Below are 54,425 nucleotides of genomic sequence, written 5' to 3'. Positions count from 1 at the left end.
CGACAGCCCCCACGGCAAACAAATCTACAGCCACCGGATGTCCGTTGTCGAACCGGTCTTCGGCAACATCGGCACCAACAAAAAACTGAACCGCTTCAGCCTGAGAAGCAAAACCAAAGTACAGGGCCAATGGCAGCTTTATTGCCTGGTGCATAATGTAGAAAAACTGGCAAAATACGGGCATCTCAGCCAGTAAAACAGAGTGAATACAGCCTTAGAACAGGCACTGAAAGCAGCATGAATCGAGCTGACAGACGACCAAAGCCTAAAAAGGCCGGAAACACAGAATAAACAAACGATTGCCGATAAAAACTGGCAACCGGAAATAAACAACAGAGAGCGAGTTGTTGGTGGGAAAAACGGGTTAGAAACAGGTTTTTCTACAGGCTCGTTATGTGCTCTGCTGAACCGCATTGATAGCTGATATTGCGTAGTATTGTAGGCATATCATGATACGGGGTTATAAACTAACCTGAATTATCAGTAAATACCTTTCTTATTATCTGTATAGCGAGCTCCATCTCACGTTCTGTATAGGCTGCAAACCCAAGTAAAAACCCTGTCTGCGTCGGTGTGGTGATGTACAAGCTAGACAAGCCAGTTAGGGCAATGCCTTTTTCTTTAGCGTCTTCAATAATCACTTTCTCATTCAGTCCGCATATCAGCACGCAGGGCATTTGCATGCCACCTAGCGGCGGTAGTGGTTCTAAAAACTCTTTAAGGTGTGTCCTCACAAGTTTCTCAAGTGTTATTAAACGCTTGGCATACACTTGACGCATTTGCCGAATATAGGCGCCAAAATGACCATTTTCAATAAAACACGCCAGAGTAAGTTGTGAAATTGTTGCCGTATGTCCATCTTGTAATGTTCGTGCTGTGGTCATTGGCGCGACGAGTTGTGCGGGTAAAATCATATAGCCAATACGCACACTCGGAAATAAAGACTTGGTGAAAGTGCCAATGTAAATAGTGCGCTGGTAAGGGTCTAAACCTTGCACGCAGGCGGTTGGTTTTCCGACGTAGTGAAACTCACTGTCGTAATCATCTTCAATAATCCACGCTTGATTCTGCTCAGCCCATTCAATCAGTTCTAAACGTCGCTCAAGCGATAAAGTTGCGCCTGTTGGGTATTGATGTGAGGGCGTTAAAGACACTACTTTTACAGGTGTGGAATGTTGCTTTAATAGGTCAACTCGAATGCCGTGTTGATCGACTGGAATAGGCACTGGGATTAGCCCTGCTGTTTCAAAAGCTTTACGAGCACCTTGATACATGGGGTTTTCAGTAAAAATACGATCGCCAGCATCTAACAGATTGAGTGCACATAGTGCGATGGCTTGCTGCGAGCTGGTTAAAATTAATATGCGTTCTGGTGTTGCATGAGCCCCACGCTCTAAATTCACATAGTGGGCAATGGCGCTGCGTAGTTCTTTGGTGCCTTGCGGATCACTGTGTTGTAACGCTTTAAATTGATAATCTCGAATCACTTGTCGCTCTAAGCGAAGCCACAGCGGTAATGGAAATAGGCGTGTTTCAGGAATACCTGGCGCAAAAGGGTGCGGTGTTAATGCCTCTCTAACGCCTTCATTATTGAGCATACCTTGCCCACGTTTACTCAACTGAATAGTTGGCTGCTTAGTAGGTTGTGTGGCGATTATTCGCTTGGGTTTTTGGAGTTGCGGCACCTCTGCTACAAAACTACCACTGCCAACCTGCCGTTCAATATAGCCTTCCGCATGCAATAAACTGTACGCATTTTCAACCGTATCGCGTGAAACATTAAGTGACAGAGCTAATGCACGCGAAGCAGGCAGGGGATTGTTCGCTTGTAACACGCCATCCAGTATTAACTGACGTAATGCCCGCTGGATGCGCAAATACAGTGGGTACTTTGCATAATCGGGATGCATCAGTGCTGCTTTTACGGACTCCAGTTGTGAGTGTTTGAACAAATGGTCTGCCTGCTAGCTATTAAATGGATGGTTACATCATGCCAAATTCGGCATATAAAACAACTCTTCTTGAACAGTTAACGGGATGGGTTGTGAGTAGATCAATGGAACAAAAAAATACACTTTCAGATTTATGGAACCCTATTGTCGCAGGGCTGGTTTCAGTATTGGTGAACTATGGTGGAACCTTTATTTTGGTTTTTCAGGCGGCGAATGTTGCTGGCTTAAATTCAGAGCAAACAGCTTCTTGGGTTTGGTCGGTGTCAATTGGCGTTGGTATTACAGGAATTATATTAAGTTGGCGCTATCGCGAACCTATTATTACTGCATGGTCTACGCCAGCGGCAGCGTTCTTGGTTGTCGCTTTAGTTTCAACACCTTATGAGCAAGCTGTTGGTGCTTACCTTATTTCTGCTTTAGCTTTTCTTGTGCTTGGGGTTTCGGGTTATTTTGAAAAAGTGATTAAACTGATTCCATCCAGCATCGCCTCAGGTTTATTGGCAGGAATTCTATTGCAGTTTGGTATTAATGCCTTCTCAGGTATAACGCTTGAGCCTGTTTTAGCAGGCGTTTTAATAATTGCTTATCTATTATTTAAACGTATGACAGCTCGTTATGCAGTGGTAGGTATTTTAGTACTGGGGTTAATACTCTTAGTGAGCCAGGGGCGAGTTGACTTTTCGGGGGTTGAATTAGAGTTTGCAGTTCCTGTGTTCACTCAACCTGAATTTTCCTGGCATGCCTTATTGAGTGTGGCGTTACCATTATTTTTGATTACTTTAACGGGGCAATACATGCCGGGAATGTTAGTGCTGCGCAACGATGGTTTTAAAACCAGTGCTAATCCAATTGTGGCTTTAACGGGGCTTGGCTCATTGCTGATGGCACCTTTTGGTTCGCACGCTTTTAACATTGCCGCTATTACCGCTGCGATCTGCACGGGTAAAGAAGCACATGAAGAACCTTCCAAACGTTGGGTTGCGGGTATTGCTGCCGGTGTGTTCTATATTTTGGTGGGTTTATTTGGTGTCACTTTGGCAGCTGTGTTTATGGCATTACCCAGCACTTTTATTACCACACTTGCAGGGCTGGCATTGCTAGGAACTATTGGCAGTAGTCTTACCAATGCGCTGTCAAACAATACAACACGTGAAGCTGCGCTAATCACTTTCTTAGCTTCGGCTTCTAATATTCAATTGTTTGGTATTGGCAGTGCTTTTTGGGGATTATTAATTGGGCTGATCGCTTATGCTGTGTTGAATGGGCGAGTATTCGATCGTCTATATAAAACTTTTCAATCTTAAATCTAGGAATATATAAAATGAAAAAAATTCCCTTACTTGTCTCTGTTGAATCTATACAGATTAATGACTATCAACAATGGCTAGCATTTTGGTTGAAATACCAAGAGTTTTATAAGGTTTCTATATCAGAAGAAACAACACTAGCGACATGGAATCGTTTTTTTGATAACAACGAAAAGGTTTATTGTGCAATCGCAAAATCTTCTGACAAAGTTTTAGGTTTTGTGCATTACCTGTACCATTCTTCTACTTGGGCTATTAATAATTTTTGCTATTTGGAAGATCTTTATGTAGCGCCTAGTGCGAGAGGATTACACGTAGGAAAACAGTTGATTGAATTTGTACAAGAACAGGCAAGAAAGCAACAGTGTGCACGTTTATATTGGCATACACAGGAAACAAATTTACCAGGGCAAAAACTATACGATTGGGTAGCAGTAAAGCCAGGGGTTATTGAGTATAGAATGCCCTTGTAAAGATAGATAAGTATTTCAGAGTGGAATGCAGTACCTCGTGTAAGCAGCTAGAAATCGTAGGCTGTATTTCAGGTGTGCTAACGTAGGCGTGAACGAGTTAAGTCATATGATATTTTCTATCGTTAGACAGCACATAATAAGGCTAGGAACAGCGACTGCTTTTCCGTTGCAGTTTCGCCTTCACTACAAAGCCGCGCGTGCTAGCGGCGTTATAAAGTATGAGATCTCATCTATCAAGGGAGTGTCTTTATCCTTTGTCTTTCATAAAGTCCGATGGACTTTGCCCAAAAAATGCCTTAAAAGCTGCGCTGTATGCACTGTGGCTGCTGTAACCATAGCTTAGGGCAATTTCAGTTATGGGAAGCCCTTCGTTAAGCGCTTCCAGTGAATAGAGCAAGCGTGCTTGTTGCCGCCACTTGCCAAAGGAAATACCTGTTAATTGCACAAATTGACGTTCAAAGGTTTTGGCTGAAATATGCAGTTCGCTTGCCCACTCAGTGATTGGACGTGTATCGGTTAAATGTTGTGTGAAATATTCGCAGACATTGTGATAACGCGCTTCTTTAGGCCAAGGCAACAATAGGTTTATAGCGTGATGACGTTTTAATTCTTCCAATAATAAACTTACTAATAAATTTGCGCGCCTATCTGCTGCGTAGTCAATAGGCAGCAAAGTAGCTGCTTGGATTAGCTCTTTGAGTAATGGCGTGACGTTAATAACAAAGCTGCTGTTAGGTAGTGTTGAATTAGCTGCGTCTGCTTTTACTAATAGGCTACGCACTTGGGTATGACTGCGCATGATCACACAATGCTCTTCACCAGCGGCCAACCAAACCGCTCGGTTAGGAGGTACTAACCAGCGACCAGCATAGGTTTCAATCAGCAAAGTACCTGAAATAGCATACATTAGCTGCGCACTGGATCTGTGCTTATGGAAGGCGATAATATGCCTTTTTGGATAATCTACCGCTATACCGTGTAGCGGCAGTTCGGATTGTTCAAATTGGTTGAGCTTGCAAATATCTGCTTTGGATTTTTCCATAGATGTCTTTTTCTCGATATGATCCGCTCTATTATAGATATCAGTGCATGCAGTTAACACCTAACATTCTAATGAATTCTTGATTGTTAGGAGGCTCTTCCCATGTTGCTTGATCCAAGTCGTAAATATATTCCACACCCATCTGTTCAGTTAGTAGATCGTCAGTGGCCTGATCAGACGATTAGTAAAGCGCCGATCTGGTTATCTACCGATTTAAGAGATGGTAACCAAGCGTTATTTGAGCCAATGAATCTGAATAGAAAGCACCGATTATTTAAGACCTTGGTGCAGGTTGGATTTCAAGAAATAGAGGTAGGTTTTCCAGCCGGCTCGCAAATCGATTTTAAATTTTGTCGCCAGTTAATTGAGCAAGACCTCATTCCAGAAAATATCACCCCTATGGTGATGACGCAGTTACGGCATGACCTTATTGATCGTACTCTGGAAAGTATGAGTGGCGCACGACGTGTAATCGTGCATTTATATAATGCAGTAGCACCAGCTTGGCGTGAGATTGTTTTTGGGTTGACGGTAGAACAGGTTGAGCAGTTAGTTCGTGAGCATGTTCGCTATTTAAAAAGACGTGTTGCTGATTTTCCAGAAACCGAATGGGTGTTGCAGTATTCACCAGAAACATTTTGCATGGCTGAGTTAGAAGTGTCTTTACGGATGTGCCATGCGGCGATGGATGAGTGGCTAGAAGACGATACTCAAACCATGATTATTAACTTGCCTACCACCGTAGAGGTCAGCACACCAAATGTATTTGCGGATCAAATTGAGTGGATGCATCGTCATTTGCAGCGCCGCCAGCAAGTGATTTTATCTGTGCATCCGCATAACGATCGTGGCACAGGAGTCGCTTGTGCAGAGCAGGCTTTATTAGCAGGTACTGATCGAGTGGAGGGTTGTTTGTTTGGCAATGGTGAACGTAGCGGCAACTTGGATTTGGTTACTATTGCTTTGAATATGTACACCCAAGGTATTTCCCCTGGCTTGAACTTTTCAGATATTTTAGGTTTGGCATTAACGGTGGAAGAATGCACGGCAATTGCTTTGCACCCCCGTCACCCTTATGCAGGTGATTTGGTATTCACTGCGTTTTCTGGATCGCACCAAGATGCCATAGCTAAAGGCTTTAAGCGACAACAAGTCGGTGCGCCGTGGCGCACTCCTTACTTGCCGATTGACCCTAAAGACTTAGGGCGCACTTACGATGGAGTTGTACGTGTTAACAGTCAATCTGGCAAAGGCGGTATCGCTTTTTTGCTGGAGCAGGATTATGGCATACAGATGCCACGTCGCATGCAGGTAGAATTCAGCTCAATCGTCCAAAAGCAGGCGGATAGTGCCGAAACAGAACTATCGAGCCAACAACTTTGGGAGCTGTTTACCCGTACCTATTTACAGCCCGAGCAAGCTTCAGGAGTATATGGCTATCAGCGACACTCCTTATTTGAAACTTCATCAGGACAAGAAATTGTGTTGGATTTAAAGTCCACTCAAGGCAAACATCGGCAAGTAAAAGGGCGAGGTAATGGACCCATCGCAGCAACACTGGACGCATTAGCACAGCAAGCAACTGTATTGTCGTATGAAGAGCGAAACCTAGGGCAAGGTAATGATGCAGAAGCGATAGCGTTGATTGAATTATCTATTGATGGCTTATCCGGCTCGTATTTTGGTGTAGGCATTCATACCAATAGCACAACAGCTTCTATCTTTGCTGTGTTAAGTGCATTAGCAAGAATAAGTAGTTTTCAATGTAAATAAATTTGGTGCATATAAAATAAAACTGTTTGTGACTCGCCCCCTCAAGAGGGGGGGACTGTACATTTGTGCACTATGCTTTATAACAAATTGCTGCACTCGGAAAAATCACTTGCTACGCTCCTGATTTTCCGGTGAGCAAGGCGTTCAGGCTGTAGAAAAACCTCCCGAACTATGGTCTGATCGGGTTTTGAAACGCAGGAGGCGGTGATGGCTCGGTTCAAACACTATGACTACAATCAAACGTCGATGGTGGTGATCAATTACCTGGATCAGTTGCAACCCGGTACTTTTAGCATGCCCTGCATTACCTCGTTTCTGAAAAGCTGGATCTGTCCGCGTTTCATCAGCCTTATAAGCCGCCAAGTCAGCTTCCCGTTAAATGACAAACGGCTACCGAGCTATACCGACTGGATGAAACATCGCGTCGACAGCCCTCACGGTAAACAAATCGACAGCCACCGGATGTCCGTTGTCGAACCGGTCTTCGGCAACATCGGGACCAACAAAAGACTGAACCGCTTCAGCCTGAGAAGCAAAACCAAAGTACAGGGTCAATGGCAACTTTATTGTCTGGTACACAATGTAGAAAAACTGGCAAAATACGGGCATCTCAGCCAGTAAAACAGAGTGAATACAGCCTTAAAACAGGCACTGAAAGCAGCACGATACTTGGCTTACAGACAACCAAAGCTTGAAAAGGCCGGAAACACAGAATCAAGCAAGGGTTGCTGAAAAAAACCGGCAATCGAAAACAAACAATAGAGAGCGAGCTGCTGGCAAGAAAAGCCGGCTGAAAACAAGTTTTTCTACAGGCTCGTTAGGTTCCCAATCAAAATACCAATAAACATTAGAAATATGATATGAAATTGTACGTAGAAGAAAAAGTTGGAAGTAAGAAAACAGGGAAACTCTTATTCCTTGATAAAATAGCTCCTACAAAGGGGGAGCTGTTTCGTTTATTGGGTTCAAAAGAGTTTTTTGTTGATGGTGAGAAGTATTTTGTATCGCAAGTTCAGGCAAAAAAATCTTCTGACAATACAGCTCTAGGCATGGTTCTCGGGGGAATACTTGGTCTTGTCGGTGGAGCTGCTGGCGTTGCAGCTGGCGGAGCTATTGGTGGAGTGCTAGGAAAAGATAGCGATATAAAAGAACAGGAGAAAGTAGATAGATTCAACAGGAGTAAGCTGTGAGCAAGCTGAAGTCGTTGAATGTGAGAACTACTGGTGCTGTAGTATTTCTTATAGCTCTAATAGTTGGAGTACAAATTTTCGGTGATGAGATCAAAGAACCACTGAAAGCAATTCTTGAGTCTGGCTGGTTATCCATCGCTGCTTGGGGTTACATTTCAGGAACATTTATTATTCACCAGTACCTCTATTCATCAAGTGAACTAAAAAGAGATAGTTTTATATATAAGCATTTTGGTGTGTATGCTGACACGTTGTTTGGAGCGGCAACTTATGGGTTTGCAGGCACTACATCGCTAGCTTTGTTGAAAGGTTTATACTTACAAACCTTTTATCAGCAATCGTATTTTATCGGGTTTGCAACATTTGATCTTGTATCTATGTTCTTACTGACGTCATTTTTGCTTGTATATTGCTTGTTCAATATATCTGTAATGTTCAAAGATATAGTGTTCCACTCTGGAACTTCAGAGGTCACAGTAAAAGGTAACCTAATTAGGCGTTAAGCACAGGAATCGCTATGAGCCTGCTTGAAATACTAGCTCTTTTTGGAGCAATGGCAGTTTTAGCACTAGTTCCAAGCACTAGTGTCGCTTTAATCGTTGCTCGTTCCTCCTCGGCGGGGTTCTCAAACGGTTGTGCTGTTACGGCGGGTATTGTCGTCGGTGATCTTGCTTTTGTGTTTCTAGCTGTTTTAGGAATGGCTGCGCTGGCAGAAGTAGTGGGCAGTTTTTTCTTAATCCTGAGATATTTAGCAGGCGCGTATCTCATCTGGTTTGGTATAAGCCTCATTAGATCGAAAGCTTCATTGCAGTTAGAGGATTCTGGTCGGTCAGCATCGAAACTATCAGCGAGCTTTCTCTCTGGATTACTCCTCACCCTCGGTGATTTAAAGGCTATATTTTTCTATGCGAGTTTGTTTCCTGCTTTCGTTGATTTAGCCACTATCGGGACAATGGATATAGCAATAATTGCAGGGATAACCATTGTCGCAGTTGGTGGTGTCAAATTGGGCTACGCCTATTTTTCAGGGGTCGTTGCGTCATTCGTAATCAATCATCGAGCAGAACGAGCAGTTAAAGTTGCGGCTGGTGGTTTGATGGTTGGAGCAGGATCCTATCTTATAGCAAAGGCTTAACAATCGGCTGCACAGCGACCGATTTTCCGCCGCTTCGCGGCTCCAAACCGGCGCGTGAGCCGGGCGTTAAACGGCATACACGACCATTGGAAGGTGTCCTCTAGAATGTCTTCAGTCCGAATCCGAGAAGCTATCGAAGCCGACGTAGTAGATATCCAGCTATGCGCTAGGCAAGCGTACTTGAAATACGTGCAGCGCATGGATAGAGAGCCTGCGCCGATGCATGCTGATTTCTCGGACCAAATCGCTAGGGGTTGTGTATCAGTAGCTACAAGCTCGGCGGGCTTGGTGGGCTACGTGGTGGCCTATCCGGAAGGCACACAATTTATGCTTGAAAACGTTGCTGTGCTGCCTGGCTGCAGCGGTCAAGGTATCGGAAAACTACTCATCGAGCATGTCGAAAATACCGCGAAGCAAGCGGGATATAAGACGGTAGAGCTTTACACAAATGAAGCGATGACGGAAAACATCACAATGTACCCAAAACTGGGATACGTCGAAGTCGGCCGGAAGAGCGACAGTGGTTTCAATCGTGTGTTTTTCAGTAAGCAGTTATAGAAAAGCGAGGCAAAGAGCAAATGCCGCTTAATCGGGTAGCCGGAGGTATCTAGCCTCCAGCCCCCACAACACCCTGCATGCGGATCCGCACAGGGCGTTTCCTAAAGATGCTTAAAGCAAGCTGGCCGATTAGCTCCGACTTACTCCAATGCTGGCTTCTGCTTTTGCGCCAATGTTTCTTAGCCCGGTCGGGAATGAAACGTTGAGCTTCACAGGCTCCTCACTGACCTTCAGGTTCAGGCCTTCACCGTGTCCCATCCATTACGCTGGGCGTTTGGCTACTATGCCGTCTGCTGACTTCTGCTTAATCACTAATATAGTTACCCATATCAGCGCTATCGGTTCCATCAAATTTGCTCAAACAGCGTGATGAATTCTGTTTGCCAAGCCTGTTTAAATCAGTAGCTTAGAACTGTTTAGGTTTCCGATCGCCTGTTAAGCAGATCTCCCCAGATAAGGACATGAACTTTCCCTGCGCAACTGCATCATTTACGGTGGCCGTTAGATCACATGGCTTCGTCGTCTTGTGCCAACTCGCCTCCAGCCTACGCCTCATATGATATTCTTGTTCATCAGCTCGCAGTTTTGCTAGCGGCTTCCTTCAGACCAAACCTCGCGGTTAAGCCCTTGCCATTCGCTAGTAGTTAACATCTAATAACGACATAAATCGCTAAGGATGGTGACCTTCCTACAGAGGACTTTCACCTCATTAGTTCATGCCCATGCTGGGCGTACACAAGGCAATTAAGTCGGACTCGTAACAGCTTGCTCGGTTCCGCTTCGCTACACATTTTAGCAAGCTATTACAAGCCGCTTATTGCGGCGTTCAGGCTGTAGAAAAACCTCCCGAACTATGATCTGATCGGGTTTTGAAACGCAGGAGGCGGTGATGGCTCGATTTAAGCACTACGACTACAACCAAACGTCGATGGTGGTGATCAATTACCTGGATCAGTTACAGCCAGGGTCATTTGAGCATGCCCTGCACTACCTCGTTTCTGAAAAGCTGGAGCTGTCCGCGTTTCACCAGCCTTATAAGAATGATAGCGAAGGCCGCCCAGCCTACGATTCAGTCATTCTGCTAAAAATCATCCTGTTTGCTTACTCCAAAGGCATCACCTCCAGCCGTGAGATTCAGTGGTGCTGCGAAACCAACATTATCTTTAAAGCTCTCTCCTGCGATACTGTCCCGCACTTCACGACCCTTGCTCATTTTGTTAGCAGCCAGCCAAGCCATTGAAGACTTGTTTGAACAGGTACGTAGGGGCTTTTAGGCCATGAACTCTTTGCCATTGATGGCTGTAAGATGAAGCACCGCGTCGACAGCCCCCACGGCAAACAAATCTACAGCCACCGGATGTCCGTTGTCGAACCGGTCTTCGGCAACATCGGCACCAACAAAAGACTGAACCGCTTCAGCCTGAGAAGTAAAACCAAAGTACAGGGCCAATGGCAGCTTTATTGCCTAGTGCATAATGTAGAAAAACTGGCAAAATACGGACAGCTCGGCCAGTAAATCAGAGTGAATACAGCCTTAAACAGGCACTGAAAGCAGTATGGAATCGAGCTGACAGACGACCAAAGCCTGAAAAGGCCGGAAACACAGAATAAACAAACGATGGCCGATAAAACCAGTCATTGAAAATAAACAACAGAAAACGAGCTGTTGGTGGGAGAAGCGGGTTAGAAACAGGTTTTTCTACAGGTTCGTTACATGCTATCGGAATAGTTCGCTATGAGTTCCAATTCGAGCAAGTTTGAGACAACCACCTTCAACTTTGTATATTAGAACGAGATCTGGTTTTACGTGGCAATCTCGATAGTTGTTCCAATTACCGGAGAGTGCATGATCGACGTACTTTTCAGATAAAGGCTCTTCAAGTTGGAGCTGCTTGATTACGTGTCCGGCCTCAACAACATCAGGAATCGGCAATTTCGCTATCTTTTTGAAGTCTTTCTTAAACTGAGAGGAGTATTCAAGTTCAAGCATCGTCGAGCTTACCGATGTTCAAGTCATTGAATAGTTCGTCAACATTGGCCGCTGTATTGCCCTTTCCGGATTCGAGTTCAGCAATAGCCGTTGCTGTTAATGAGTTCGGTTGCTTGGCTTTTAACTCAAATGGGATGCCGCCATAATTAATGACTGCCTTTGCAAAGAGCTTAATAGCTTGTGAGGGGCTTAACCCTAAATCTTCACACACGTTAGTAAAAGCTAACTTTGTATCGTGGTCTATTCGGGTGCTGAGCATTTCAGTTTTCATAGTATCACCGCGCATATAATGTTTTACAATGTAATACAAAGTATAGCAAAATACATGTAACAAGGCCAAGCACAGGGACCTCCGCTTCGCTGCGGCCCGTGTTGGCAACGTTCAGGCTGTAAAAAACCTCCCGAACTATGGTCTGATCGGGTTTTGAAACGCAGGAGGCGGTGATGGCTCGATTCAAACACTATGACTACAACCAAACGTCGATGGTGGTCATTAAATATCAGGAACAGCTTCAGCCGGGTACTTTTGAGTATGCTCTGCATTACCCCTGTTTTTTATAAAGAGACTGAAAAGCTGGAGCTGTCCGCGTTTCACCAGCCTTATAAGAATGATAGCGAAGGCCGCCCAGCCTACGATCCGGCGATTTTGCTGAAAATCATACTGTTTGCTTATTCCAAAGGCATCACCTCCAGCCGTGAGATTCAGTGGTGCTGCGAAACCAACATTATCTTTAAAGCCCTGTCCTGCGATACCATTCCGCACTTTACCACCCTTGCTCATTTTGTTAGCAGCCAGCCCCAAGCCATTGAAGACTTGTTTGAACAGGTGCTGCTGATCTGTGATCAGCAGGGGCTTTTAGGCCATGAGCTCTTTGCTATTGATGGCTGTAAAATGCGCTCCAATGCCGCTAAGGAATGGTCTCTGCTTCAACTCTGAATCGTGAGCTTAAAGGGCAAAGCTCAATAACTCCCGAAATGGCATTGAGATTGTCTAAGGCTTTGGGCAGAAGTTCAGAAAGCTGGCTATCGATGCAAGGCAATTACAACCTTTGGCAAGCGAAGAAAAATGTTACTTTAGTCAAAGTACACCCTATCAATTTCGCTTTGGCGTAATGGGAATATAACAAGCGCCTAAACTTCGATAAGGTAAAGTTGTCATGGTTTTGGCAAACAACGCAAAAAACCACGCGAACACATAGAAGCAGCATTTTTAGTACAAAAAATGATCAATTTTGAGGTAGAGGTTTTTCTACAGCCTCGTTATGGGGCATTGCTATCAAAAGGAGTTTCGAATGAAATTTTTGGTTTTCTTGGGCACTGTACGCGATAGTACCCCTCCGAAACCGGCACGCTTGGGTGTTCGGGTTGCAGAAGCGGTCATCGAATGCCTGAATAGTCAATATGCCGAATATGAGGTGGAGTTGATTGATGCTTTGGATTATCCAACAGAACCCGTCTTCAAGCCGCACTTCGCTTACCCACGAAGCAAGGCGCCTTCGGAGCTCAATCAATTGGCAGAGAAGATAGAAAGTGCCGATGGATTTGTTATGGTCAGCCCCGAATATAATCATTCGATGAGTCCGGCGCTTGCGAACCTGTTGAACCACTTCGGTAGCTCTTTGTTCTCCTACAAGCCGAGTGCGATTGTTACCTATTCAGCAGGGCAATGGGGCGGGATGCGTGCAGCGGTTGCAATGCGTACGTTTCTCTCAGAGCTCGGCTGCCTGCCAGTTTCTGCAATGATACATGTACCCAAGGCGCAGGAAATCTTTACAGAGGATGGTTCGGTGCAGCCCCATGAGGATCAAGGCTCTTGGTTCGGATATTTTGGTCGAACATTTACCCAATTGACTTGGTGGGCTCAGGCTACGAAGGAATATCGAGCGCAGGTTGATCCGCATAACTTGGTAAGGGATTTTAAGACGGATCCATCCGAGCGTAACGCGCCTTAGACGGGTTTTCTTTGTATTAAGCGAGTGAAAAGAAAACCTCGGGTTCATCCTAGTTATCTGCGGAACGAGTGTCATATATAATTGCCAGCGGTTTACACGGAGCTGTATCCGCTGAGTATCAACAGGGAGAAGTTGTTATGTCGAAAGGCCATTTAATGTCTTTGTCTTGGTGACTTAAATCACCTTGGTTGGTGGCAAGCGTGGCTTTGGCCTATAGATTGGCTGTGGCGGCGGGCTGGTTATAGCTTTTTTAGTGATGAACTGAGATAAATTTTTGTTGATAGGTAAAAGTAGAAAGGAGATTGTTCAGGAAACGGGACAATCCACCCTAAATTGCTGTATAAATGAACAACACGCTTTCAATTGTCGCTCAAAGCGGCTAATTTATTGTTCATTCTGGTTTTTTTAAGGTAAGTCATTGAAATATGGCTGATTTTCAAGCTTCTCAGCTTTCGCTAAGCATCGGCCTGCGGGATGATGCGACATTTGCTAATTTTTTTCCGGGTGATAACGGCTATCTTCTGGAAGCCTTTAAGATATTGATAGCGGGTCAAGGCGAGCCGTTTCAATATGTCTATGGCCCTCAAGACTCTGGTAAAAGCCATCTGTTACAAGCTTTGTGCCATTTGGCCGATGCTCATGGGTTGCGCTCTGTTTATCTTCCCCTTGATGAGCTTGCGCTTTTGTCTCCTGATCTTTTAGAGGGATTGGAGGCGCTGGACCTTGTCTGTATTGACGATCTTAATCTTGTGGCGGGTCGTGCTAAGTGGGAAGCCGCTTTGTTTCACTGCTTTAATCGACTGAGAGATGCAGGTAAAATTCTTGTTATTTCTGCTGATGCGCCACCAGCAAAGTTAGGTGTCAAGCTGCCAGATTTATCTTCTCGGCTTGCTTGGGGGGTAACGACAGGATTACAAAAGTTAAACGATGAGCAAAAAATTAGCGCATTTAAGCTCAGAGCCCATGAGCGCGGGCTAGAAATAACAGAAGATGTTGCGCGGTATATTTTGCATAGAAGTCCGCGAACATTACGAGAGCTTTTTGATATGCTTTCTGTTTTAGATCATGCGTCTTTAATGGCGCAGAGAAAGTTAACGATACCTTTTGTAAGGGAAACGCTGCGCTGGTAGTAGAAGTATTCGTTTTGTACTCTGCTTCGACATATAAAGACAAAGCGTTACCTTTTGTTGCTTTTATTGAAGGCAGATACGGGGTATTTTCTTAGCGTATATAATATAAGAATTAAAGGCTTAAAGGAGAACGCAATGATGGCTGTGTCAGATCAACTCATTGGAGCCGCTATTGCTCAGTCAAGGGAATTGTTACTACTACTGGATCCTAAAGACCTTAGTTTTATCTACAGTAACTCGGCGGCAGAAACTGCTTTAGGCTACGCTGCCGGTGAAATTTGTAGTCTTTCCCCCCACGATCTTTTTCCAGAGTTCTCTGCCCCAGAGCTCGTTGCGATTATAGAAAGCCTTTCAGGGCTTCCTAATCAATATATGACGATGAACACAGTATTGGTATCAAAGCTTGCGGGCATGCGTGATTACTCTCTGCAGCTGCAGTCAATTAAAATTGATAATCAGAGCGTCTTGCTGATCTCAGGGCATGATGTCACTGAACGAATGGCAGAGGCGGATCAAATGCAGGAAATGCTTGCAGAGGCTCAAATGGGCTCCATGCTTGATCCTGCGACGGGTTTGATTCAGCGGATTTATTTCTTGCCTTATATGCATGCCGTTATGAGAAAGTCTCAAGAGATACAAAAGCCCTTTGGTTTGATGTTGCTTGATCTTGAGAACATGCCTGAGATTAACGGAGAATACGGACAGCCTGCCGGTGAGCGTGTGTTGTTGCATATTGGCCAGATTGTGAAGCGCGTGGTTGAAGCGCCTGAGTATGCATCAAGGTTCTCAGGTAAGAAAATATGCTTGCTACTACCTAATGCTTCAAAGGCTTCTGTTCAAGAGCTGGTTTCGCACTTGATGCGAGCTATTGCCCGACTATCTTATCCTGATTGGCCTAATTTGAAGATAAAAGCTCGAATGGGTATCTATTTTGGTAAGCCTGATGTTGATCCAGAGGTATTACTTGAACGTGTTGGTAGTGATTATCGTGACCGTCGATTGAACGATAACGAGATACTAACATTGTTAAATCCTTTGTTGGACGACTAACAATTAATAATAAATAGACCACGTAATGAATAAGTAATAGATAAGTTCTAGATAAGTAAGTTCTAGATAATATTGTAAAAGGCAGGTTTAAAAAAACGGATACAAGGCTTAAGCCTGTATCCGTTTTTTTTATTCTGTTTTATTGGCGACTGTTTGTTTATAACAGGTTGTAAATAAAGACAATAATGACGGCAACTGGAGTGATATACCGAACGGTATTCCAGAATAGATTAAAGCGTGTCGAGTCCATTGCTAGTTCTGCGGCAACATCCTCTTTCTTCATAATCCAGCCTACATAAAGGGCCGCCAGTAATCCCGCCAGAGGCAGCATGATATTAGCCGTTAGGTAGTCTAGAAGATCAAAAATAGTTTTACCTTCAAACGCTGCAAACATGCCTAGAGGGTGTACATCGCTCCACAGATTTAGGGATAGAATCGACAAAATACCTAGGGCCCAAACCGCAGCACCAGCGAATATTGTTGCTGTAATCCGAGTGAAACCTGAGCGCTCTTCAAGCCATTCAACCGAAGGTTCTAATAGGGAAATAGCAGAGGTTAGTGCGGCAAAAACCAGTAAAGTGAAGAACAGCGTACCAATTAATGAGCCTAAAGACATGCTGCCGAATGCTAAAGGCAGAGATACAAAGATCAATCCTGGGCCAGAGCTAGGCTCCATGCCGTTAGCAAACACGATAGGGAAGATCGCAAGACCCGCCACTAGAGCAACCACCGTATCCATTAAGCCAACGGTTATAGAGGTTTTGGCAATAGAGATATTATCATCAAGATAAGAGCCATAAGCCATCATGACGCCCATACCCAAGCTTAGGGTGAAAAAGGCATGACCCAAAGCTGTTAGCACGCCCTCTGTTGATAGCTTAGAAAAATCAGGCGTGAACAAAAAGCTTGCACCTTGGGCAAAGCCTGATGTAGTCATCGCATAAATCATCATTATGACCAAGAGTACAAACAGTGCTGGCATAAGATAGGTTACGGCTTTCTCAAGACCTGCTTTGACGCCGCGAGCGACAATAAAGATAACCGTTATCATAAAGACACTGTGCCAGAACAGCAGTGATGTCGGGTTGCCAAGCATTGCGCCAAATAAGCCGCCAATAGCATCGCTATCTTTACCGACAAATTCGCCGGAAATAGAGGAGCCAACATAGCTAATTGCCCAGCCGCCAATAACGCTGTAGAACGATAAGATCAAGAAGGCCGCGATAGTCCCGATGGCTCCAATAGAGATCCATCCTGAGCTGGCGTTATGCTGCTTAACCAGCTCCCGCATGCTCGCAATTGGGCTTCGGCCTCCTTTGCGACCAAGGAGCACTTCGGCCATCAAAATAGGAAGGCCAACCGCCGCAATACAAAGAAGGTACACTAAAACGAAGGCACCGCCGCCATTTTCACCCGTAATATAAGGGAATTTCCATATATTGCCTAAGCCAACGGCAGAACCTGTTGCCGCTAAAATAAATGCCCAACGCGACGACCAGTGCTGGTGCGCTCCGCGAGATGTTGTTGTATTTGTTGTAGACACGAGTCTCTCCTTGGTTTCTTTGTATGAGCATGGCACTGTCATTTTTCCAATAGTAAAAGCGACAGTGTCATGCCTGTTCTAATAATAACTGTTTAGGGAGTTCTACTAAAAAGCTATGGTAGCTGATGGTTTTTTTCTGGGTTGGTGAAGCGCTCTTTTGCGACTAAATCGGCAATAACGTGTGTTGATTGCTGCTCGCTGTCGGCTCGGGCGAAGATCTCCATTAGCGTGCTGTGAATCGATTCTATATGGACGTTAACGGCTTGAAGATCAAAATTACCCATGCGCTCATAGCAGACATCAATAATGCCGCCAGAGTTAATTGCGTAATCTGGGGCGTACAAAATACCGCGCTGGCGCAGAGCCTCACCATGAGACGGTTGATCTAACTGGTTGTTAGCCGCACCAGCAACAACGGTCGCTTTTAGCTGGCTGATCGTTTGATCATTTAAAATACCGCCCATTGCGCAAGGGGCAAAGACGTCGACATCAAGGCCGTATATTTCATCAGAGTGGACAGCGGTTGCCCCCAGTTCTTTTACGCAACGTTGAACCATATCATCGTAAATATCGGTGACCCACAATTCTGCCCCTGCGTCGCGTAGGTGGCGAGCAAGCCTGAACCCAACATTACCCACACCTTGGATCGCAACTTTCAGCCCGCTCAGGTCTGAGCGACCTAAACGAAACTCCACCGCAGACACCAAACCTCGATAAACGCCATAGGCTGTAGAAGGTGATGGATCGCCACTTCTTAACTGGCCGTCGGCACAGGGTTTTTCCATAATGCCAGCCACGTAAGAGGTTTCTTCCGCCATGACTTTAAGATCAGGAACACTGGTGCCAGAATCTTCTGCGGTGATGTATTGGCCATTAGCAGACTCAATAAAACGTCCCATCGCTTTTAAAAGCTCTGATGTTTTCTGTTGGCGAGGATCCCCAATAATCACCGCTTTACCACCACCCAATGGGAGGTTGGCTAAGGCAGATTTGTAGCTCATACCACGAGATAAGCGAAGTACATCTTTTAGTGCCTCATCTTCATTGGAATAGGGCCACATGCGGCAGCCACCAAGGGCTGGGCCAAGATTGGTGTTATGAATGGCGACGATGGCCTTTAAGCCAGATTGAGGGTCATGACCAAAGAGAACACGTTCGTGTTCATCAAAGTCAGGGTGGCTAAATATGTTCATGGTGTATTCCGTTCTTATTTTTTAGGCTTTTGGCCTCTGGAGCTGAAGTGCTTATGGCGCTTCAGATTCATGTACTGTGCGGCGTGATATCACATCATCAAAAGGTATAAGGGTAGATACCTAATCGCGCAGCAGTAGCTCTAGGGTATGCCTCTGCTTTTCCGTTGATGTGCACAGTAATGGACTGATACACATATTGTATGCCAACAATTTTAAACCCTTTAAAAACAGTAGCTTACTATTTTATATCGTAAGAGTCATTCGATTTTATTACTTTGGTGTTACTAGAATACACAACTATGTTACTTGTGTTTTATAGTGAATATGACTAGATATAGGTTTTATACAAAATAAATAACTGCCTTTTTCATTAAATCCAGTTTTGGCTTGTCGGTTGTATGCATGACTGCTGTTTTAAGGCTTTTGGCGGTTTGCTGGCTTTCATTGCTAATGAATATATAAGCGTTTACAGGGTATAAGAGGAGGCTAATAGAAAACATTAAGAATAAGGATAAAATCGTACAATTCATCTAATATAGAAAGGGAGATATCTGATTTTTCAGCGTTGAGTTGCCATGCTTATTTATACCAAAAGGATACATATTAAATGAAGGTCTACTCGAATAAACTCAGCTACATAACCGTTTGCTTTGGCTTTATCCTTTCTGCGTTGGTTGCTTGGAGTATTGATGAACTGAAGAATGATTCGGTTGAGACTCAGCTTAAAAGTGAAATGAAGGAGGTGTCTTATTATATCTCCCGCGAAATGTTTGTGCATTTTGAGGCGCTTTATGGTCTTCAAGGCTTGTTTAGTGGCTCGACTCTGGTGACACAAGAAGAGTTTAATCGTGTGGCTAATGACAGTCTTTCTAGGCTTTCAGAGCTGGACTACCTTGGGTGGGCTCCTATTGTTGCCGATAAAGATAGAGTTGCATTTGAGCAGGCTCAAAGGATGACCGATCCAAGCTTTAGAATTCAGGAACGTGTGGCTTCTGATGCTGGCCGCTGGATACAGGCAAAGTCAAGAGCCTCTTATTACCCTGTTGTTTATCACGTCAATAAAGGTGTGACAGTAACATCTCGAATGGGTGCTGATCTTGCTGCCAATATACCGTTGAATGAAGCCATTAAGCGTGCATTAGAAACGGGGTCTCTTGTGGTGACAGAGCCGTTAACGATCAAGGTGAATACGACAAGTCATAAGGCGGTGTTAGCAGCCCTTCCTGTTTATCAAGTGGATAATGGCCGTGCTCATGAGAGAGCTGGAAGTCGTGGTAATGATCTAGGTAAACCTACGGGTATTATCGTAGGGCGTTTTACTTTGGATCGTATTATGCTTGGTGCCATGTCAGGTATTTCTAGTTCTGGTTTGCACGTGGCCTTAATAGATACGGTTTCACTGGAGCAAAATGGCAGCGATAAAGCGGTTCTTTTTTCTCGACATCCTGTTACAGGGCCTGTTTTAGAGATGCAGCAGCATTATATTATTAATAATGTAGGTGGGCGCAGTTGGCAATTGGTGATTGCGCCTTCAGAAAATTATATGAATGACCGGAAAAGTGAACTGTCCTATGTGGTTTTAATGGCGGGTCTACTTATTTCTGGCCTGCTAGCCGCTTATTTGAGGCTATTATCTCGTCGTAGTTTCGAAATGAGTTCGGTGGCGAAAGATCGTCAGCAAGCCTTGAAAGAAGCCAATAAAAAATTAGCGCATTTATCACAAACCGATGGTTTAACTCATATCGCTAATCGCCGCTTTTTTGATGAGAGTCTTATTCAAGAATGGAGACGAGGTAAGCGAGAGCGACATCCGGTTGCCTTAGTGTTGTTTGATCTTGATTTCTTCAAGCAATACAACGATCAGTACGGCCATCTTCGTGGTGATGAGTGTTTGCGCAATATTGCGGAGTTAATTGGCTCCGTTGTGAATCGCCCAGGCGATTTGTTTGCTCGATTTGGCGGAGAAGAGTTTATTCTGCTATTGCCGAACACGCCGGAAGAAGGTGCCGTACAGATTGCAGAACAGTGCCGAGAATTGGTGGAGTCGCTTGCGATACCTCATCATAAGTCATCTATTTCAGAGGTGGTGACGATTAGTGTTGGGGTTTGTAGTTTGACGCCTGATAGCACGGTGACTGAATCTGATATGCTCGATTTAACGGATCAAGCACTGTACTGCGCGAAGGACAGTGGGCGTAATTGTGTTGTAAGCGCCAATCAAAAGAACTTTACACCCCGTGAAGATGAGTCGAGTAATGCCTAACGCGTTTTAATGGCGATTGTAACCATAACGCGGATTGTAACCATAAAGAAGGCAAGGCAGGTATTATCCTGACTTGCCTTTTTTGACTGATTTTTTTCTATCACTTTCCCTGACGATGTTGATTACTTCTGGTTTGCCTTTCCTGCTGGGCTCTCAGTTTCTGGGCTCAGAGCTGCATCAGGCTGTGGGTTAAGCGCTTTAATACGCAGGCTTTCCCAGCGAGAAAACATCATCGCAGCAACAAACAGAATCATGGATAGCACAGAAAGGCCGATACCGACCAGTTGATTATTTGGCAGAAAGGCCTGATCAACACCGTGCATAAAATAAAGTAAGCTGACAAAGCAGATCCAAGCATGTGAACGAGGTCGTCGTAGCCAGATACCCGGTGCAAACAGAAGTAAAGGCAGTGTTGGCATCAGAGCCAAAATAGCGATGACATTAAGGGGTGCGCCCTCTTTGACCAACAGGAAACCATTTGCGATAAGTAATGCGATTATGCCGAAATAACTGAGCAATACCCAAAATCGGCTTTTAGCGGCGAGGCTGGCAATATCTTTACCTGCTTCGAGGCGGTTCATCATTTTTCTCACAGAAGCTCCTGTAGAGTATTAGGGGAAGTTTTAATTAAAGAGCATCACGCTTGCAAAGCCATAAGCCATAAGCCATAAGCCATAAGCCACTTAGCCGAGGCGCAGGGCTAATTCTGCAATACGTTTACCTTGGGCTTGGCAAAGCTGTAACTCGGTACGGTCAACAGGCTGATCACCTGATTTCCCCGCAACATGACTTGCACCATAAGGTGTTCCGCCGGTTTGAGTATCCAGCAAAGCCGTTTCGCTGTAAGGCAAGCCTGCGAGAATCATACCGTGATGCAGTAGTGGCACCATCATCGAGAGCAGCGTGGCCTCTTGACCGCCGTGCAGGCTGGATGTTGATGTAAACACCGCTGCTGGTTTATTGATTAAAGCGCCATTCATCCAAAGGTCGCTGGAGGTTTCTAAATAGTATTTTAGGGGGGCGGCCATCGTACCAAAACGCGTTGGGCTACCCATAACAAGCCCTGTGCACTGGCGCAAGTCTTCGTCAGAGCAATACAGATCCCCCGTTGCTGGAATTGTATCGCTAACGGCCTCGCACTCTGATGATATCTCAGGCACGGTGCGCAGGCGGGCTTCTATACCAGAAACAGACTCGACACCCAGCGCAATCGCTTCCGCCATCTTACGTGTTGCACCGTGCCGTGAGTAATACAACACTAAGATGAAGGGTTGGCTCATACCAACAGCTCCAATACGTTCTCAGGAGGTCTGCCGATCGCAGCCGCTGTCTCAATCTCGGCAATGGGACGTTCAATTAACTTAGGCGTACTAACCATCGCGGCAATTAAGGCAAGATCATCGCTGTCTTTGCTTAAGCCAAGCTCTTTAAACTCTGCTTCTTTGGTGCGCATCATCTCGATAGGGGTAACGTTAAGCTTCTCTAGTAAGATACGGATCTCCGCTTCAGAAAGCGGTTCGTCTAAGTAGCGGCGAATATGAGGCTCAACACCATTTTCTTGCAGTAGCTCTAATGTTGCACGGGATTTAGAGCAGCGAGGGTTGTGATAAAGCGTAACAGTCGGCATGAGAGATCCTTGATACTGATCAAAATAGGGTAGAATGGCGCTATTCTAACGATCTGAATCGCCTACGAAAAGGAGCAGCTAACCATGGCATTAACTTTAAGGCAAGACGGGCTAGGGTTATTGCGTTTTGTGACAAAGCGTTTTATCGGTCAGGAGTGTCAAAAAACCGCCGCCGCACTGACCTATACCACGTTATTTGCGTTAGTTCCTTTGATTACTGTGGCCTATGGGATTATGTCGGCACTGCCAAGTGGTGCGGGTATTAGCTCTAGTATTCAAGACTTACTTTTTAATAATTTACTGCCTGAAAGCAGCTTAACCGTTAGTAATTATCTGGCAGACTTTGCTCAACAAGCACGAAACCTTACCTTAGTAGGGGTCTTGTTTTTGATTGTTACGGCTATTTTGATGATGAAGGCGATAGAGCGGGCCTTTAATGGCATTTGGTTTATTGCGGAAGACCGAAAAGGAGCCAGCAGCTTTTTACTCTATTGGTCAGTGTTAACCTTAGGGCCGCTGTTAATGGGTACGGGCATGGCTTTAACGTCTTTTGTCCTATCCCATCGGTTGTTTTTGGATGCGGTGGAGATGTTGGGAGCCACTGCTATATTGTTACAACTGCTGCCGTTATTGACATCATCTCTTGCCTTTATGATGTTGTTTTACTTTGTGCCGAAAACACATGTACCCATTCAGCATGCTTGGTTTGGTGGTGTTTTTACCGCGTTATGTTTCGAATTGGCAAAATGGGTGTTTACGCAATTTGTCAGTCAGTCACAATCTTATCAAGTGGTGTATGGCGCTTTTGCTGCTGTGCCTTTGTTTCTTTTATGGGTTTATATTAGCTGGAATTTATTGCTGTTAGGGGCCACTTTTGTGATGGCTTTGGGCCGCTACCAGTCTGGATGGCGAGAGACGGATCAAGAGCCTTTTATTGTGGCGCTACGAGTGCTTCAAGCGCTGTATTATAAATGGCATGGCAATGAGCCTTTATCCAACCAAGATCTACAGCAGCTTTTATCGCCGTTATCCATACGCCATCAGCGCGAGCTACAGCAAATATTGCAGCAGACCGGCTTTTTAGTCAGTGTTAAAAGTGATGTGCCGGTTAAAGGTTGGCCTAAATCATACTGGCAATTAGGGCGTGATCTTTCAGGATTAAGTCTCTGGCAGTTATTTAATTTGTTGCCTTGGCCGATACCGGCTAGTTTATTGGATGTTGAAATGGATTCCACGCATAAAGAGGGATTCTCCCTTTTGCAGCCATCTGTTATAAACGTACTGCAGAATTATTTACGTTTAGGGGAAGCGCACTTATCCCCGTCTGCGCAGACTCTTTTTAAAGACTGACTTTTAAAGACTGATGTTATTGATGCCAGGTTATTGATATCAAAGACTAATAGCTTAGAATCGAAAGGTGGTGATTTTAATGCAGGTACAACCCTCATCCAAGAACACTCCAACAGGGGTTTTGGTTAAAGCGATTAATGTTACTGGGCGCGTACAGGGCGTTTGGTTTCGGAAAAATACCCATCAGCAAGCAGAGAAACGTTTGCTTGAGGGCTGGGTGATGAATCTTGATGATGGCTCTGTTCAGGTTCATGTGCAGGGGCCGAAAGATGAGGTAGAAGATCTTATTGAATGGCTTTGGAAAGGTTCGCCGCTTTCCCGTGTGGATCACGTGCATATTGTGGATACAGAGCCCCTTGCTTTGACAGGGTTTCATATTCGCTGAGCCGAAAGAATCACAGGAAAGGTGGCTATATCATTTATCTCGTTCTTGTTTGATTTAAGCCAAGTAAATTACTCGGGTATTCCGTAGAATGGCCTCAGAATCTTTCAGAGGCTTTCTTTATGGCATCGACATCCCAGCTTTCTTACCGGTCTAACCTTAATTTCTCATACTCAGCGTTATTCTCTTTGGGTTTTCGTCCTTTTTTCCTATTAGCCGCAGTGTTTGCGGTGGTCTTGATGCTTATTTGGGCGCTTGAGCTGAGGGGTATTACATTTGCAAACTACTACCCCAGCATTCTCTGGCATAGCCATGAGCTGATTTTTGGTTTTACGACAGCGGTTATTAGTGGCTTTTTGCTGACAGCTGTAGGCAACTGGACAGGCAAAGTGATGTTACACGGCCATGGGCTAGCTGCTCTGGTTTTGCTTTGGTTCGCTGGTAGGACACTGCCTTTTCTTCCGGTGGAGCCTCTTGTGGTTGCGGTGGTTGACCTTGCTTTTTATCCGCTATTAATCGCGGCGATTACCAAGCCTATTTTGCAGAATGGTAAGATGAAAAACATGGTCTTTGTTATTTTCTGTGGACTGATGGCATTAATGAATCTGCTGGTTCATCTTGATGTGTTAAATATTGCCCCCAATATGGCCCACCTAGGGATCTATGGTGCGCTTAATGTTGTGGTTCTGGTGATGTTGATCATCGGTGGGCGTGTGATTCCTTTCTTTTCCGAGCGCGCGATACCGGACTATAAAGGTCGGTCGATTACGGTGGTGGAAAAACTGGTTTTGCCGGTTGCGGTTATCACTTTTCTTAATGATTTATGGCAGCCTCTGGCACTTTGGGCTTATGGCTTATCGGGGTTACTCGCACTCTTGTTACTGTTGCGGGTGGGGAGTTGGTTCGATCGTCGTTTGTTGAGTAATCCCCTGTTATGGGTGCTTCATGGCGGGTATTTGATGATCGCCCTAGGGTTTTTATTGAGAGCCTTGTTACCTTGGCTGCAGCTATCGCCTTTTATTTATATTCATGCGTTAACCGTTGGAGGCATTGGCTTACTGACGCTGGGCATGATGTCCCGAGTGGCCTTAGGACATACCGGAAGACCTTTAAAGCTACCGCAAGTGATGCACCTTGCTTTTTACTGTTTGCTGGTCGCCCTTGTGTGCCGAGTTCTTGTTCTGGCTTGGATACAGAAACCGTTTCTTTACGATATGTCCGCAATGTTCTGGATGCTTGCCTTTGGCCTGTTCGTGCTAACGTATATACCCGCCTTGGTATCGCCTAGGGCTGATAAAGGCTAGTTGGGCTGCGAGATCGTATTTTCTAAGACATCAATAGCATTTTCTAAGGCATGGATAGCGCTTTATATGGCCTCGGCTCTTTTATTGTCTTACCCTGTGGTAAAAATACATTGTAAGTAAATAAAATAGGAGCCGCTATGGCCGTGCTTTCACTTTTTATGCAACGCCATAAGCGTTGGGTCTTTGCTTTGTTGCCTTGGATCTTTGTCTTATTATGGAGCACCGGTTTTATTGGTGCTCGTTATGGTCTCCCCCATAGTGAACCCTTTACCTTTTTGAGCTGGCGTATGGCTGGCAACCTTTTGGTCTTTATGGTGCTAATGCAGGTCTTTCGAGTGACGTTGCCGCGAACCCTGGCGCTCTGGAAGCAGCAGCTAGTGGTTGGGGCCTTAGTACACTCGGCTTATTTAGGCGGCGTTTTCTCTGCGATAGAGCTTGGTATGCCCGCAGGTTTGGCGGCGTTGCTGGTGGGCCTGCAACCTTTATTAACGGCACTTATTATGTCGGTGGTTTATCAAAGCGCCCCGAGTATTAAGCAATGGTTGGGTTTATTGCTGGGCTTGTTAGGCGTGACACTGGTATTAACCAATGGCGATGCTGGTTTTATGGATAATGGCAGTGTCTCAGGGGTTCAGCTCAGTTGGATTCTGCTTGCACTAGTGGGTATTACTTTAGGGACACTTTATCAGAAAAACTACTGCCAGCCTCAGCCGCTATTAGCTGCAACCTTTATTCAATACTTATCCAGCCTTATGGTTATGCTACCCGTAGCCCTTTTGACGGAAACAATGGTGGTTGAATGGCATGGCGAGTTTATTGGTGCCCTTGTTTGGTCGGTATTGGTTCTGTCTGTTGGCGCTATTCTTTTATTAATGATGCTGATTCAGGCTGGGGAAGCCACCAGAACGGCCAGCTATTTTTATCTGGTGCCTCCGGTAACGGCCCTAGAGGCGTGGATTCTTTTTGATGAACAACTGACCTTGGTTGCTCTGCTGGGTATGGTGATTACCGTTTTTGGTGTTTATTGGGTTAATAAAAAATAGCGCTTCTCTTTTTCTTTCGCTTCCCCTTTCCCTGTTAACTTTTAAGATATTAAACACTAGTGGCTAGACAGCCACTGGTTTAATTGGCGGTTAAACTCAGGAATATTAATAGGTTTTGTCAGAGAGGCGCTAAAGCCAGCGGCCTCTGCCTGCTGGCAATCCACAGGGTTGGTATTGGTTGAGAGCGCGACCAGTATACAGCCCTTATCAAGACCTTCGTTTTTTATGTGTTGTATCAGGTCGATACCCGATAATTGCGGTAAGCTGGTATCCAAAATAACCAAGTCAGGTGACTCATGACGCAGTATGTCTAAACCTTCTTCCGGTGTTGTTGCGGTTAGCAGCCTGTCCCCATAACGCTTACTGTATATTTTTTTAACCAACATACTGTTACTTGGGTTATCTTCGACATAAAGCGTTGTCGTTTTCTGGCTTGCTTGGTTCGCTTCATCGAGACTTTGATCCGCTGTATGAGTGGTAAGTGGTAGGTTGTTTTTGCGGTTTAAGGTTTGATAGACCTCTGCATTACTTTCGGCTAAAGGTAGCGCCAGAGAAAAGGTGCTGCCAACACCAGGTATACTACTCACTTCAATGCAGCCGTCCATCGCTGCTGCTAGTTTTTGACAAATCACTAAGCCAATGCCGGTGCCCTGCCGTGTGGTTGCTTCCATACCCAGTCGTTCAAAGGGTTGGAAGAGCTTATCCAACTGCTCTTGTACCATGCCAATGCCAGTATCTGTGACATGGATTTTAAACTGTTCGGTGGTTTGTTCTGTATGTAGCTTGATCGTGCCATGTTCTTGGTTGTACTTAATTGCATTGCTGATTAAGTTCAGTAAAATCTGCTTAATACGACGCTCGTCCCCGAGTACGACGGCGCTAAGGTTCGGGGGAAAGCAGGCTTCCATCTTGATCTTGTCTCGGTCAGCCATAGGCTTGTTCAGAGCCATGGTTTCTTGAACCATAGGGATCGGATTTAATGAACTGATATGAATATCAATACGCCCTGCTTCAATCGTCGAAAGATCCAGAATCTCATCAATCAATTGCAATAGGTGATTACTGGCTTTGCGGATCTCTTGAAGGCTTTCGATATGCTCTTCTGTGAGATCATCCTCATCCATCTCCATCAGCTGAGCGTAGCCTTGAATTGCATTCAGTGGCGTTCGCAGCTCGTGACTCATACTGGCAAGAAATGAACTTTTAGCTCGATTAGCCTGCTCAGCATTTTCTTTAGCGTACAGCAACTCTTCCATCATTAGCTTACGGCCAGTGATGTCTCGGTAGATGCCCAAAATGCCGGTAATGGTTTGGTTTTCATCTTTTATCGGCACTTTGTTTAACTCAATCCAAAAATGGCTGTCGTCACGACAGTGTAAATAATAGTTTTTATTCTGCACCTCTTGCCCAAGGTCTGTAACGAGGTGATCATCCTGCTGGAGCTGCTCCATATTAGTGTTGTCGATGATTTCTTTAATGTCGAGGTGTTGTATCTCGGAGGGATTTATATCTAAGCGTGCGGCTGACTTTCTGTGATCAATATGCGCTAAGTCTTGTATTAATCGGCGATTTCCCCCTTGAATATTACCGGCTAAATCCTGCCAGTACACACCGGCAGGCATGTGATTGAGCACCAGTTCAAACATCCGCTCTACTCGTTGACGCTCTAGCTTTTCAGTCTGCCATTGTATGGTCGCATGGGCATGGCTGCGTAATCCTTGTAAGGTTTTAGCAAGATTCGCCAAGATGGGGCTAAATGGAACCTCTGAAAAAGACGGTTTTTGGTCGTTTTGGGCTAATAAGATAAAGGCATCATGGCGGCTAATCGGCAAGAAAAGCAGTACTGTATAATGGCTTAGCGTATCAGGGAGTAAGTTTTTGAAGGATTCTTCCGATAGATAACCACTTTCCTCAGGCAACGCCATATTAAGGGTTAGGCTTTGGCTATCTGCTTTTGGATTGACGATAGCCTGCTCCCCAGTTTCCCCACCAGCTTCTCCAACAACAATCTGCTGACTGATCACAAAGGAAAAGTGATCGTTAGATGGTTCTATTTGAGTGATAAACAAACCCACTGGCATCTGTGTGAGGCTGGTTAGGTGCTGCAACATTTTTTGCACTAATGATTCTTCGCTGGACTCAGAACTCATTAACAGCGCCATTTCGTAAAGAGTGGCTAGGTTTTTATCGCTCATATTGATTTCTCGTCAGGGTTGTTTATACCCAAGGGCAGAAGACAGTCTGTTACATTATGGAATAAAGGGATGCTGCTGCCCATCTTATCTTTGACACTTAAGCGCTATCGAGGTTGCCAGTGACGGGCCCAAGCACGCATTACTTTTTCAGGGTAGATGGTTTGCCCTAGGCTGCCGTTGTAACGGGCTAAGGCTCGGGTGACATCGTAATGCTCTTTTTTTAGATAATAAGCCAGTATGGCGCAACCGTATTTTAGGTTGGTCGCTGGGTCAAATAGATTATCTGTGGAGCGACCAATCTCTTTACGCCAAAACGGCATCACCTGCATCAGCCCTTCAGCACCGGCAGAGGAGGTTACTTTGGCCCTAAAGTGGCTTTCAACCTCGATTAAAGCCAGTATTAGCTCGGGCATAATACCGTGCCGGTAAGCCTCTTGGTGTAATTGACGTAAGAAAACAAGGCGCTGCTTGGCATCGGGCATATAGGGTTTAAGCCGTTGACTCATATCCATTAGCCACACTTGGGCAGAGAAAGCATCTTTAAAGCTGTCGCTTTGTGTGCTCTGTTTTAACTGTTGAATCAATTCAGGGTCAGGGGCTTTTTGAGAGGCCTGGGCAGTTTGAGAAGCCAAGGTGATTTGAGAGGCTTGGGCGATCGTTTGCGAAAAAAATATCAGTAGAACAAAGCAGAGGGTGGCCGTTAGGTTTTGGGATTTTTTGGCTAGGTATGGGCGGCTTTGAAAGGTGGATATTAGGATGCAAAAACGCCCAAGCTGGGCTAAGCCTTGGGCGCTTCTCATCGCTAATGTTTCGTCTTTAACGGACTATTTAGCAAAGGCATCTTTCAGGAAATCCATAACGGTTGCCTGATCGATCATGGTGTTGTCGCTATCACGGCGGCCACGGTATTCCAGCTGACCTTCTTTTAGGCTGCGCTCACCAATCACGATACGGTGTGGTACACCTAACAATTCAAGATCGGCAAATTTAAAGCCCGGACGACTGTCGCGGTCATCCAGCAGCACATCGTAACCGGCAGCTTTTAGCTCGGCGTACAGCTTGTCGCTGGCTTCTTGCACCATCTCAGATTTGTGAGCGTTCATCGGTACAATGGCGATCTCAAATGGTGCAATCGCTTCTGGCCAGATAATACCGTTCTCGTCATGGTTTTGCTCAATGGCAGAGGCAACCACGCGGGTTACACCGATACCGTAGCACCCCATCGTCATTGGCACTGGCTTACCGTTGTCACCGAGAACCGTGGCGTTCATCGCTTCGCTGTATTTAGTGCCCAGCTGGAAGATATGACCCACTTCAATACCGCGTTTGATCGAAAGCGTACCTTGGCCATCAGGGCTAATATCCCCTTCAACCACGTTACGAATATCTTCAACCTGTGGCAGCTCTAAATCACGCCCCCAGTTGAGTCCAAAGTAATGCTTGTCTTCGATATTGGCACCCGCACTAAAATCAGAGGCAACGGCAACCGCGCGATCAACAATGCACGGAATACTAAGGTTGATTGGGCCTAGGGAACCGGGGCCTGCGCCCATGACCGCATTGATCTCTTCATCGGTGGCAAAGGTCAGGGGTGCCGCGACAATCGATAGGTTTTCAGCTTTGATCTCGTTAAGGGTATGATCACCGCGCACGATTAAAGCCACAAACTCCGCATCGGCTTCTTCTGCCGCTTTTACGATCAATGTTTTAACGGTTTTCTCGATCGGTAGGTTGAACTGCTCAACCAGTTGATCAATAGTTTTTGCGTTTGGTGTGTCGACTAAGGTCATCTCCTCAGTCGGCGCATCCGCTTTATTCTGTGGGGCTACCGCTTCCGCTTTTTCGATGTTAGCGGCGTAGGTGCCTTCGGTGTTAAAGACGATATCGTCTTCACCGGACTCTGCCAGTACGTGAAATTCGTGGGAGCCTTCACCACCAATAGAACCGTTATCTGCCAGTACCGGACGGTAGTTCAAACCTAAACGATCGAAGATATTGCAGTAGGTTTGATACATCACCTCGTAGGTTTCCTGTAAGGATTCCTGAGTGGCGTGGAAGGAGTACGCATCCTTCATGATAAATTCACGGGAACGCATCACACCAAAACGTGGACGGATCTCATCACGGAATTTAGTCTGTACCTGATAGAAGTTTACCGGCAGCTGCTTGTAACTTTTTATCTCTTTACGGGCCATATCCGTGATTACTTCTTCGTGGGTTGGGCCCACACAGAATTCACGTTGATGACGGTCTTTAAAGCGTAGTAGCTCAGGGCCGTACTCTTCCCAGCGGCCAGATTCCTGCCAAAGCTCTGCAGGTTGAGCTGCAGGCATTAGAACCTCTTGAGAAACCTTGTCCATCTCTTCGCGCACAATGCGCTCAACTTTACGCAGGGTACGCAAACCCAACGGCAGCCAAGTGTACAAGCCTGAAGCCAATCGACGGATCATACCGGCACGTAACATCAACTGATGGCTGATTACTTCAGCATCAGCAGGAGTTTCTTTTAGGGTGGAAATTAGAATCTGACTGGCGCGCATAAATACGGTCTCTGGCTTAATTCATGTTGGAAAATGCTGCTAATTGTATGCGTTCGGTGAGCTAGCGTACAGAGGGGCGTTATTCTTTAGCGGATCGGCCAGATCATGGGATCTGGCTTATTAGCGCTTTTGGACTTAATGAGCTCTTCAAAGAGCCTGATTTTACGCTTATCTTGATCTTTTACTTAGGCTTAGAGATTCAGCCTCTTACTTGGTTTCTTTGAACTCATCATCATCGGCAAAAGGGTCTTCCATCTGCTCGCGCTCGAATTCGTCAGCGTCAAAGCCGAAACCTTCTTCATGCTCGTCACCTTCATCAAGGCTTTCGCTGCTTTCAACGACCTCGACTTCTTCCTCTTCACGCTCTACAAAAACGCGATTAGACGGTACAGCGATAATTTCTAGATAGAAACTTTCCCATTCCTGAGCTTCAACGATGCTGATCTTATCGTTAATTTCTGCAACATGGATAACTTCAGCACTTTCGGCATCTGCACCAAATTTGCAGTCAAAATCCCAGAAATCGGCACCTTTAGGCAGGGGTTTGTTGCGTTCTCTTTTCTGATATTTTTTTGCTTCGTTTTTAGCGGCTTCAATCAAACGTGGATACTTGATCTTAGGGTGAGAGAGCTTAAATGTCTTTTTCATCGGAATCCTAAAGGCTGATATTTAGGCGCTGAGTGAATACAGAAGTGTAAATACTCACCACCTTGAAATGCGCGAGCATGATACCGGATTTGGCAAGTATCAGCTATCCTAAAATCCTTCTCAGGGGGATATCGATTCGGTAATCAAGCACGCCTTGACCGGCTTAATGCGCGGTTTACCTAATTAAGGAAATTAGATAAGCTGCAAGTTCAATACATTATGGAAAACGTGCAAGCGCAATTAGCAGGGAAGCAGTCAGATCAGAAAATGGATTTTTCCTTTCTAATCGGAACCTTTCCTCAATTTTGACGGACTATTGAAACCGGCGAAATGAGCATACCTATGATTAAAGTGTTAAGCCCAAGGGGGCGATGGTGCAAATTTGTGAAACGGAGAGGTTAATTGTACGGCGGTTGTCTCTCGAGGACGTTCCCGTATTGACCGAAATTCTCAGCGATCCTGAAGTGATGAAACACTCGGTTCGTGGCGTTTGTGATGAGGCCGCTACCCGCAAGTTCATTGAGTGGTGTTTAGCCTGTTACGAGTTACATGGTGTGGGGCCATGGGCACTAATCGATAAAAAAGCTGCTGAACTCATAGGCTTTTGCGGTGTTGGGCCAGAGATGGTCGCTGATGTCGAGGAAATCAACCTTGGCTATCGACTCGCTAGGCGCTATTGGAATAAGGGACTGGCATCTGAGTCGGCCAGAGCAGTTCTGAATTATGCTTTGGGGAAAGGGCTGTTCCATTCAGTGATTGTGATCATAGAGCCTGAGCATGTGGCATCGCTGAAGGTCGCTGAGAAAGCGGGGTTTTCCAGCTTCGATGTGCTGGAATTTCATGACCGCCCAGTGAGGCTATACCGTTTAACCTCCGAGCATTGGGAAACATTGCATAAGCGCTGTTGTCGGACGCAGCCATGCTGCGCCGATGTTTGAGGTGTTCAGGCTGTAAAAAACCTCCCGAACTATGATCTGACCGGGTCTTGAAACGCAGGAGGCGATGATGGCTCGATTCAAGCACTACGACGACAACCAAACGTCGAATGTAGAAAAACTGGCAAAATACGGGCATATAAACCAGTAAAACAGAGTAAATACATGCTTGCCACAGACACTGAAAGCAGCAGGATACTGGTCTTACAGACAACCAAAGCCTGAAAAGGCCGGAAGTACAGAATCAAGCAAGGGTTGCTGAAAAAAACGACAATCGAAAATAAACAACAGAGAGAGAGTTGTGGGCGGGAAAAGCGGGTTAGCAACAGGTTTTTCTACAAGCTCGTTAAATTCCTCGCTGACCATATTGCCAGTCGGGCATCGGAGATATATGATTCGTATACATATCGTATATTAAGGACTGCTATGGGAATTGTTAAGATTGACGACGAACTACATGGGGAGATTCGCAAGGCGAGTTCAGTTATGGTTCGCTCTATCAATGCTCAGGCTGAGTATTGGATAAAGATTGGCATGCTCGCTGAGGCGAATCCCAGCATGACTTTTTCTGACATCATGCGAGACCAAATGAAGCTGGCCGAAGTAGACCTAAGGAAGGTTGTCGGTGGCTAGCATAAAACTAAAAAGTGCTGAAGAATTAAGTGTAATGCGGGAGTCCGGTCGGCTTCTGGCAAGGGTTTTTGATTACCTTGATGGCCGTATCGAAATTGGTGTCTCAACGATGGATATCAATGATTTGGCGGAGAGGTTCATCATTGATCAGCTACATGCTCGACCAGCGAGTAAAGGTCAGTACGGGTATCAGTATGTTCTGAATAGCTCTGTAAATCGCGTTGTATGCCATGGTGTTCCTTCAACCACTCAAAAGCTGAAATCCGGTGATATTATCAACGTTGATATAACGTTGGAGCAGGGCGGATTTATCGCTGACTCGAGCAAAATGTACATGATCGGTAACGTGACTCCGATCGCTAGGCGTTTGGTCGATAAAACCTATGAGGCAATGTGGGAAGGGATCCGGGTTGTAAAGCCTGGCGCGACCCTTGGTGATGTTGGTCATGCCATTCAGAGCCACGCCCATAAACATGGCTATTCTGTTGTTCGCGAGTATTGTGGGCATGGGATTGGGCGAGAAATGCATGAAGAACCACAGGTTCTTCATCATGGCCTGCCCGGTAAAGGTTTGGTTCTGCAGAAAGGGATGGTGTTTACAATAGAACCCATGATTAACCAGGGTAAGGCTAAGGTTAAGTTGAAGAAAGATGGATGGACCGTCGTCACCAGCGATAAAAAATTATCTGCTCAGTGGGAGCATACGGTCGCCGTTACCTCCGATGGTTACGAGGTTCTGACGCTCAGAGTCGAAGAGTGAATTTAACAATCGCAGGGACGGCGAGGGCTTTTTCGTTGCGGCTTCGCCTTCACTGCAAAGCCGCGCATGCTGCGGGCTTCAGACTGTAGAAAAACCTCCCGAACTATGGTCTGATCGGGTTTTGAAACGCAGGAGGCGGTGATGGCTCGGTTCAAGCACTACGACTACAACCAAACGTCGATGGTGGTCAATTATCAGGATCAGTTGCAGCCCGGTACTTGAGGGTGTTCAGAATTACTTCTTTTGGCAAATCAGTCGAGCAAAGTTTTGAGATGCTCTTCCAGCCACAGTAAGCCTGGCCCTTTCGTCGTTTTCTTGGATATCAGCAAATCGACAGGAGGCGACCATGTTTTATGGTCAAACGAGACGTTAATCTGATTAAGTTTGCCGTGTCGGATTTCATTTTCCACTAAGTAACGTGGCAGATACGCCCAACCCACTGAGCTATGCACAATCATCTCTTTAATGGCGACAAAGCTGTTCGCCCACCACACCTTGCCTGCTACCACCGGAAAATGGTCAATCACCTTACCTTTGTTGCCTCGCAGGATGAGCTGGCGATGTGGGATTAAATCAGGCAACTTAGCAACACTCACCTTAGACAAAGCATGGCTTGGATGGCACACGGGAACAAAAGGTAGGTTGCCGATAAAGCACGGTTCGGAGTCCGCATGGAAAACTAGGTCGGTAAACATGAGGCCGATATCCGCGCGGTCTTGTGACACCAAACGATTCACATCGGTACTCGCTGCGGCCATTAACTCAAGCTCTGTCGCTGGGAATGTTTGGCTAAATTTGTCCAACACCTTAGACAGTGAAGGAAGTAACAGCGCATCATCTAATGCAATACGTAGCAGCCCTTCCTCTTGATTATTGATGGCATTGACTGAAGAGCTGAGATCTTCCACCTGCAGAATAATTGCTTTGACCTGCTTAAAGATCTGCTGACCTTGCGCAGTAAGGGTTGGTTTGCGTGTCGAACGGTCAAAAAGTTGAACATTAAAATCGATTTCAAGATTACTGATGCCTTGGCTCACCGCCGACTGCACCTTGCCCAACTCGCGGGCACTGGCAGAAAATGACCCTAATTCAACGGCATACATAAACATTCTCAGCTGATCTATGTTGTACATTTGGTATCCCTCAATACTTGTTATCACTATATGTGATGGTAACTATCTTTATATTATCACTTAAATAGATATTATCCGGCCAAGTCATTAGCCCATAGAACCTAGAAACACATACTAGAGAGTAAAAAAGATGTCACATAAAGAACGCATGTTACACATGGTGCTGTTTGAAATAGTTGCTTTGATTTTGATGGCCGTAGCGGCAACCTACATTATGGGTGGCGGGGTGGTGAAAATGGCAGGTTTGGCGTTATCTTTGTCATTGATTGCGATGATATGGAACTACGCCTACAACTACGGTTACGATAAGATTTACGGTGTTGACCGCAGTAAAAGAACCAAAAAAACGCGTATTCTGCATGGCTTAGGCTTTGAACTGGGTTTGATGCTGGTGTCGCTCCCGCTACTGATGTGGGTGCTTCAACTTGGCTTTTGGACTGTATTGGTGATGGATGCCGGGATTGTTGTTTTCTTCGTACTTTACGCGATTGCATTCAACTGGATATATGACTCAATCCGAGCTCAATTGGTTGCGAAAGGAAAAATTGCAGCTCTGGTTTAGAGTCTAAAGTTCGTCGTATGTCATTAGCCATCCGATCTAGATTTAAAGTACTGGTGAAATTATGGAGGATTACCGCAGGGCAGTTCAGAAAGCTGAAGCAGTTTGCCCGAGATAAAATTATGGGTGTCCCAGGTGACGGGAAAGATTGCATTAAATGGAATTTTTCATCCGGTCTTAATCCTGCTAGGGTGGTTCTTTTTTTATTGGTATCTTTTTTCACAGGATCATCAGATGAATACGCGAACAAATCTGTTAATACGCTCAACTTTTGCTAAGTTGTTTTCCGTAATTTTCTTTATGTTAGCACTGTCAATTATTTTATCTCTGTTGTTCGATATTGTTGATCATCTCTCTAAAGGCACTAGCTTTATGCAGATTTTTCTAGGGAGTATTAATACTGGGATTATTGCTTTGGCGGTGTTTGAGTTAGCCCTTGTTATTTATAAAGAGTACTCAGGGGAAGAGTCGGAGGATGAGGACCCTGTTGCGAGTCTCAGAAGGACGATTCCGCGATTTATCGGTACGGTGTGTGTCGCCTTGTCGCTGGAGGGATTGATTATGGTGATCAAGTATAGCCAGTTTGATTTGGCCGGTAATCTTTATTACCCCGTTGCAATTATATCCAGTACGGCTTTTTTGTTGATTGCATTAGGCGTGTTTATATTTTTGAGTGATCGTGCAAGATCGCACGCACGGCCTGTGGTGCTAAGAGAGCAAGTGCCTGCTAACCAGCAAGATGCGAAGGGTATAAAAGAATGGGTTGCGGTTGATCAAGAAGCATCATAGCCGGCTTTTTATTAGCAAGGTGCGCGTTATTTGGCATATCAGCACCAGCCGATGGATGACGGCTGGCTGCTGAGTTAATCAGAATGCTCTAAAAGCAGGCCGCTAAAAACGTTTCGCTAGTTTCTTTTGGCTACGAGTAGCCCTTCGGTTATTTCATGAAAATGATCACAGCTCTGTATCAGGCTATTAGCCGTTAACGTGGGAACACCGTAGACCTCTGTTTGCGTATCAAATCGCTGTTTGACCCGTGTTAGAAGCTGGTCAAAATCGCCATCCCCTGAAAGCAAGATTACTTTATCGACTTTAGCAGCTTGTTCATACAAGTCTAAGGTAATCCCCACATCCCAGTCCCCTTTGGCGGAGCCATCTTTACGTTGGATAAAGGGTTTTAGCTTTACCTCAAAACCGATATGTTTTAATGCTTGTTGGAATTTCTGCTGGCCGGTGTCTTGGCTACTAATGGCGTAGGCGGTGGCGTTGATAATGTCGCCTTCGTGCTCGATCTGTTGCCAGAAACGGCGGTAATCGAAGGCTCGACCATAAATTTCTCGGGTGGTGTAATAGATGTTTTGAATATCAGCAAAGATGGCGATGCGGGTCATACTTGGGCCTTGTTTTAAACTTAAATAATAAAAAGGCACTTTACGTATCAATGTTTTTGCTTATAAAGCATTGTATTACTTACGTTATTTGATGCTTGGGTCGTAATTGTAAAATGCTAAACTTGCTTAGATTGAGCTATCTTACCCACTTTTGTTTTGTAGTATAAGGAGCATCTCTTGATTGTGCAGAAACGTGCAGGTCTTTTAACCCTGCTATTTACGATGCGTGGCTCTGTTATTCCCCGCGTCTTTCCACAGATGGTGCTGCTGGCGCTGTTTTCTTCCGCTATCGTTTTTGTGTATCAATACCATACGTTTGATCTACCCGAGTTTAGCTTAACGCCGTTTACTTTATTGGGTATCGCGTTGTCTCTCTTTTTGGGCTTTCGTAATAATGCAGCCTATGATCGCTGGTGGGAGGGGCGGAAAATTTGGGGGCACTTGATCTATGAAACACGCTCGATTGCTCGGGCGACAGAGCTATTACTGATGCCTGAAGATGCACGTAGGCATTTACTCACTTTGGTGGCTGCTTTTTCTCATGCACTATGCCAAGGGGTGCGTCCTGGTTCTGATTCTGGCCCTGCTATTGCCAACCTGTTAGGGGCGAGAAAAACCGCCGAACTGTTGGCTTGTAGCAGCCCTGCGGATGCGATTCTTCGGGAAATATCAGCCATTATTACCGCAGAGTACCACGCTAAGCGCTTGGATACGGTGGCGGTGAGTATGCTCGATAGGCATCTAACCCAGTTCGCGGGAATTCAGGCGGGTATTGAACGCTTGTCCAATACGCCGCTACCCTTTGCATTCACTTTGTTGGCGCACCGAACGGCTTATATCTACTGCTTTCTATTGCCATTAGGGTTAGTGGGAAATGCACTTTGGCTGACGCCTTTCTTCACGACGTTAGTGGCGTATTGTTTTTTTGGTTTGGATGCCTTGTCCGAAGAGTTGGAATACCCCTTTACTAAAGAAGGTGCCAATCACTTGCCACTAGAAGCGATGTGCCGCGTGAATGAGATCTCGATAGCAGAGGCTTTAGGGGATATTCCGCCAAAGCCTCTGCACCCGATTAAGCACGTACTGAGCTAGTTTGGCTCTTTCTGCCGTAATGTTTAAGGATACAGCAGCAGGTTTAATCCTAAGCCAACACTAAAAAGCACAATAAACAGTATGGCCGCTAATATAATGGGTTTTAAACCCGCTTGGCGCAGGGTGCTCCAGCGGGTGTTAAAGCCCATGGCCGCCATAGCGATGGTTAAGCTGAACTGGCTGATAAAGGTTAAACCTTCATGCAGAGTTTCCGGTAGTGCCCAAAGGCTGTTAACAACAACGGCCAAGATAAAAAAGCCGATAAAGTGAGGGAATGCTATAGGAATCCTTTGGTGGGTGGCCTCTGGATCGTTTTTTTCCCTAAACAGCAGCAAGCTTAGAGCTACCACCACAGGAGCTAAGCACATCACTCGAATAAGCTTCGTCATAATGGCGGTTTGCAACGCCTCAGGGCTGATGGTTTGCCCTGCGGCTACGGCCTGTGCAACTTCGTGTACGGTGCTGCCGATAAAGATACCAAACTGCTCTGGTGCAATGGGTAAGAGATTAAATAATAGTGGATAGGCGATTAGAGATAGGGTGCCAAACAGAACCACGGTCGCAACAGCAACGGATACTTGGCGATGACCGCCTTTAACCACCGGCTCGGTGGCCATAATGGCAGCGGCGCCACAGACAGCACTTCCTACACTGGTTAATACCGCCAGCTCTTTATCCATCTTGAGGACTTTAATACCTACGGTGATACCGGTTAGTAGTACGGTACAGATCACGATAATATCGATAACCAGTGCCTGCCAGCCCAGTTGAGCCACCTGTTGAAATGTCAGGCTGAACCCTAGCAAGATAATACCGAGACGTAACAGCTTTTGCTGGCAGAACAGGCTGCTTTTGCTCGGGGCTGATTCTGTTTCACCCCGTCGAATCATACGGCTGGATGCTCCAAATAACATACCCAGCAGAATAGCCAAGGGCAGGCTGCCTAAGCCGAGTTCTGCAATCACTGGAGTTTTGGCAATAAATATGGCTAATAGAGTGATAATAATTAAGTGCAGCATGTCTGAGCATCCAGTCTCTGTTAGTAAGGTTGCATTATGGGTGTCTATTTAAATCAATAAAAACGGATAAAGTCGATATTTGTTATCGATTTTATCGATAAGTATTGATGCATCGAAATGAATGTATCTAAATTGATGCATTTAATTGCTGGTAATTGCTGGCTCTAAGATGATGCTTGGTTACGTCAGTCATTCGTTTTTGTTAATCTTTATCCAAAATTTGCCCTAGTACCCGCCACCGGCTTCGTTTGAATGAATGAGAAAGTGCGTTGCACTAGGTTATTTCGCTCTAAAATATTGAGGCGCTCTGTGAAGATAACGTTTTCGCAGGCAGCTGCGGCTGTCGCTATTATTGGTTTTGCAAGTTGGGCTTTAACGGCTCAAGTTGATACAGCATTGGCCGAAGCCCCAGAGGTGACAGAAAAAGCGGCTGAGCCGGTGACTCTGCCTCAAGTCGAAACCTTAGTGTCAAAGGCGATGGCCTATGATCGACAAGCGGTGCTGCAGGGACAAATTGAGCCTTGGCGTAGCGTGGCTTTACGGACACAAATTGCGGGTACGATTGAAAGCGTCTGGGTGGCACAGGGGGATCATATTAAAAAAGGGCAGCGGATGATTCAGCTGTCTAAAACCGAATATCAAGCCCAATTACAGAGCGCCAAAGCGAGTGTTCGGTTAAAGCAATCACAATTAGAAGGTGCCCGTAAGCTCTACAAGACCAAGCTGCAAACCGAAACCGAAGTCTTGCGCTTAGAAAGTGAGTTAGAGAATGCCCGTGCCAGCGAAGTTATGGCACAACAGCAGTTGAACCATGCTCAGCCAGCGGCGCCTTTTGATGGCGTTTTAGATTATCTTGATGCTGAACTGGGCCAGTATATGAATGCCGGTGAAGAGTGGGCGCGCTTGGTGAATATTGATCGCCTAAAAGCAACGGCAGAGATTCCCCAGCAAGATGTTGCTGCCGTGTCCGTTGGGCAGTCCGTTGATATTGATCTGTTAGATGGTCGCCGTTTGAATGGAACGGTCAGCTTTATCGCCAGTGCCGCCAGCACAGGCACCCGAAGCTTTCCCATTGAGGTCGCGTTTAACAACCCTGAAAAGCAGCGTATCGCTGGGGCCAGTGCCACGTTAAATATACATCTTGGCTCTGTTTTAGCGCATCAGTTATCCCCTGCACTGTTAAGCCTTGGTGATAAAGGTGAGCTGGGTGTTAAGTGGGTTAATGAGCACGATCAGGTTGTGTTTCAAACGGTTAAATTACTCAGCACAGGTACTGATGGCGCTTGGGTGACAGGTCTGCCTGATAGGGTGGCGGTTATTAGCCTAGGGGGTGGCTTTGTCTCCCACGGGCAAAAGGTTGTGGCCAAGCGCGGAGCTAACTGATTATGGAAACCATCATTCGTGCGGCTATGGATCGCAGCCGAGCCACGCTCTTTATCTTAATTATGCTGATTTTTGGCGGTTTGGCGGCTTATCAAGCGATCCCCAAAGAGGCCAATCCCGATGTCACTATTCCTATTATTTATGTCTCGATGAGCCTAAGCGGTATCAGCCCTGCGGATTCTGAGCGTTTACTCGCCCGCCCGATGGAGCAAGAGCTGCGCTCATTAGAGGGTATTAAGAAAATGACCTCTGTGGCGGGGGAAGGCCATGCCTCTGTCACCTTAGAGTTTGATGCGGGCTTTGATCCTAAAACAGCGCTGCAAGATGTACGTGAAAAGGTTGATAGTGCTCAGTCTAAGCTGCCTGAAGAGGCCGATGAAGCAACGGTTCATGAGATCAACGTTGCCCTGTTCCCTGTGCTGTCAGTGGGTTTATCAGGGCCGGTGAATCAAAAAAATCTTATTTTTATTGCCCGTCGTTTAAAACAAGAGATTGAAGGTATTCCAGAGGTTCTAGAGGTCGATATCGCCGGAGACCGAGAAGACCTGCTGGAAATTGTGGTCGATCCTCAGGCGATGGACAGCTACAACTTGGATTATGCGGATCTTTATAGCTTGGTCAGTAACAACAATAAGCTCGTTGCCGCAGGCAGTTTAGATAGTGGGGCTGGGCGTATGACCCTTAAAATCCCCGGTGTGATCGAAAACCTTGATGACGTGATGAATATGCCGATTAAGGTTTCAGGGCAGCAGGTCATCACCTTCAAAGAGGTTGCGACTATTCGCCGAACCTTTACCGATCCCACCGGCTTTGCTCGTATTAATGGGCAGCCCGGCGTGGTGTTGGAGATTAAGAAACGCTCCGGTGCCAATATTATTGATACCGTAAACAAGGTACGAGGGCTATTTGAGGCGGCTAAGCCTTTATTGCCGCCAGAGCTGGAAGTGCGCTATCTGATGGATCAGTCTTCAGAAGTGAAAAGTATGCTCTCTGATCTGCTTAACAATGTAATGACCGCGGTTATTTTGGTGCTGATTATTATGCTCGCAGCGATGGGGGCTAGGGCCGCTTTTCTTGTAGGGCTGACCATTCCAGGGGCCTTTCTAACCGGTATTTTAGTGGTGTCCTCCCTCGGGTTTACCATGAATATTATCGTTCTATTCTCACTGATTTTAGTGGCTGGAATGTTGGTTGATGGTGCCATTGTTGTTTCGGAATTGGCTGATCGACACCAGAAAGAGGGCTTCTCCCGTCAAGATGCTTGGGCCCATGCGGCCAGTCGTATGGCTTGGCCGATTATTGCCTCAACCTTGACCACGATTATGGTGTTCCTGCCGCTGCTGTTCTGGCCCGGTGTCATGGGCGAGTTTATGAAATACCTGCCCGCCACCGTTATGATCTGCCTGTTTGCATCGTTGGCGATGGCGCTGATCTTTCTGCCGGTGATGGGTAAAGTGTTCGGGAAACGAGAACAGGCCGCGACCAAGGGGCGGTCAGCGGTTAGCGATATCGACATGAACCATGCTCAATATCAAAGCGCCCCAGGGCGAGTCTATCGCCGTGTATTGGCTTTTTGTTTGCGCTTCCCGTCCAGTACGCTTGTGGCGATGCTTGCCTTAATGGCGGTGATCTATGCGGCCTATGGTAAGTTTAATCATGGTGTCGAGTTTTTCCCCGCTGTTGAACCGGAATCCGCTCAGTTGCAGGTACGCACATTAGGGGATTATTCGGTTTACGAAAAAGATGCACTGCTACAGAGAATTGAGTCTCGGCTTTATGGTATGCCTGAGGTTGAAGCCTTGTATGCTCGCTCGTTTGCGGCTCCCAGTGGTCAGCTAGCGCCAGATGTGATCGGCGTGGTGCAGTTCAGCTTTACCGATTGGGAGCAGCGCCGCCCTGCCAATGCCATTCTGGATGATATGCGTGAGCGTACCCAAGATATTGCCGGTGTTGTATTGGAGTTCCGTAAGCAAGAGGGTGGCCCGCCATCCGGTAAGCCTGTGGAAGTTCGTATTAGTGGCAGTAGTCCAGAAGAGATTGACACGGCCGTTGAGCAAACGTTAACCATCATGGATGAGCTGGGTGGTTTTGCCGATGTGAACGATGACCGAGCGCTACCCGGTATCGAATGGCGCTTTGAGGTGGATCGAGCCAAAGCTGCGCAATATGGTGCAACGGTTTCTAGTGTGGGTAACGCGGTTCAACTGGTTAGTAATGGACTAAAACTTGCGAGTTATCGGCCTGAAGGCGCCAGTGATGAGGTGGATATTCGCATCCGTTTGCCAGAATACGCCCGTACCCTAGATCAACTGAATCGGCAAAGCTTAAATACACCCTTTGGTCTGGTGCCTCTAAGCAATTTTGTCACCTTAACCCCTGCGCCAAAAACGGGCATTTTGCGTCGCCTTGATGGTCAGCGCACCATTACTATCTCCGGCGATGTTCAGGAGGGTGAGCAGGTTAATGAGCGCCTTATTGCATTAAAGGCTCGTATGGGTGAACTACCCAGTAATATCACCGTTACCTTTGGTGGTGAAGACGCTGATCAGAAAGAGTCTATGGTGTTTTTGGTGAGTGCGTTTCTAGTGGCGATTCTTTTGATGATGTTGATATTGATTATTCAATTTAATAGCCTCTACCAGACTTTCCTGGTGCTCTCAGCCATTATCTTCTCAACCGCTGGGGTGTTATTAGGCTTATTAATTACAGGGCAAGCCTTTGGTATTGTGATGGTCGGCATGGGGATTATCGCCTTGGCGGGTATTGTGGTGAACAACAATATTGTCTTGATCGATACCTATAACCGCATTCGACACGATGGTTTAGGGGCGGTTGAAGCCGCATTAGAAACGGGATGTATGCGTCTTCGACCGGTACTGCTAACAGCATTAACCACGGTATTGGGCCTTATGCCTATGGTTTTAGGGGTTAACGTTAACCTGATGGATCATGCTTTAGGGTGGGGCGCACCTTCAACACAATGGTGGATGCAGCTTTCAAGTGCCATCGCTGGCGGATTAACATTTGCCACGGTGTTAACCCTGTTTTTAACCCCGTGTATGTTGGTGCTGGGTGACGGCTTTGCCAATAACCGACTATTCCGAGGTATAAAAGCACTCCTCTCACGAAAAGACACAAAAAATATCACAATAGGTAACGGTTAAATTGCTAATCTAGTGCGCTGCACTCTAGCCATAGCCAAAGGCCGGTATTTTCGCTTGGCTATGGCTATCACTATTTAGACAAGGGAGCACTACAAGGATGTGGTTTAAAGCAGCGGGAATTTTTTTCGCGACGCTATTTATCGTGTTTGCTTTTCTCATGGGTTGCCAGTCTCAATGGCAACGACGAAGCCAACAGCTCGTTCAGGATTTTTACAAGCCAATCCCCGATCTCACCGAGATTTCAAAATCGAGTGTCTATCGCCCAGAGCATGAACTGAAGGGATTACCTGAGCCGGTTCAGCGCTATTTTCAGCAAACGCTTGTCCCAGAACAGCCTTTAATTCGAGACCTTACCCTGAGGCAAGCCGGTAGGATTAATCTTTTATACCACGGGGTTGCTTGGAAACAGTTTACGGCCCAGCAGGATGTCATCATGCATTCGCCGGGCTTTATCTGGCAAGCGAAGGTCAGTCTGGCCCCCAGTATTAATGCTTTCGTTATTAATAGTTATCGCAGTGGCCGAGGCTGGTTACATGCCAAAATAATGGGCTTGATCACCGTTGCAGAAACGGATGATGCAAGGGCTTTGGCAGAAGGGGAGTTAATTCGTTTTCTAGCTGAAGCCCCTTGGTTTCCTACGCGATTGCTACCCTCCCAAGGGGTTCACTGGCAAGCCATTAATAATCGCTCTGCCCAAGCAACATTAATTGACAACGGGCTGACGGTAAGCGTGATCTTCACTTTTGATGACGAGTTTAGAATCATCAAAGCGTCCTCAGAGGAGCGTTACCGGCAGAACTACAATGGCGAATCTATTTATGCACCATGGGAAAGTCGTTTCTCTGACTACCGGCGAGCCGGGGGAATGCTATTACCCCATGCAACAGAGGCCGGTTGGATTATTGATAAGCAGTGGCTCAGTTATTGGCAAGGCGAAGTGACAGACTGGGATATTCGTTTTTAGCCTGCTCCCTAGTCGACATTTAATCAATGTCTGATAGACTCGCCTGCTTTTTAATGATTCTATTTATCTATTATTTGGCTGTTGTGCATGTATCTTGATCCAACTTGGCGTGTTCTTACCATCGGGGATGGCGACCTCTCTTTTTCATTGTCACTGGCAGATTCTTTCTTATTAGAGAGCCCTTTGCTATTAGAGCCGAACGCCAAAGGATTGGCTGCTAAAAAAGGTTCTGTCACGGCCAGCGTACTTGATAGTGAAGCCCTGCTGCTGGCCAAATATCAAGACTGTGCCTTTAATGAGCTTAAGCAGAAGGGTGTTGCGGCGTATACCGGCTTGGATATTACCGATGCTTCTACTTGGGCGGATACGCTAAAGGGGCAGTTTGATGCTTTAATCTTTCAGTTTCCGCTGATTCCTTCCTTTACCAGCAAAGCAGATTTTGAGCGGGCCGGTGGCTTAAGTACCAATCTACTGAATCGCCGTTTGCTGCGTTTGTATCTCAAGCACGGGTTTGACTTTTTTCTTGATCCAGACGGTGCGCAGTTGGCGCTGATTAGCTCAAAAGATCTTAAACCCTATAGCCAATGGGATTTAGAGTGCGGCATTCATCTTGATTTGATGACGCAGCAAAAACAAGCGGTGCAGCTACTGGGGCAATGCCCCTTTGATCAACAGCGTTTTACCGGCTATCGCATTCGTAATGTGGATCGTGATAAACAGATTCGAGGCACCAAGGGCACGACCTATTATTGGAGTGTTAAACCTGCACCGGAGGCGCTTATGGCGCAATTAACCGCCCCAACGCATTCTGTGGGCGAACCGGTATCGGATCGGTACTGCAACTGGTGCCATACAGGGCCATTTGCCTCTAAGGAAGATCGCCAAGGTCATTTGGAGTCTCGCCGCCATCAAAATATGCAATCTTTGGATGATGACTGGCGAGCATTCTTGCAGGTATGATTTCAATGGCTTCTATCTAAATAGCTTCTATCTCTATTAGATTAAATGGCTTCTACGATAAGTTTAATGCCGGTAATAAACAGTAGTCCGTAGCAGGCCATATAGAACCAGAAGTCATTGATTTTTTTATGCAGGTACATGCCAAAGTAAACCCCTATCGGGGCAAAAATCAGCAGCATCAGCGAGGTCATCAGGTTGGCACTGTCGAATAACCCTAACCATGCGTAGGGTATCAATTTGGTAAAATTAACGACAGCAAAGAAGATCACCGTTGTACCGACAAAGAGCGTTTTATCCAGCTTCTGCGGTAGCATATAGATATTCATGGGCGGGCCGCCAGCATGAACACTAAAACTGGTAAAGCCTGCCAACATTCCCCAAAAGCTTCCCTTTAGCCGGTTGGCTTGGGTTACTTTTTCTGGGGCTTTTCGTAGCTTTTGATAGCCGTAGTTGAGCGTGAAAAGCGTTGCGATTAAGCCGATCATCAGCTTGATATGATTCTCGGTTAGGTGGCTAAAACTTAGCGCGCCTAATAGAATGCCGACGATGGCTGCCGGTAGAATAATCTTTAAGTTCGTTTTATCGTAATGGCCGCGAAACCCCCACAGCCCAATCAGATCCATAACGCACAGAATCGGCAGCATAATGGCAGCGGCCTGAAAAGGGGGGATCGCCAGTGAAAGAATCGGCACGGCGACCATACCTAAGCCACCGCCCATACCTCCCTTTGATATTCCGACGATTAATACCGCAGGAATAGCCACCAGATAAAACAGTGGATCATCAATCATTGTTTGGCTCTAGATCGTCCTGTTCAAGGTCTTCAGCGTCTAGCGCTTTATCATCACCATCAAGCTCTTCATCACCACCATCACCAAGCTCAGCGGCATCTCTTATCTGTCCAAGGGGGGCATCCCAACTGATTTCTGACCATTCTAGATGCTCTTCGGAGGTTAAAAAGCTCCAAGCGATGATACGGCTGATTTTATTGCCTTGAGCCATCTCCAGCACTTTAACTTGGGCAACACCAGCGTCTGCTAAAAGCTGTTGTAATTCTGGGATATGCTCTTTGCGGGATACCAAGCTGGTAAACCATAGGCATTGACCCGCAAAGTCTTTACTTTCGGTGATCATGGTGTTGAGAAAACCCATTTCTCCGCCTTCACACCAAAGCTCTGGCTGTTGGCCGCCAAAGTTTAGGGTGGCTTTGCTTTGAGGGGTATCCGTATCCACGTCTCTATCGACTTTGTTTAGATTGTCTACCTTGCGCTGGCTGGCGGCTTGAGCGTCTTCTTCCGAGGCATGGAATGGAGGGTTGCATATGGTGAGATCAAACACCTCTTTCTTCTGGATGATACCGTGAAAAATATGCTGCTCATCAAGCTGCTTACGACAACGGATGCGCCCCGACAAGTTGCGATTCATTTTTACGAGTTGCTTCGCTGTGTTGTAAGCCACCGCGTTAGAATCCGCCGCGACAAACGACCAGCCATAAGCTCGGCTACCAATAATAGGGTAAATGCAGTTAGCGCCAGCACCGATATCCAATACGCTAATTTTTTTACCTTTAGGCGGCTCCCTGCGTTGGCCTGAGGCCATCAGCAGATCAGCAACATTATGGATATAGTCCGCACGCCCCGGCACCGCAGGGCAAAGATAACCCGCAGGAATATCCCAGTATTGAATACCGTAGAATTGATATAAAAGACCACGGTTAAGATCCCTTACGGCCACAGGATCGCTAAAATCGATCGACGTATCACCGCGTGGTGTCGTTGTTAGCTTTTCTTTTAGCTCAGGCACCAGCTGACACAGGCGGTGAAAGTCATACTTGTTGTGAGAGTCATTGCCTTGATGGGGATTTCTTGGATGCAGGCCGGTCACTTTTTTCTTTTGCATCGCTTTAGCCTTCATCCAAGGGTTGGGTACGTTAGATGACTTGGGCGGTTTTGACTCAGACATATCAGGTTCCTGTGACGGCTTATAAGCGGAAGGAGAAAGTTGTTAGCTAAAACTAAAGATAGCGACAAAAGGCGGCATTCTACCCTAAATACCCACTTTAAGGGATGTTTTAGGCATATAATAAGTAACGATCTAAGCTTATCCCAGATGCTGTAGTGAAACGGCGGTGGTATCGACAACACGTTTCATTACAAAACTGGAACGTACGCCGGTAACCCCGGGAATTTGAGTAATCGTATTCAGCAAAAAAGCCTGAAAATATTCCATGTCCGGCACAACAACCTTCACGGTATAGTCTGCGCTTTGCCCTGTGACCAGATGGCATTCCACGACTTCAGGGCATTGAGTGACGACGTTGTTAAAAGCCTCAAATCGATCTGGTGTATGTCGATCTAAAGCGATCTGAATATATGCCGTCAGCTTTAAATCCAGTTTAGAGCGGTTTAAGCGAGCCACATAGCGTTCGATAAACCCTGCATCTTCCAATTGCTTTACCCGACGAGAGCAAGGTGATGGCGATAGCCCCACTTTTTCTGCTAGATCTTGGTTGCTGATACGGCTGTCTTCCTGCAAGGCTTCTAAAATACGGCGGTCGGTACGGTCAAGTTTTATCATGGATGAGGCTCCTTGGATTATTTTTTGCTGGCTTTACGCGGGCTTTTCTCGATCTTCTTTCGGGTTTTCAACAGGTTTAAAATTGCGGTTTTTTTGATTATTTTGGTGCTCATCTTATAACTTAAGAATAGAGGAAAAATAAAATTGCTCAAATGGTATTTTTTTTGGAATAATATTGCGAAATCTATGGTTTTTGGCGTAAATTAGCAATCCTGATGCAGGACAATTTTTATATACTGTCTCCGTTGGCAGTACTGGGCCTACCTCATAAGGGGAATTACCTTGTGCAATACAGTGCTTCAAAAGAGCCTGCCGAATAAGGGCGGCGTATTGCACCTGCCAACGCTTTCTTTATCTCAGATAGCGATAAGTGATTACAAAACCAGAGTGATAACTGAATTAAGACCGACCAAACGCAACCATTAAAAATGATAACGCGTTATGGCAAATACACGTAAGGAGCTCGCCGTGAGCCGTTTTGACCACAAGAAATACAGTCCTTTTCCAACTATCAACTTGCCTGACCGCCAATGGCCGAATCAGGTTCTCGACAAGGCACCAACATGGTGCAGTGTTGACCTGCGTGATGGTAACCAAGCGTTGATCGACCCGATGACGGTTGCGCAGAAGAAGCGACTGTTTCAGCTACTGGTTAAACTTGGCTTTAAAGAGATCGAAGTAGGTTTTCCGGCGGCGTCTCAGCCAGACTTTGATTTCGTTCGTGCTTTGATCGAAGAGGACATGATTCCTGACGATGTGACGGTTCAGGTGTTGACTCAGGCCCGTGAAGCCTTGATCGACCGTACCATTGAAGCGTTGAAAGGTGCTAAGAAGGCGATTGTTCACGTTTATAACTCAACGTCTACGGTTCAGCGTGAACAGGTTTTCTGTTTAGAGCGTGACCAAATTGTTGATATCGCCGTTAATGGCGTGCGTATGGTGAAAGAACGTGTTGCCAAGCACACGGACACCGAATGGCGCTTGGAATACTCTCCTGAGAGCTTTACCGGTACAGAACTTGATTTTGCCGTTGAAGTTTGTGATGCGGTTGTCGCGGAATGGGGGCCAAACCCTGAGAGTAAAATTATTCTGAACCTGCCTGCGACCGTTGAAATGTCGACACCGAATGTGTTTGCGGATCAGATCGAATGGTTCTGTCGTCATATTAAGCACCGTGAATGCCTAGAAATTAGTATGCATACTCATAATGACCGTGGCTGTGCTGTTGCAGCGGCTGAAATGGGCGTAATGGCTGGTGCCGACCGTGTTGAAGGCACCTTGATGGGTAATGGTGAGCGTACCGGTAATATGGACGTGATCACCATGGCGATGAATCTATACAGCCAAGGTGTTGATCCTGAGTTGGATCTAGCGAATGTGACAGAAATTATTCAGGTGTATGAAGCCTGTACTAATTTGGAAGTTCATCCCCGTCACCCCTACATTGGTGAATTGGTCTATACCGCATTTTCCGGTAGTCACCAAGATGCGATTAAAAAATGCTTGAGCAAATATGATACCTCTCAGCCTTGGGAAGTGGCGTATCTGCCTATCGACCCGAAAGATTTGGGTCGTAGCTACGAAGCGGTTATTCGTATTAATAGCCAGTCCGGTAAAGGCGGCGTTGCTTATATTTTGGAAGCGGAGCTGGGCTTGAAACTACCCCGCTGGTTACAGATCGAGTTTGCCGGTAAGGTGCAAAAACATACCGAAGCCCAAGCCCGTGAACTCAAACAGAGTGAGGTTGTTGAGTTATTCCAGCAGCATTACTTGAATACTGAGCGTCAGTTCGAGTTGGTAACCTATAAATTGGAGCGTAGCGATCAGGACTTCCTGAATGCCACAATCCGTTGTGGTGAGCAGGTTGTTGATTTGAGCGGTGATGGTAACGGCGCGATTCACGCTTTAACCGAAGCGCTATCCGCCTATATTGAACAACCGGTACAAATTACGGAATACTCTGAACATGCGCTGTCAGCGGGCAGTGATGCTAAAGCAGTAACCTATGTACAGGTGAAACTTGGTGACGAAACCTGTGCTGGCGTGGCGATCAGTGAAGATACGGTAGCGGCGAACCTGAATGCGGTACTGGCTGCGGCCAGTATGCTAATCGAGAAAACAGGATTAACAGCAGCCTAATTTTAGCCTTGCTCGTTTAAAGATGAGGCTGATGCCTTGTCACTTAAGTTCTGTTATTTAAGCCCTGTGATTTGAAGAAGTCTATAATCTAGATATTTTCATTGCACAGGGCTTTTTGGTTTGTCCCTTTGATAAAAAAGCAGAACGATCCGCTTAAACCTGTATCTGCGAGGCTCAATGTCCTATAAAATCCGGCATCTTAATTTGAGCGTTAGTGGTTTATGGCAAGGTTAGGTGATCTTGATTTCAGCTTAACCTTGGCATAGTGGTAGTTGGATTTACCTTGGAGGAAGAGCGGAGTGGCTTTTGATTATGGGTCGATAGATTTAGGGCTTAAAAACCCCTTTAAGAATGAAGGTCGTGTCACGGCTGTGCGGGGGGTTATCTCCGCGGGTTTAGGGCTTTATTTATTATTTAGTGCCGTTGCCATTGTAAAAGAGAGCCAAATAAACGGCTGGATTTTGGTTGGTTTCGGGCTTTTCCTATTAACGCTGGGGCTAAAAGATACAGGCTCTGGTATCTTTGCGATTTTAAGATACTTTGTGGGTCGCAATCACCCGACATCATTGGCGTATAACTACAGTAAAACCGAGAGCGAGGCGGCTCAGCAAGAAAAGAGCACCGTGGCTTATACCGCTAAAAATCTTGAAGAGATGTTGGTTGGTCGTAAAAACTCAACCTTTGTCGAGCCCCAGGGCTTTATGGCACGCATGGTTCACACGCTGTTTCCCAAGCTACTGTTCTTGCCTTACCCCATCCGTAATATGACCCAGCGTTTGATCGGTGCATGGGTTAAATCAATTGTTGCTTTAGTCTCCTATGGCTTTGCCGCTTTTGTTTCCCTTACGGGGCTGGCTGGGGAGCTGGGGGAGAAAATCTTCCCAGTCTATTCCTTTGTCTTACTGATTTATCTGCTACTTGTCTGGCGCAAAGCTTCTTTACCGGTGTCTCGCAGGGCGGAAAAAAATATTGAATCGTTAGGTTCATCTGACCTTGCTGGTGTTATTTCGGTGTCTATTGTCCTGCCCGTTGCTTCTGGCTTTGGCTTGGCTTGGTTGGCAAACAATACCCATTTTGATATGCAGCAATGGGATGCGCTTGCCGCGTTTATTCCCTCGGTTAATGTTGGTTTGTTTTTCTTAGCGACCGCAGTCTTGGCGGCGACAGGAAGCTTTCTGTTTTTTACCTTGATCGGTAAACGAAGCCAAACCGTAAACCCCGTAACAGAGGTTTCAGAGCTGCGTGAAAACTGGCAAGAGTCGGTTCACCCTAACGAGATCTTTATCAATCTAGACAATCTTGTGATGGCTAACCGTCGTTATAAAGAAGTACCTAACCGCGTTTATCGTGAATTAGACCCGCAGCTTGAAGAGCAAGTACAGGGCAAAGGGGGCTTTAAAGGTGAGTTAATTCAAGAGATTCAACCTAAAGTACATCCTGTTGATTACGGCCCTGTATTTGGTAAATTTAGAGGGCTGTCGCTTATTTTGGGGAATGTGCTTTTTGTCTCTGCAGCGGTCTGCACCTTCTTTTTAGCTTATCTGTGTGTTGACCTTCACAGGATTTTCCCCGATGACTTGAGCGCCCTAAGTGATAGCTCAAAAGAAGACGAGTTAAAAGCACTGGTAGCCTTGCTATCCAGTGGCTTAACACTGCTTCTTTTAGGTAGCTTGTTAAAGTCTTTCGCTTCGTTATTAAGCAGTGCGGCGCATATTTTTTATGCTGAAATTCAGTTTGAATCTCTGTTGATCTATTTTAAGTGCGAAGGCACCTTCTCAGAATCTAAAATCTCAACGGGTTCAGGTATCTACGATAGCACGCAATCTGAAAACACACTGGTACGAAGCAGTATTACACCGTGGGTTATCGTATCAAAAATAGTAACATCAACTTTCGCAGGTATTGGGGCTAAAAATCTAGAGCACCCAAGGCAGGTTCTTGAAATGCACAAATCTGATGATGAACTCTTTAAGATCAAAGAAGATGTAATTGCCTTCCTAAAAGATCGTGAATCTATCGCAGCGATTACCAGCGAGCGAGATCTAGGTAATGCATCTCAAATTCATCAGTTAAACCAACAAACGCGGGCGATGCCTAATACACCTCAAGGCGTATTAGAAGCCGAAGCCGCTGGTGGCCATATCACAAGGTCAGAACGTACGGATTAGAGCATTGGCCGAAACCAATCAGTAAAAATGGCTCCGTATCTACGGGGCCATTTTTGTATCAGGCTTAAGCGAGCGCTTTTTTCACTTTAGCGTGGTTTGGTCTATGGTAGCGGCGTAGCACCGAACTCATCACCAAAAAGCATAATAAAGAGTAGCCAATCTGCTCTAGGTTGATAGAGGCTGCGGCCACTAACAACAGCGTAATATCAAACCACATTAAAGATCTTCCTGAGTGGATTTGATATTTTTGTTCAAGATAGAGGGATAAAATATTGATCCCGCCTAAAGAACCACCCTCGCGAAATGCGATAAGAAGCCCAGTGCCCACTAAACCACCGGCTGCAAACGCAGCAATAACCTTTGGCATGGTTTCTAGCTGGATATGTAAGATCATAAGATCAGACAAGACAGAAACTGTCGTCATTGCCAGCAGTGTACGCAGAGCAAAACCTATTGGCTGAGTTTTAAGCGCCAGTGCAAAAAAAGGCAGGTTAATCAGAAAAAACAGTAAACCAAAGCTGATATCGGGTATCCAGTTCATTAGTAACAGAGACAAGCCTGCTGTACCGCTAACCAAAAGGCCGGCAGATTTTAAAAACCAAATACCAAGAGCCACTAAAAAACAGCCTTCAAATAAACTGTAATAGCGTTTAACAAAACCAAAAGAATCGTACTGTCTAATAGGACGCATGATAGGGGATAGCATAATAGCCTCACTTAGCGGGGATCTCCCACCTCGTAAAAAAGCCCAAACCCAGGATCTCTGGGATGGGCAATAAGGAGCAACGATAGTACACGTTGTGTATAGCTTAAAGCAATTATCATGCCTGGTTTTTTAGAGGATATTGCTGCTATTTTGGCTATTTTGTAGTGCATTGATTCGTTTTTTTGTTGAATTTATGTTCCTTTATGGTGCGTGGTCGCTGTGGTTGTATCAGAATGAGGCTTAAGCCAACGTGAGTATTTCCTCGACAGGCCGTCTTTCTTTTTGAGGCCAATTATTTTTCTCTGGTATACCAACAGTGATAAGCATCACAGGTATATCATCATCACCCAGTGGAAAGTGTTTCTTAATCTGCTCTGCATCGAAGCCTCCCATGGCTCCAGAAGCAAGCCCCATACCCTGAGCCGCGTACATCAGCGTCATTGCGGCCAGTGATCCTGAGCGAATAGCTTCTTCATGCTGCAGTTGAAAATTACCCTCATGGCTTCGAGAAGCCGCAGCTACCCATGCGTTGGCAATATCTGCTGGAATAGTACCAGCCTTAACGGATGGGGAGAGTCGTTTCTGGAGGGTTTTATGGGCTTGTACTTGGCCGCAAACAATAAAGGTAGCTGCAGCTGTTTCTACCTGAGGTTGGCCGAAAGCAGCGGCTTTTAGTAGCGCTTTTCCCTCATCCGATATGACGGCTATAAAATGCCAGTTTTGCAGATTATAAGCCGATGGTGAACAGCCCGCTAACCGTATCAATTCATTAAGAGTGCTGTGGTCTAGAACTGCATCTTTTTGGTATTTACTAACAGATTTACGTTGCTTGATAGCGTCTAGTATGGTCAAACTCATTGTTATATTTCCTGTAAAAGAAGTGTATGTAAAGGATTAGAAATGGGTTAATAAGTAGATGTTTTCAGTCAAAAAGATCACTAGGCTGTAGAGGTTTTTTCTGCTGATTAGGTCGCGTTAAATACGGAGAAAGCTGTACTACCAAGATGCTGAAAATCACGAGTAAAAATCCAAAAAGTGCCCAGCCTTCAATAATTTGGTCTAGAAATAACCAGCCCAAAGTAACCGCTGTTAAGGGGCTTAGTAGGCCTAATGATGAGACTAGTACAGGGGGGAGCTGCTGAATTCCCCGGAACCAAAGTAAATACGCGATCAACGTGCCGAATATAGATAGGTAGCCGTAG

The 54,425-nt window shown here is 45.9% G+C and carries 51 protein-coding genes and 3 pseudogenes (1 of these 54 only partly in view); 32 read left to right on the top strand and 22 right to left on the bottom strand.

All coding sequences use genetic code 11. From position 1 onward, the window contains the following. Nucleotides 1–196 (top strand): transposase (locus G517_RS20465; RefSeq protein WP_084632119.1); only part of this gene is annotated, 196 nt, incomplete at its 5' end. Nucleotides 197–467: 271 nt separating this feature from the next. Here the strand turns inward: G517_RS20465 and pdxR are convergent. Then, a complete protein-coding gene (pdxR, locus tag G517_RS0107565; RefSeq protein WP_028303906.1) occupies nt 468–1,952 on the bottom strand; it encodes a MocR-like pyridoxine biosynthesis transcription factor PdxR in 1,485 nt (494 codons plus the stop codon). Between the two features lie 23 nt (nt 1,953–1,975). On the opposite strand from pdxR, the gene G517_RS0107560 reads away from it, so the two are divergent. Continuing rightward, the gene (locus G517_RS0107560) at nt 1,976–3,256 is read left to right on the top strand and encodes a benzoate/H(+) symporter BenE family transporter (protein ID WP_211224263.1); all 1,281 of its coding nucleotides are present in this window, start codon (nt 1,976–1,978) and stop codon (nt 3,254–3,256) included. Nucleotides 3,257–3,273: 17 nt separating this feature from the next. Further along, entirely contained in the window at nt 3,274–3,732 is a 459-nt protein-coding gene (locus tag G517_RS0107555; RefSeq protein WP_028303904.1) for a GNAT family N-acetyltransferase, read from the top strand. Nucleotides 3,733–3,979: 247 nt separating this feature from the next. On the opposite strand, the gene G517_RS0107550 is transcribed toward G517_RS0107555, so the two are convergent. Continuing rightward, nucleotides 3,980–4,774 carry an AraC family transcriptional regulator gene (locus tag G517_RS0107550; RefSeq protein ID WP_051206203.1) on the bottom strand — a complete coding sequence of 265 codons (795 nt, stop codon included), beginning with the start codon at nt 4,772–4,774 and terminating at the stop codon, nt 3,980–3,982. A 102-nt stretch (nt 4,775–4,876) separates the two neighbouring features. On the opposite strand from G517_RS0107550, the gene G517_RS0107545 reads away from it, so the two are divergent. From G517_RS0107545 to G517_RS21355, 7 genes and pseudogenes are all read left to right on the top strand, one after another. Then, the gene (locus tag G517_RS0107545; protein ID WP_028303902.1) at nt 4,877–6,547 is read left to right on the top strand and encodes a 2-isopropylmalate synthase; all 1,671 of its coding nucleotides are present in this window, start codon (nt 4,877–4,879) and stop codon (nt 6,545–6,547) included. 357 nt (nt 6,548–6,904) lie between these two features. Next, nucleotides 6,905–7,168: pseudogene (locus G517_RS21360) on the top strand (transposase); the annotation flags it as partial. A gap of 239 nt (nt 7,169–7,407) precedes the next feature. Then, complete coding sequence (locus G517_RS18230) at nt 7,408–7,737, top strand: hypothetical protein (RefSeq protein WP_036590781.1); 330 nt, start codon at nt 7,408–7,410, stop codon at nt 7,735–7,737. Then, the gene (locus G517_RS0107530) at nt 7,734–8,240 is read left to right on the top strand and encodes a hypothetical protein (protein WP_028303900.1); all 507 of its coding nucleotides are present in this window, start codon (nt 7,734–7,736) and stop codon (nt 8,238–8,240) included. Before G517_RS18230 ends, G517_RS0107530 begins: the two co-directional genes overlap by 4 nt. 14 nt (nt 8,241–8,254) lie before the next feature. Next, nucleotides 8,255–8,872 carry a LysE family translocator gene (locus G517_RS0107525; protein ID WP_028303899.1) on the top strand — a complete coding sequence of 206 codons (618 nt, stop codon included), beginning with the start codon at nt 8,255–8,257 and terminating at the stop codon, nt 8,870–8,872. 105 nt (nt 8,873–8,977) lie between these two features. Next, nucleotides 8,978–9,430, top strand: coding sequence for a GNAT family N-acetyltransferase (locus G517_RS0107520; RefSeq protein WP_036590779.1), 453 nt, complete (start codon nt 8,978–8,980; stop codon nt 9,428–9,430). 889 nt (nt 9,431–10,319) lie between these two features. Further along, a pseudogene (locus G517_RS21355) lies at nt 10,320–10,946 on the top strand (transposase). A 201-nt stretch (nt 10,947–11,147) separates the two neighbouring features. Here the strand turns inward: G517_RS21355 and G517_RS0107510 are convergent. Further along, nucleotides 11,148–11,420 (bottom strand): type II toxin-antitoxin system RelE/ParE family toxin, encoded by a 273-nt coding sequence (locus tag G517_RS0107510; RefSeq protein ID WP_028303897.1) that lies wholly within the window; start codon nt 11,418–11,420, stop codon nt 11,148–11,150. Then, the gene (locus tag G517_RS0107505; protein ID WP_028303896.1) at nt 11,413–11,691 is read right to left on the bottom strand and encodes a type II toxin-antitoxin system RelB/DinJ family antitoxin; all 279 of its coding nucleotides are present in this window, start codon (nt 11,689–11,691) and stop codon (nt 11,413–11,415) included. Before G517_RS0107505 ends, G517_RS0107510 begins: the two co-directional genes overlap by 8 nt. A 173-nt stretch (nt 11,692–11,864) precedes the next feature. On the opposite strand from G517_RS0107505, the pseudogene G517_RS18220 reads away from it, so the two are divergent. The 5 genes and pseudogenes from G517_RS18220 to G517_RS0107485 form a co-directional block, all read left to right on the top strand. Then, nucleotides 11,865–12,342, top strand: a pseudogene (locus tag G517_RS18220) (transposase); the annotation flags it as partial. Beyond that, complete coding sequence (locus G517_RS20455; protein WP_084632116.1) at nt 12,336–12,533, top strand: HigA family addiction module antitoxin; 198 nt, start codon at nt 12,336–12,338, stop codon at nt 12,531–12,533. The pseudogene G517_RS18220 and the gene G517_RS20455, both read left to right, overlap by 7 nt. A gap of 179 nt (nt 12,534–12,712) precedes the next feature. Then, complete coding sequence (locus G517_RS0107495; protein ID WP_028303895.1) at nt 12,713–13,372, top strand: NADPH-dependent FMN reductase; 660 nt, start codon at nt 12,713–12,715, stop codon at nt 13,370–13,372. A gap of 425 nt (nt 13,373–13,797) precedes the next feature. Then, a complete protein-coding gene (gene hda / locus G517_RS0107490; RefSeq protein WP_028303894.1) occupies nt 13,798–14,502 on the top strand; it encodes a DnaA regulatory inactivator Hda in 705 nt (234 codons plus the stop codon). Between the two features lie 135 nt (nt 14,503–14,637). Next, nucleotides 14,638–15,552: a GGDEF domain-containing protein gene (locus tag G517_RS0107485; RefSeq protein WP_028303893.1), complete on the top strand. Its 915-nt coding sequence runs from the start codon at nt 14,638–14,640 to the stop codon at nt 15,550–15,552. A 157-nt stretch (nt 15,553–15,709) separates the two neighbouring features. Here the strand turns inward: G517_RS0107485 and G517_RS0107480 are convergent, their stop codons facing one another. Together G517_RS0107480 and G517_RS0107475 are read right to left on the bottom strand one after the other, a co-directional pair. Beyond that, nucleotides 15,710–17,095 carry a sodium-dependent transporter gene (locus G517_RS0107480; RefSeq protein WP_028303892.1) on the bottom strand — a complete coding sequence of 462 codons (1,386 nt, stop codon included), beginning with the start codon at nt 17,093–17,095 and terminating at the stop codon, nt 15,710–15,712. Between the two features lie 113 nt (nt 17,096–17,208). After that, nucleotides 17,209–18,288, bottom strand: coding sequence for a Glu/Leu/Phe/Val family dehydrogenase (locus G517_RS0107475; RefSeq protein WP_028303891.1), 1,080 nt, complete (start codon nt 18,286–18,288; stop codon nt 17,209–17,211). A gap of 607 nt (nt 18,289–18,895) precedes the next feature. Between G517_RS0107475 and G517_RS18215 the strand changes: the two genes are divergently transcribed. Beyond that, on the top strand, nt 18,896–20,551 hold the full coding sequence (locus G517_RS18215; protein WP_036590775.1) for a sensor domain-containing diguanylate cyclase: 1,656 nt from the start codon (nt 18,896–18,898) through the stop codon (nt 20,549–20,551). A 122-nt stretch (nt 20,552–20,673) separates the two neighbouring features. Here the strand turns inward: G517_RS18215 and G517_RS18210 are convergent, their stop codons facing one another. From G517_RS18210 to arsC, 3 genes are all read right to left on the bottom strand, one after another. Further along, nucleotides 20,674–21,135 (bottom strand): DUF2069 domain-containing protein, encoded by a 462-nt coding sequence (locus G517_RS18210; RefSeq protein WP_051206200.1) that lies wholly within the window; start codon nt 21,133–21,135, stop codon nt 20,674–20,676. 99 nt (nt 21,136–21,234) lie between these two features. Continuing rightward, complete coding sequence (gene wrbA, locus G517_RS0107460) at nt 21,235–21,831, bottom strand: NAD(P)H:quinone oxidoreductase (protein ID WP_028303890.1); 597 nt, start codon at nt 21,829–21,831, stop codon at nt 21,235–21,237. Further along, complete coding sequence (gene arsC / locus G517_RS0107455; RefSeq protein WP_028303889.1) at nt 21,828–22,178, bottom strand: arsenate reductase (glutaredoxin); 351 nt, start codon at nt 22,176–22,178, stop codon at nt 21,828–21,830. Before arsC ends, wrbA begins: the two co-directional genes overlap by 4 nt. Before the next feature lie 84 nt (nt 22,179–22,262). On the opposite strand from arsC, the gene G517_RS18205 reads away from it, so the two are divergent. From G517_RS18205 to G517_RS0107435, 4 genes are all read left to right on the top strand, one after another. Then, nucleotides 22,263–23,528 carry a YihY family inner membrane protein gene (locus tag G517_RS18205; RefSeq protein WP_051206199.1) on the top strand — a complete coding sequence of 422 codons (1,266 nt, stop codon included), beginning with the start codon at nt 22,263–22,265 and terminating at the stop codon, nt 23,526–23,528. 79 nt (nt 23,529–23,607) lie between these two features. Continuing rightward, nucleotides 23,608–23,913 carry an acylphosphatase gene (locus G517_RS0107445; protein ID WP_051206198.1) on the top strand — a complete coding sequence of 102 codons (306 nt, stop codon included), beginning with the start codon at nt 23,608–23,610 and terminating at the stop codon, nt 23,911–23,913. Nucleotides 23,914–24,032: 119 nt separating this feature from the next. Beyond that, a complete protein-coding gene (locus G517_RS0107440) occupies nt 24,033–25,214 on the top strand; it encodes an NnrS family protein (RefSeq protein ID WP_028303887.1) in 1,182 nt (393 codons plus the stop codon). A 137-nt stretch (nt 25,215–25,351) separates the two neighbouring features. After that, nucleotides 25,352–26,257 (top strand): DMT family transporter, encoded by a 906-nt coding sequence (locus G517_RS0107435; protein WP_084632114.1) that lies wholly within the window; start codon nt 25,352–25,354, stop codon nt 26,255–26,257. Between the two features lie 56 nt (nt 26,258–26,313). On the opposite strand, the gene G517_RS20040 is transcribed toward G517_RS0107435, so the two are convergent. The 4 genes from G517_RS20040 to G517_RS21040 form a co-directional block, all read right to left on the bottom strand. Next, complete coding sequence (locus G517_RS20040) at nt 26,314–28,452, bottom strand: PAS domain-containing hybrid sensor histidine kinase/response regulator (protein WP_051206197.1); 2,139 nt, start codon at nt 28,450–28,452, stop codon at nt 26,314–26,316. A gap of 104 nt (nt 28,453–28,556) precedes the next feature. After that, nucleotides 28,557–29,252: a lytic transglycosylase domain-containing protein gene (locus G517_RS21045; RefSeq protein WP_084632113.1), complete on the bottom strand. Its 696-nt coding sequence runs from the start codon at nt 29,250–29,252 to the stop codon at nt 28,557–28,559. A 24-nt stretch (nt 29,253–29,276) separates the two neighbouring features. Continuing rightward, on the bottom strand, nt 29,277–30,992 hold the full coding sequence (locus G517_RS0107420) for a proline--tRNA ligase (protein ID WP_028303884.1): 1,716 nt from the start codon (nt 30,990–30,992) through the stop codon (nt 29,277–29,279). Between the two features lie 207 nt (nt 30,993–31,199). After that, nucleotides 31,200–31,640 (bottom strand): DUF6172 family protein, encoded by a 441-nt coding sequence (locus G517_RS21040; RefSeq protein ID WP_245543212.1) that lies wholly within the window; start codon nt 31,638–31,640, stop codon nt 31,200–31,202. A 371-nt stretch (nt 31,641–32,011) separates the two neighbouring features. Between G517_RS21040 and G517_RS18190 the strand changes: the two genes are divergently transcribed. From G517_RS18190 to map, 3 genes are all read left to right on the top strand, one after another. Continuing rightward, nucleotides 32,012–32,578: a GNAT family N-acetyltransferase gene (locus G517_RS18190; RefSeq protein WP_211224261.1), complete on the top strand. Its 567-nt coding sequence runs from the start codon at nt 32,012–32,014 to the stop codon at nt 32,576–32,578. A gap of 423 nt (nt 32,579–33,001) precedes the next feature. Continuing rightward, nucleotides 33,002–33,208, top strand: a complete 207-nt coding sequence (locus G517_RS0107400) for a ParD-like family protein (protein WP_028303883.1) — start codon at nt 33,002–33,004, stop codon at nt 33,206–33,208. Further along, nucleotides 33,201–33,968, top strand: coding sequence for a type I methionyl aminopeptidase (gene map / locus G517_RS0107395; protein ID WP_028303882.1), 768 nt, complete (start codon nt 33,201–33,203; stop codon nt 33,966–33,968). The genes G517_RS0107400 and map overlap by 8 nt, the downstream gene beginning before the upstream one ends. Before the next feature lie 251 nt (nt 33,969–34,219). Here map and G517_RS0107390 read toward each other — a convergent pair whose 3' ends face one another. After that, nucleotides 34,220–35,101 (bottom strand): LysR family transcriptional regulator, encoded by an 882-nt coding sequence (locus G517_RS0107390; RefSeq protein ID WP_028303881.1) that lies wholly within the window; start codon nt 35,099–35,101, stop codon nt 34,220–34,222. A 130-nt stretch (nt 35,102–35,231) separates the two neighbouring features. Between G517_RS0107390 and G517_RS0107385 the strand changes: the two genes are divergently transcribed. Both G517_RS0107385 and G517_RS18185 read left to right on the top strand, forming a co-directional pair. Then, entirely contained in the window at nt 35,232–35,663 is a 432-nt protein-coding gene (locus tag G517_RS0107385) for a PACE efflux transporter (RefSeq protein WP_028303880.1), read from the top strand. A gap of 231 nt (nt 35,664–35,894) precedes the next feature. Beyond that, nucleotides 35,895–36,449 carry a hypothetical protein gene (locus G517_RS18185; protein WP_245543210.1) on the top strand — a complete coding sequence of 185 codons (555 nt, stop codon included), beginning with the start codon at nt 35,895–35,897 and terminating at the stop codon, nt 36,447–36,449. 116 nt (nt 36,450–36,565) lie between these two features. Here the strand turns inward: G517_RS18185 and G517_RS0107375 are convergent, their stop codons facing one another. Then, entirely contained in the window at nt 36,566–37,051 is a 486-nt protein-coding gene (locus G517_RS0107375; protein ID WP_028303879.1) for a LabA-like NYN domain-containing protein, read from the bottom strand. A gap of 183 nt (nt 37,052–37,234) precedes the next feature. Between G517_RS0107375 and G517_RS0107370 the strand changes: the two genes are divergently transcribed. After that, the gene (locus tag G517_RS0107370; protein ID WP_245543216.1) at nt 37,235–38,143 is read left to right on the top strand and encodes a bestrophin family protein; all 909 of its coding nucleotides are present in this window, start codon (nt 37,235–37,237) and stop codon (nt 38,141–38,143) included. 23 nt (nt 38,144–38,166) lie between these two features. Here G517_RS0107370 and G517_RS0107365 read toward each other — a convergent pair whose 3' ends face one another. Then, the gene (locus tag G517_RS0107365) at nt 38,167–39,162 is read right to left on the bottom strand and encodes a YeiH family protein (protein WP_028303877.1); all 996 of its coding nucleotides are present in this window, start codon (nt 39,160–39,162) and stop codon (nt 38,167–38,169) included. Nucleotides 39,163–39,471: 309 nt separating this feature from the next. On the opposite strand from G517_RS0107365, the gene G517_RS18180 reads away from it, so the two are divergent. The 4 genes from G517_RS18180 (at nt 39,472) to G517_RS0107345 (ending at nt 45,633) form a co-directional block, all read left to right on the top strand. After that, nucleotides 39,472–40,545, top strand: coding sequence for an efflux RND transporter periplasmic adaptor subunit (locus G517_RS18180; RefSeq protein WP_036590772.1), 1,074 nt, complete (start codon nt 39,472–39,474; stop codon nt 40,543–40,545). A 2-nt stretch (nt 40,546–40,547) separates the two neighbouring features. After that, the gene (locus G517_RS0107355; protein ID WP_028303876.1) at nt 40,548–43,709 is read left to right on the top strand and encodes an efflux RND transporter permease subunit; all 3,162 of its coding nucleotides are present in this window, start codon (nt 40,548–40,550) and stop codon (nt 43,707–43,709) included. Between the two features lie 97 nt (nt 43,710–43,806). Then, nucleotides 43,807–44,673: a DUF6920 family protein gene (locus G517_RS18175; RefSeq protein WP_051206196.1), complete on the top strand. Its 867-nt coding sequence runs from the start codon at nt 43,807–43,809 to the stop codon at nt 44,671–44,673. A gap of 87 nt (nt 44,674–44,760) precedes the next feature. Continuing rightward, the gene (locus G517_RS0107345) at nt 44,761–45,633 is read left to right on the top strand and encodes a Rossmann-like fold-containing protein (protein ID WP_028303875.1); all 873 of its coding nucleotides are present in this window, start codon (nt 44,761–44,763) and stop codon (nt 45,631–45,633) included. A gap of 41 nt (nt 45,634–45,674) precedes the next feature. Here G517_RS0107345 and G517_RS0107340 read toward each other — a convergent pair whose 3' ends face one another. The 3 genes from G517_RS0107340 to G517_RS0107330 form a co-directional block, all read right to left on the bottom strand. Beyond that, the gene (locus G517_RS0107340) at nt 45,675–46,424 is read right to left on the bottom strand and encodes a sulfite exporter TauE/SafE family protein (RefSeq protein ID WP_028303874.1); all 750 of its coding nucleotides are present in this window, start codon (nt 46,422–46,424) and stop codon (nt 45,675–45,677) included. Further along, complete coding sequence (gene rlmF / locus G517_RS18170; RefSeq protein WP_245543209.1) at nt 46,417–47,595, bottom strand: 23S rRNA (adenine(1618)-N(6))-methyltransferase RlmF; 1,179 nt, start codon at nt 47,593–47,595, stop codon at nt 46,417–46,419. Before rlmF ends, G517_RS0107340 begins: the two co-directional genes overlap by 8 nt. Before the next feature lie 138 nt (nt 47,596–47,733). Further along, nucleotides 47,734–48,210, bottom strand: coding sequence for an Lrp/AsnC family transcriptional regulator (locus G517_RS0107330; RefSeq protein ID WP_028303873.1), 477 nt, complete (start codon nt 48,208–48,210; stop codon nt 47,734–47,736). 468 nt (nt 48,211–48,678) lie between these two features. Here G517_RS0107330 and leuA point away from each other — a divergent pair, with 468 nt between their 5' ends. Continuing rightward, nucleotides 48,679–50,349, top strand: a complete 1,671-nt coding sequence (gene leuA / locus G517_RS0107320; RefSeq protein ID WP_028303872.1) for a 2-isopropylmalate synthase — start codon at nt 48,679–48,681, stop codon at nt 50,347–50,349. A 299-nt stretch (nt 50,350–50,648) separates the two neighbouring features. Then, the gene (locus G517_RS0107315) at nt 50,649–52,517 is read left to right on the top strand and encodes a hypothetical protein (RefSeq protein ID WP_028303871.1); all 1,869 of its coding nucleotides are present in this window, start codon (nt 50,649–50,651) and stop codon (nt 52,515–52,517) included. Nucleotides 52,518–52,581: 64 nt separating this feature from the next. On the opposite strand, the gene G517_RS18165 is transcribed toward G517_RS0107315, so the two are convergent. The 3 genes from G517_RS18165 to G517_RS18160 all read right to left on the bottom strand — a co-directional run. Then, nucleotides 52,582–53,223, bottom strand: a complete 642-nt coding sequence (locus G517_RS18165; RefSeq protein WP_051206195.1) for a YitT family protein — start codon at nt 53,221–53,223, stop codon at nt 52,582–52,584. A gap of 240 nt (nt 53,224–53,463) precedes the next feature. Further along, nucleotides 53,464–54,081 (bottom strand): nitroreductase family protein, encoded by a 618-nt coding sequence (locus G517_RS0107305; RefSeq protein ID WP_028303870.1) that lies wholly within the window; start codon nt 54,079–54,081, stop codon nt 53,464–53,466. Between the two features lie 64 nt (nt 54,082–54,145). Continuing rightward, on the bottom strand, nt 54,146–54,425 hold the end of the coding sequence (locus G517_RS18160; protein WP_036590769.1) for an EamA family transporter. 662 nt of this gene lie beyond the right edge of the window; only the last 280 of its 942 coding nucleotides appear in the window; its start codon lies off the right edge, out of view — the gene reads right to left on this strand; the stop codon is at nt 54,146–54,148.

Source organism: Oceanospirillum maris DSM 6286, assembly GCF_000422865.1.
Lineage (GTDB): Bacteria > Pseudomonadota > Gammaproteobacteria > Pseudomonadales > Halomonadaceae > Oceanospirillum > Oceanospirillum maris.
Note: the sequence above shows the minus strand (reverse complement) of the source record. Positions and strands in the feature narration are given on the sequence as shown.

Bases quoted from the DNA above. Each gene is read 5' to 3' on its own strand.
- G517_RS0107560 (WP_211224263.1), top strand. From the start codon at position 1,976: ATGGATGGTTACATCATGCCAAATTCGGCATATAAAACAACTCTTCTT.
- G517_RS0107555 (WP_028303904.1), top strand. From the start codon at position 3,274: ATGAAAAAAATTCCCTTACTTGTCTCTGTTGAATCTATACAGATTAAT.
- G517_RS0107550 (WP_051206203.1), bottom strand. From the start codon at position 4,774: ATGGAAAAATCCAAAGCAGATATTTGCAAGCTCAACCAATTTGAACAA.
- G517_RS0107545 (WP_028303902.1), top strand. From the start codon at position 4,877: ATGTTGCTTGATCCAAGTCGTAAATATATTCCACACCCATCTGTTCAG.
- G517_RS18230 (WP_036590781.1), top strand. From the start codon at position 7,408: ATGAAATTGTACGTAGAAGAAAAAGTTGGAAGTAAGAAAACAGGGAAA.
- G517_RS0107525 (WP_028303899.1), top strand. From the start codon at position 8,255: ATGAGCCTGCTTGAAATACTAGCTCTTTTTGGAGCAATGGCAGTTTTA.
- G517_RS0107520 (WP_036590779.1), top strand. From the start codon at position 8,978: ATGTCTTCAGTCCGAATCCGAGAAGCTATCGAAGCCGACGTAGTAGAT.
- G517_RS0107510 (WP_028303897.1), bottom strand. From the start codon at position 11,420: ATGCTTGAACTTGAATACTCCTCTCAGTTTAAGAAAGACTTCAAAAAG.
- G517_RS0107505 (WP_028303896.1), bottom strand. From the start codon at position 11,691: ATGAAAACTGAAATGCTCAGCACCCGAATAGACCACGATACAAAGTTA.
- G517_RS20455 (WP_084632116.1), top strand. From the start codon at position 12,336: ATGGTCTCTGCTTCAACTCTGAATCGTGAGCTTAAAGGGCAAAGCTCA.
- G517_RS0107495 (WP_028303895.1), top strand. From the start codon at position 12,713: ATGAAATTTTTGGTTTTCTTGGGCACTGTACGCGATAGTACCCCTCCG.
- hda (WP_028303894.1), top strand. From the start codon at position 13,798: ATGGCTGATTTTCAAGCTTCTCAGCTTTCGCTAAGCATCGGCCTGCGG.
- G517_RS0107485 (WP_028303893.1), top strand. From the start codon at position 14,638: ATGATGGCTGTGTCAGATCAACTCATTGGAGCCGCTATTGCTCAGTCA.
- G517_RS0107475 (WP_028303891.1), bottom strand. From the start codon at position 18,288: ATGAACATATTTAGCCACCCTGACTTTGATGAACACGAACGTGTTCTC.
- G517_RS18215 (WP_036590775.1), top strand. From the start codon at position 18,896: ATGAAGGTCTACTCGAATAAACTCAGCTACATAACCGTTTGCTTTGGC.
- G517_RS18210 (WP_051206200.1), bottom strand. From the start codon at position 21,135: ATGATGAACCGCCTCGAAGCAGGTAAAGATATTGCCAGCCTCGCCGCT.
- wrbA (WP_028303890.1), bottom strand. From the start codon at position 21,831: ATGAGCCAACCCTTCATCTTAGTGTTGTATTACTCACGGCACGGTGCA.
- arsC (WP_028303889.1), bottom strand. From the start codon at position 22,178: ATGCCGACTGTTACGCTTTATCACAACCCTCGCTGCTCTAAATCCCGT.
- G517_RS18205 (WP_051206199.1), top strand. From the start codon at position 22,263: ATGGCATTAACTTTAAGGCAAGACGGGCTAGGGTTATTGCGTTTTGTG.
- G517_RS0107445 (WP_051206198.1), top strand. From the start codon at position 23,608: ATGCAGGTACAACCCTCATCCAAGAACACTCCAACAGGGGTTTTGGTT.
- G517_RS0107440 (WP_028303887.1), top strand. From the start codon at position 24,033: ATGGCATCGACATCCCAGCTTTCTTACCGGTCTAACCTTAATTTCTCA.
- G517_RS0107435 (WP_084632114.1), top strand. From the start codon at position 25,352: ATGGCCGTGCTTTCACTTTTTATGCAACGCCATAAGCGTTGGGTCTTT.
- G517_RS20040 (WP_051206197.1), bottom strand. From the start codon at position 28,452: ATGAGCGATAAAAACCTAGCCACTCTTTACGAAATGGCGCTGTTAATG.
- G517_RS21045 (WP_084632113.1), bottom strand. From the start codon at position 29,252: ATGAGAAGCGCCCAAGGCTTAGCCCAGCTTGGGCGTTTTTGCATCCTA.
- G517_RS0107420 (WP_028303884.1), bottom strand. From the start codon at position 30,992: ATGCGCGCCAGTCAGATTCTAATTTCCACCCTAAAAGAAACTCCTGCT.
- G517_RS21040 (WP_245543212.1), bottom strand. From the start codon at position 31,640: ATGAAAAAGACATTTAAGCTCTCTCACCCTAAGATCAAGTATCCACGT.
- G517_RS18190 (WP_211224261.1), top strand. From the start codon at position 32,012: ATGGTGCAAATTTGTGAAACGGAGAGGTTAATTGTACGGCGGTTGTCT.
- G517_RS0107400 (WP_028303883.1), top strand. From the start codon at position 33,002: ATGGGAATTGTTAAGATTGACGACGAACTACATGGGGAGATTCGCAAG.
- G517_RS0107390 (WP_028303881.1), bottom strand. From the start codon at position 35,101: ATGTACAACATAGATCAGCTGAGAATGTTTATGTATGCCGTTGAATTA.
- G517_RS0107385 (WP_028303880.1), top strand. From the start codon at position 35,232: ATGTCACATAAAGAACGCATGTTACACATGGTGCTGTTTGAAATAGTT.
- G517_RS18185 (WP_245543210.1), top strand. From the start codon at position 35,895: ATGAATACGCGAACAAATCTGTTAATACGCTCAACTTTTGCTAAGTTG.
- G517_RS0107375 (WP_028303879.1), bottom strand. From the start codon at position 37,051: ATGACCCGCATCGCCATCTTTGCTGATATTCAAAACATCTATTACACC.
- G517_RS0107365 (WP_028303877.1), bottom strand. From the start codon at position 39,162: ATGCTGCACTTAATTATTATCACTCTATTAGCCATATTTATTGCCAAA.
- G517_RS0107355 (WP_028303876.1), top strand. From the start codon at position 40,548: ATGGAAACCATCATTCGTGCGGCTATGGATCGCAGCCGAGCCACGCTC.
- G517_RS18175 (WP_051206196.1), top strand. From the start codon at position 43,807: ATGTGGTTTAAAGCAGCGGGAATTTTTTTCGCGACGCTATTTATCGTG.
- G517_RS0107345 (WP_028303875.1), top strand. From the start codon at position 44,761: ATGTATCTTGATCCAACTTGGCGTGTTCTTACCATCGGGGATGGCGAC.
- G517_RS0107340 (WP_028303874.1), bottom strand. From the start codon at position 46,424: ATGATTGATGATCCACTGTTTTATCTGGTGGCTATTCCTGCGGTATTA.
- rlmF (WP_245543209.1), bottom strand. From the start codon at position 47,595: ATGTCTGAGTCAAAACCGCCCAAGTCATCTAACGTACCCAACCCTTGG.
- G517_RS0107330 (WP_028303873.1), bottom strand. From the start codon at position 48,210: ATGATAAAACTTGACCGTACCGACCGCCGTATTTTAGAAGCCTTGCAG.
- G517_RS18165 (WP_051206195.1), bottom strand. From the start codon at position 53,223: ATGCTATCCCCTATCATGCGTCCTATTAGACAGTACGATTCTTTTGGT.
- G517_RS0107305 (WP_028303870.1), bottom strand. From the start codon at position 54,081: ATGAGTTTGACCATACTAGACGCTATCAAGCAACGTAAATCTGTTAGT.